This is a genomic window from Oscillibacter sp., from assembly GCF_032018205.1.
GTDB lineage: Bacteria > Bacillota > Clostridia > Oscillospirales > Oscillospiraceae > Oscillibacter.
In genome coordinates, this window is record NZ_DALZOY010000001.1 from 57,672 (window position 1) to 115,342 (window position 57,671).

The 57,671-nt window shown below is 56.4% G+C and carries 56 protein-coding genes (2 of these 56 cut by a window edge); 42 read left to right on the plus strand and 14 right to left on the minus strand.

The features are described 5' to 3' along the window. Positions 1-315, minus strand: partial view of an ATP-binding protein gene (locus tag RTU96_RS00235; RefSeq protein WP_312634251.1) — the start only. It extends 507 nt beyond the left edge of the window; 315 of the gene's 822 nt are visible here — the first part of the coding sequence; it begins with the start codon at positions 313-315; the stop codon falls past the left edge of the window. 545 nt (positions 316-860) lie between these two features. Between RTU96_RS00235 and gap the strand changes: the two genes are divergently transcribed. Further along, positions 861-1,883: a type I glyceraldehyde-3-phosphate dehydrogenase gene (gap, locus tag RTU96_RS00240; RefSeq protein WP_294852461.1), complete on the plus strand. Its 1,023-nt coding sequence runs from the start codon at positions 861-863 to the stop codon at positions 1,881-1,883. Positions 1,884-1,924: 41 nt separating this feature from the next. On the opposite strand, the gene RTU96_RS00245 is transcribed toward gap, so the two are convergent. The 3 genes from RTU96_RS00245 to RTU96_RS00255 all read right to left on the minus strand — a co-directional run bounded on the left by RTU96_RS00245 (position 1,925) and on the right by RTU96_RS00255 (position 5,686). Further along, positions 1,925-2,902, minus strand: a complete 978-nt coding sequence (locus RTU96_RS00245) for a PIN domain-containing protein (protein ID WP_312634252.1) — start codon at positions 2,900-2,902, stop codon at positions 1,925-1,927. A gap of 155 nt (positions 2,903-3,057) precedes the next feature. Next, positions 3,058-3,597: a ribosome hibernation-promoting factor, HPF/YfiA family gene (hpf, locus tag RTU96_RS00250; protein WP_312634253.1), complete on the minus strand. Its 540-nt coding sequence runs from the start codon at positions 3,595-3,597 to the stop codon at positions 3,058-3,060. Between the two features lie 163 nt (positions 3,598-3,760). Beyond that, positions 3,761-5,686, minus strand: coding sequence for a peptidoglycan DD-metalloendopeptidase family protein (locus RTU96_RS00255; RefSeq protein ID WP_312634254.1), 1,926 nt, complete (start codon positions 5,684-5,686; stop codon positions 3,761-3,763). A 410-nt stretch (positions 5,687-6,096) separates the two neighbouring features. On the opposite strand from RTU96_RS00255, the gene RTU96_RS00260 reads away from it, so the two are divergent. The 6 genes from RTU96_RS00260 (at position 6,097) to ilvA (ending at position 13,914) form a co-directional block, all read left to right on the plus strand. Next, complete coding sequence (locus RTU96_RS00260) at positions 6,097-7,455, plus strand: nucleobase:cation symporter-2 family protein (RefSeq protein ID WP_312634256.1); 1,359 nt, start codon at positions 6,097-6,099, stop codon at positions 7,453-7,455. A 250-nt stretch (positions 7,456-7,705) separates the two neighbouring features. After that, positions 7,706-8,551 carry a DegV family protein gene (locus RTU96_RS00265; protein WP_312281691.1) on the plus strand — a complete coding sequence of 282 codons (846 nt, stop codon included), beginning with the start codon at positions 7,706-7,708 and terminating at the stop codon, positions 8,549-8,551. A gap of 263 nt (positions 8,552-8,814) precedes the next feature. Continuing rightward, complete coding sequence (locus RTU96_RS00270) at positions 8,815-9,843, plus strand: DUF4118 domain-containing protein (RefSeq protein ID WP_312634543.1); 1,029 nt, start codon at positions 8,815-8,817, stop codon at positions 9,841-9,843. Further along, complete coding sequence (locus RTU96_RS00275; RefSeq protein WP_293010036.1) at positions 9,840-10,547, plus strand: response regulator; 708 nt, start codon at positions 9,840-9,842, stop codon at positions 10,545-10,547. The genes RTU96_RS00270 and RTU96_RS00275 overlap by 4 nt, the downstream gene beginning before the upstream one ends. A 331-nt stretch (positions 10,548-10,878) precedes the next feature. Further along, positions 10,879-12,360, plus strand: coding sequence for a carbon starvation CstA family protein (locus tag RTU96_RS00280; protein ID WP_312634257.1), 1,482 nt, complete (start codon positions 10,879-10,881; stop codon positions 12,358-12,360). Positions 12,361-12,720: 360 nt separating this feature from the next. Next, positions 12,721-13,914, plus strand: a complete 1,194-nt coding sequence (gene ilvA / locus RTU96_RS00285) for a threonine ammonia-lyase (RefSeq protein WP_312634259.1) — start codon at positions 12,721-12,723, stop codon at positions 13,912-13,914. 142 nt (positions 13,915-14,056) lie between these two features. Here the strand turns inward: ilvA and RTU96_RS00290 are convergent, their stop codons facing one another. Continuing rightward, on the minus strand, positions 14,057-15,388 hold the full coding sequence (locus RTU96_RS00290; RefSeq protein WP_312634260.1) for an acetyl-CoA hydrolase/transferase C-terminal domain-containing protein: 1,332 nt from the start codon (positions 15,386-15,388) through the stop codon (positions 14,057-14,059). A 744-nt stretch (positions 15,389-16,132) separates the two neighbouring features. Between RTU96_RS00290 and RTU96_RS00295 the strand changes: the two genes are divergently transcribed. The 31 genes from RTU96_RS00295 to RTU96_RS00445 all read left to right on the plus strand — a co-directional run bounded on the left by RTU96_RS00295 (position 16,133) and on the right by RTU96_RS00445 (position 42,732). Beyond that, the gene (locus RTU96_RS00295; protein ID WP_312634261.1) at positions 16,133-16,522 is read left to right on the plus strand and encodes a flagellar biosynthesis protein FlgB; all 390 of its coding nucleotides are present in this window, start codon (positions 16,133-16,135) and stop codon (positions 16,520-16,522) included. Between the two features lie 30 nt (positions 16,523-16,552). Next, positions 16,553-17,008 (plus strand): flagellar basal body rod protein FlgC, encoded by a 456-nt coding sequence (gene flgC / locus RTU96_RS00300; protein WP_312279903.1) that lies wholly within the window; start codon positions 16,553-16,555, stop codon positions 17,006-17,008. A gap of 76 nt (positions 17,009-17,084) precedes the next feature. Further along, positions 17,085-17,402 (plus strand): flagellar hook-basal body complex protein FliE, encoded by a 318-nt coding sequence (locus RTU96_RS00305; RefSeq protein WP_294852481.1) that lies wholly within the window; start codon positions 17,085-17,087, stop codon positions 17,400-17,402. Positions 17,403-17,439: 37 nt separating this feature from the next. Continuing rightward, positions 17,440-19,059 (plus strand): flagellar basal-body MS-ring/collar protein FliF, encoded by a 1,620-nt coding sequence (gene fliF, locus RTU96_RS00310; RefSeq protein ID WP_312634263.1) that lies wholly within the window; start codon positions 17,440-17,442, stop codon positions 19,057-19,059. Next, positions 19,052-20,185, plus strand: a complete 1,134-nt coding sequence (fliG, locus tag RTU96_RS00315; protein WP_397356147.1) for a flagellar motor switch protein FliG — start codon at positions 19,052-19,054, stop codon at positions 20,183-20,185. Before fliF ends, fliG begins: the two co-directional genes overlap by 8 nt. Beyond that, positions 20,178-21,101 (plus strand): FliH/SctL family protein, encoded by a 924-nt coding sequence (locus RTU96_RS00320; RefSeq protein WP_312634264.1) that lies wholly within the window; start codon positions 20,178-20,180, stop codon positions 21,099-21,101. The genes fliG and RTU96_RS00320 overlap by 8 nt, the downstream gene beginning before the upstream one ends. Positions 21,102-21,114: 13 nt before the next feature. Next, on the plus strand, positions 21,115-22,416 hold the full coding sequence (locus tag RTU96_RS00325; protein ID WP_312634265.1) for a FliI/YscN family ATPase: 1,302 nt from the start codon (positions 21,115-21,117) through the stop codon (positions 22,414-22,416). A 31-nt stretch (positions 22,417-22,447) separates the two neighbouring features. Then, complete coding sequence (gene fliJ, locus RTU96_RS00330; protein ID WP_312634267.1) at positions 22,448-22,903, plus strand: flagellar export protein FliJ; 456 nt, start codon at positions 22,448-22,450, stop codon at positions 22,901-22,903. Positions 22,904-22,944: 41 nt separating this feature from the next. Next, positions 22,945-24,102: a flagellar hook-length control protein FliK gene (locus RTU96_RS00335; RefSeq protein ID WP_312634268.1), complete on the plus strand. Its 1,158-nt coding sequence runs from the start codon at positions 22,945-22,947 to the stop codon at positions 24,100-24,102. A gap of 35 nt (positions 24,103-24,137) precedes the next feature. After that, positions 24,138-24,584: a flagellar hook capping FlgD N-terminal domain-containing protein gene (locus RTU96_RS00340; protein ID WP_312634269.1), complete on the plus strand. Its 447-nt coding sequence runs from the start codon at positions 24,138-24,140 to the stop codon at positions 24,582-24,584. 82 nt (positions 24,585-24,666) lie between these two features. Further along, positions 24,667-25,035 (plus strand): TIGR02530 family flagellar biosynthesis protein, encoded by a 369-nt coding sequence (locus RTU96_RS00345; protein WP_312634271.1) that lies wholly within the window; start codon positions 24,667-24,669, stop codon positions 25,033-25,035. Between the two features lie 85 nt (positions 25,036-25,120). Then, positions 25,121-26,203: a flagellar hook-basal body complex protein gene (locus RTU96_RS00350; RefSeq protein WP_312634273.1), complete on the plus strand. Its 1,083-nt coding sequence runs from the start codon at positions 25,121-25,123 to the stop codon at positions 26,201-26,203. 98 nt (positions 26,204-26,301) lie between these two features. After that, the gene (locus tag RTU96_RS00355; RefSeq protein ID WP_293010319.1) at positions 26,302-26,517 is read left to right on the plus strand and encodes a flagellar FlbD family protein; all 216 of its coding nucleotides are present in this window, start codon (positions 26,302-26,304) and stop codon (positions 26,515-26,517) included. A gap of 153 nt (positions 26,518-26,670) precedes the next feature. Continuing rightward, a complete protein-coding gene (locus RTU96_RS00360; protein ID WP_312634274.1) occupies positions 26,671-27,522 on the plus strand; it encodes a MotA/TolQ/ExbB proton channel family protein in 852 nt (283 codons plus the stop codon). A 30-nt stretch (positions 27,523-27,552) separates the two neighbouring features. Beyond that, complete coding sequence (locus RTU96_RS00365; protein ID WP_312634276.1) at positions 27,553-28,380, plus strand: flagellar motor protein MotB; 828 nt, start codon at positions 27,553-27,555, stop codon at positions 28,378-28,380. A 64-nt stretch (positions 28,381-28,444) separates the two neighbouring features. Continuing rightward, complete coding sequence (locus RTU96_RS00370; RefSeq protein WP_312634277.1) at positions 28,445-29,464, plus strand: FliM/FliN family flagellar motor switch protein; 1,020 nt, start codon at positions 28,445-28,447, stop codon at positions 29,462-29,464. After that, positions 29,454-30,935 (plus strand): flagellar motor switch protein FliN, encoded by a 1,482-nt coding sequence (gene fliN / locus RTU96_RS00375; protein ID WP_312634278.1) that lies wholly within the window; start codon positions 29,454-29,456, stop codon positions 30,933-30,935. The genes RTU96_RS00370 and fliN overlap by 11 nt, the downstream gene beginning before the upstream one ends. A 61-nt stretch (positions 30,936-30,996) precedes the next feature. Then, positions 30,997-31,362, plus strand: coding sequence for a response regulator (locus tag RTU96_RS00380; RefSeq protein ID WP_293010314.1), 366 nt, complete (start codon positions 30,997-30,999; stop codon positions 31,360-31,362). 3 nt (positions 31,363-31,365) lie between these two features. Next, positions 31,366-31,749 carry a flagellar biosynthetic protein FliO gene (gene fliO / locus RTU96_RS00385; protein ID WP_312634279.1) on the plus strand — a complete coding sequence of 128 codons (384 nt, stop codon included), beginning with the start codon at positions 31,366-31,368 and terminating at the stop codon, positions 31,747-31,749. Positions 31,750-31,761: 12 nt separating this feature from the next. Beyond that, the gene (fliP, locus tag RTU96_RS00390) at positions 31,762-32,430 is read left to right on the plus strand and encodes a flagellar type III secretion system pore protein FliP (protein WP_312634282.1); all 669 of its coding nucleotides are present in this window, start codon (positions 31,762-31,764) and stop codon (positions 32,428-32,430) included. Positions 32,431-32,444: 14 nt separating this feature from the next. Continuing rightward, positions 32,445-32,699 carry a flagellar biosynthetic protein FliQ gene (locus tag RTU96_RS00395; protein WP_293010311.1) on the plus strand — a complete coding sequence of 85 codons (255 nt, stop codon included), beginning with the start codon at positions 32,445-32,447 and terminating at the stop codon, positions 32,697-32,699. A 13-nt stretch (positions 32,700-32,712) separates the two neighbouring features. After that, positions 32,713-33,483, plus strand: a complete 771-nt coding sequence (gene fliR / locus RTU96_RS00400; protein ID WP_312634283.1) for a flagellar biosynthetic protein FliR — start codon at positions 32,713-32,715, stop codon at positions 33,481-33,483. Between the two features lie 30 nt (positions 33,484-33,513). Then, positions 33,514-34,614, plus strand: a complete 1,101-nt coding sequence (flhB, locus tag RTU96_RS00405; RefSeq protein WP_312634285.1) for a flagellar biosynthesis protein FlhB — start codon at positions 33,514-33,516, stop codon at positions 34,612-34,614. 85 nt (positions 34,615-34,699) lie between these two features. Continuing rightward, positions 34,700-36,802, plus strand: coding sequence for a flagellar biosynthesis protein FlhA (gene flhA / locus RTU96_RS00410; RefSeq protein WP_312634286.1), 2,103 nt, complete (start codon positions 34,700-34,702; stop codon positions 36,800-36,802). Positions 36,803-36,870: 68 nt separating this feature from the next. Further along, positions 36,871-37,728: a FliA/WhiG family RNA polymerase sigma factor gene (locus RTU96_RS00415; RefSeq protein WP_312634287.1), complete on the plus strand. Its 858-nt coding sequence runs from the start codon at positions 36,871-36,873 to the stop codon at positions 37,726-37,728. 4 nt (positions 37,729-37,732) lie between these two features. Then, entirely contained in the window at positions 37,733-38,482 is a 750-nt protein-coding gene (locus RTU96_RS00420) for a flagellar hook-basal body protein (RefSeq protein ID WP_312634288.1), read from the plus strand. A gap of 16 nt (positions 38,483-38,498) precedes the next feature. Beyond that, on the plus strand, positions 38,499-39,263 hold the full coding sequence (locus RTU96_RS00425) for a flagellar hook-basal body protein (RefSeq protein WP_312634289.1): 765 nt from the start codon (positions 38,499-38,501) through the stop codon (positions 39,261-39,263). A gap of 32 nt (positions 39,264-39,295) precedes the next feature. Next, on the plus strand, positions 39,296-39,922 hold the full coding sequence (locus tag RTU96_RS00430; protein WP_293010304.1) for a chemotaxis protein CheC: 627 nt from the start codon (positions 39,296-39,298) through the stop codon (positions 39,920-39,922). Continuing rightward, complete coding sequence (locus RTU96_RS00435) at positions 39,915-40,394, plus strand: chemotaxis protein CheD (protein ID WP_312634290.1); 480 nt, start codon at positions 39,915-39,917, stop codon at positions 40,392-40,394. The genes RTU96_RS00430 and RTU96_RS00435 overlap by 8 nt, the downstream gene beginning before the upstream one ends. A 121-nt stretch (positions 40,395-40,515) precedes the next feature. Continuing rightward, positions 40,516-41,448 carry a chemotaxis protein gene (locus RTU96_RS00440; protein ID WP_294852516.1) on the plus strand — a complete coding sequence of 311 codons (933 nt, stop codon included), beginning with the start codon at positions 40,516-40,518 and terminating at the stop codon, positions 41,446-41,448. 15 nt (positions 41,449-41,463) lie between these two features. After that, positions 41,464-42,732, plus strand: a complete 1,269-nt coding sequence (locus RTU96_RS00445) for an HDOD domain-containing protein (protein WP_312634291.1) — start codon at positions 41,464-41,466, stop codon at positions 42,730-42,732. Between the two features lie 335 nt (positions 42,733-43,067). Here the strand turns inward: RTU96_RS00445 and RTU96_RS00450 are convergent, their stop codons facing one another. Further along, complete coding sequence (locus RTU96_RS00450; protein ID WP_312634292.1) at positions 43,068-44,567, minus strand: flagellin; 1,500 nt, start codon at positions 44,565-44,567, stop codon at positions 43,068-43,070. Between the two features lie 283 nt (positions 44,568-44,850). On the opposite strand from RTU96_RS00450, the gene RTU96_RS00455 reads away from it, so the two are divergent. From RTU96_RS00455 to RTU96_RS00465, 3 genes are read left to right on the plus strand one after another with little or no spacing between them, the layout of a single operon-like run. Further along, the gene (locus tag RTU96_RS00455; RefSeq protein ID WP_294852522.1) at positions 44,851-45,609 is read left to right on the plus strand and encodes an ABC transporter ATP-binding protein; all 759 of its coding nucleotides are present in this window, start codon (positions 44,851-44,853) and stop codon (positions 45,607-45,609) included. Next, positions 45,602-46,417, plus strand: a complete 816-nt coding sequence (locus RTU96_RS00460) for an ABC transporter permease (protein ID WP_312634293.1) — start codon at positions 45,602-45,604, stop codon at positions 46,415-46,417. Before RTU96_RS00455 ends, RTU96_RS00460 begins: the two co-directional genes overlap by 8 nt. Further along, a complete protein-coding gene (locus tag RTU96_RS00465; protein WP_312634294.1) occupies positions 46,414-47,406 on the plus strand; it encodes an ABC transporter substrate-binding protein in 993 nt (330 codons plus the stop codon). Before RTU96_RS00460 ends, RTU96_RS00465 begins: the two co-directional genes overlap by 4 nt. Before the next feature lie 291 nt (positions 47,407-47,697). On the opposite strand, the gene RTU96_RS00470 is transcribed toward RTU96_RS00465, so the two are convergent. The 5 genes from RTU96_RS00470 to RTU96_RS00490 all read right to left on the minus strand — a co-directional run bounded on the left by RTU96_RS00470 (position 47,698) and on the right by RTU96_RS00490 (position 53,362). Next, entirely contained in the window at positions 47,698-48,213 is a 516-nt protein-coding gene (locus tag RTU96_RS00470) for a GNAT family protein (RefSeq protein WP_312634296.1), read from the minus strand. Positions 48,214-48,410: 197 nt separating this feature from the next. Further along, positions 48,411-49,217, minus strand: a complete 807-nt coding sequence (locus RTU96_RS00475; protein WP_312634298.1) for a hypothetical protein — start codon at positions 49,215-49,217, stop codon at positions 48,411-48,413. A 50-nt stretch (positions 49,218-49,267) separates the two neighbouring features. Continuing rightward, positions 49,268-50,479 (minus strand): HDOD domain-containing protein, encoded by a 1,212-nt coding sequence (locus RTU96_RS00480; protein ID WP_312634299.1) that lies wholly within the window; start codon positions 50,477-50,479, stop codon positions 49,268-49,270. A 26-nt stretch (positions 50,480-50,505) separates the two neighbouring features. Continuing rightward, entirely contained in the window at positions 50,506-52,512 is a 2,007-nt protein-coding gene (locus RTU96_RS00485) for a cell division FtsA domain-containing protein (RefSeq protein WP_312634301.1), read from the minus strand. A gap of 115 nt (positions 52,513-52,627) precedes the next feature. Continuing rightward, a complete protein-coding gene (locus tag RTU96_RS00490; protein WP_312634302.1) occupies positions 52,628-53,362 on the minus strand; it encodes an ATP-binding cassette domain-containing protein in 735 nt (244 codons plus the stop codon). Positions 53,363-53,591: 229 nt separating this feature from the next. Here RTU96_RS00490 and RTU96_RS00495 point away from each other — a divergent pair, with 229 nt between their 5' ends. Continuing rightward, positions 53,592-54,494, plus strand: coding sequence for a C39 family peptidase (locus tag RTU96_RS00495; protein WP_312634303.1), 903 nt, complete (start codon positions 53,592-53,594; stop codon positions 54,492-54,494). 83 nt (positions 54,495-54,577) lie between these two features. Here RTU96_RS00495 and RTU96_RS00500 read toward each other — a convergent pair whose 3' ends face one another. The 3 genes in view from RTU96_RS00500 to fliD are tightly spaced (at most 49 nt apart) and all read right to left on the minus strand, a layout consistent with a single transcriptional unit that may run on beyond the window. After that, on the minus strand, positions 54,578-54,982 hold the full coding sequence (locus RTU96_RS00500) for a hypothetical protein (RefSeq protein ID WP_312634305.1): 405 nt from the start codon (positions 54,980-54,982) through the stop codon (positions 54,578-54,580). Then, positions 54,979-55,353: a flagellar export chaperone FliS gene (locus RTU96_RS00505; RefSeq protein WP_312634306.1), complete on the minus strand. Its 375-nt coding sequence runs from the start codon at positions 55,351-55,353 to the stop codon at positions 54,979-54,981. The genes RTU96_RS00500 and RTU96_RS00505 overlap by 4 nt, the downstream gene beginning before the upstream one ends. Before the next feature lie 49 nt (positions 55,354-55,402). Continuing rightward, a protein-coding gene (gene fliD, locus RTU96_RS00510; RefSeq protein ID WP_312634307.1) for a flagellar filament capping protein FliD crosses the window boundary here: on the minus strand, positions 55,403-57,671 show its 3' portion. Its footprint extends 329 nt past the window's final position; the window shows 2,269 of its 2,598 coding nt (coding positions 330-2,598); its start codon lies off the right edge, out of view; its stop codon occupies positions 55,403-55,405.

Sequence of the window (57,671 nt, forward strand, 5' to 3'; positions counted from 1 at the left end):
ACGCGCCAGCCCCTCTGCCTCGTCGCAGACATCCCGGAGCAAGCCCGCCAGATCGCAGTCCTGCATGGATAGGGGGGTGTGCCCGTCCAGCCGGGCGGCGGCGGACAGGCAGTTTACCAGCCGCAGCATCTGATAATACTGCTGGTCCAGCCGGGCTGCTTTTCGGTCCAACTCCGGGTCCTGCTCCCGGGCCTCTGCGGGGGCCAGCGCCGTGGCCGCGAGGTAAAGCCCACTAAGCATGCCGCGCAGTTGCGTTGCAATGGAGGGGAAGAGACTGGTTAACAGATGTGCTTCCTCACACTCGTAATTCTCCACAGCGTTCCTCCTTTCGGCGCCTGCGTTTATAAAGGATAGGGTTTGCAGACAGCCGGACCATAACCCCGGAAAACTCTGGGTTTTGCAATACGGCGGGCACTTTCTTTCTGTATTTCCTCAGAATATCAAAAAAAGGGTGCAAAAACAAGTAGTTTCCTGCTTTTTATTGAAAATTTCCTGCATTCGTTGGGGTTTGACAAATTTCGAGGGAGAAAAGAGAACGGAATCTTGTAGAAACCGCCAAGGAAACACTGGAAAAATACTACGTAATTTTGCGTATATAGAGGTTCACATTTCGGAAAAGCATGCTATAATAACTGTAAAGGATCGTTGACGCTGGTTGAGACAAGCGGCGCTGATGCTTCCCGCCTAAGTTGGCATAGCCGCAGCGCGGCGGCCGCGTAGGCTTTGCGATTTCCGGGCTTTCCGCCAAAGGCGGAGGGATGCGCATATTTCCCGGAAGGCATTTCTCAGAGCGAAAAGCGGGTACCAGAACGGCGCGGGGGCAGCGCCGCGAAAAAATATGAGATCGGACGGTAAGGAACATGGCGATTAAGGTTGGAATCAACGGCTTCGGACGCATCGGACGAGTAGCGCTGCGGATTATGCTGGAGCGGGGCTGCAGCAGCTATCAGCTTTGCGGTATCAATCTGCGGAACGCGGATTTGGATTACATGGTTTATCAGGTGAAGTATGACTCGGTGTTCCGCACCTATCATGGGACGGTGGAGCACGATGACAGACACTTGATTATTAACGGGAAAAAAATCCGGGTTTATTCCGAGAACGACGCCAATCTCATCCCGTGGGACGACTGCGGCGCAGAGTACATCATTGAATCCACCGGCGTGTATAATTCCACGGAGAAGGCATCCGCCCACTTCAAGGGCGGGGCGAAAAAGGTCATTCTCAGCGCGCCGCCGAAAGACGATATTACGCCTACCTTTGTGATGGGCGTGAACCATAAGAACTATGTTCCTGACGTGAACGTGGTGTCCAATGCCTCTTGTACCACCAACTGTCTTGCCCCCATGACTAAGGTAATTAACGACACATTCGGAATCGAGCAGGCTCTGATGAGCACCATCCACGCGGCCACCGCCAAGCAGAAGGCGGTGGACTCCCGCGCGGGCCGCGACTGGCGGACCGGGCGCAGTGTCATCGGCAACATCATCCCCTCCTCCACCGGCGCGGCCAAGGCCGTGGGTCTGGTCATTCCGGAGTTGATGGGAAAGATGACGGGCATGAGCTTCCGCGTGCCAACCAACGATGTGTCCGTGGTGGACCTGACCGCGCGGCTGAAGCAGCCTGCCAGCTATCACGATGTGTGCGTGGCCATTGAGAATGCCTCCCGCAACAGCATGAAGGGCATTATCTGCTATACCACCGATCAGGTGGTTTCCTCTGATTTGACCGGGTTTTCCGAAACCTGCATTTTCGACGAGACGGCGGGCATCATGCTGGACGATAATTTTGTTAAGCTCATTGCATGGTATGACAACGAATGGGGCTATTCCAGCAAGCTGCTGGACCTGATGGCCCATATGTACGAAGAGGATCATCGCTGAAAACAGCCGGGGGATGGAGCGCAGCTCCATCCCCCGGCTGTTTATGCATCTCCCGCCGGTTTTTCCGCGGCGGGCTTTTTCTTACGTCGCCCGCCCCGATGAGCGGCGCGGACCAGCTTTACGGCGGCTTTGTCTTCTGACGCAGGCGCGGTGGGCTGGGACTTCGGCGCAGCCGGATCGGCAGGCTTGGGCGCAGATGGCGCCGTGGAAGCGGGGGCTAGGGGCTGACCGGGCTTCGCAGAGGGCTGGGCCACCCCCTTGGGGGAAGGCTGCGCAGCAGGCTTTTCTGTGTTTGCCCCGGAGGGCTTTGCTTCGGTGCCTTTCACCCCGGAGGACTTCGCCTCAGTGGGGGTACCCTCAGCGAGCTTCGCTTCAGCGGACTTGGAATCTGCGTTTTTAGCGGATCGCCGCCGCCCGTTTCGGCTCTTTTTCACCGCTTTTTCTCCCCCGGAGGCTAACGGAAGCTTGTCCTCCGGAGTGGAAGCTACTGCCGCCGCCGCGGGTTTTTCCTCTGTGGCAGGCTTGGCGGGCTGAAACAGCCCTTGCAAGTGGTCAAAAGCAGCAATGCCCTGAACGTCGCCAAACTCCTGCTGTAAGGAGGCGCGCAGCTCCTCGGCGCTGGTGGCCCGCAGGAGATAAAACGCTTTCAGGCACGCGGCGATGGAGGGGCGCAGGGCCACCTCCCGAAATGCACCGGCATACCGCACCCGCAGGGCGCTCATGGCGGCCTCGTACCCCTTGTCCTGACTGATGACATAGGCGCAGTCGGCCTCGCCCCGGCCCACCAGCACACCCAGTTCCGTAATAATCTGGAAGTCGATGGAGTTCTTTCCGCCCTTCACGCTTTCCAGATACTGAATGCTGGCTTTGCTGCCCTTGCAAAGCTCCTTGATCTTGCTAAGGGCAAGACCCGTCTTCTGATAAAAAATCAGAATGGAGTCCTCGGACTTCAACTGGTCCGCGCCCTGAAGGCCGGTGCCGATGTTGTTGTCGCCGTCCACTAAAAAAATCATTTTCATAAAACTTATGAAACCTTTCTATTCACCCCTACTGGGGAAAAAACTTTAAAAATGCTGCAAATTACCTACTCAGTGTATACCGAAAAATAAAAAAAAGCAACCGGGCCGTTCAACGGCCCGGTTGAAAATCAAAAATTTTACAAATTGCGGTACTTTTACTCCTCGCCGGTTTCAATCATACCGTAGCCTCCGTTTTTGCGCCTGTATACGATGGACAGGGAATCGTCCTCCTCACTGCGGAAGACAAAGAAGGAGTGATCCAGCAGATTCATCTGCAAAATGGCCTCCTCGGGGCTCATGGGCTTGACGGCGAAGCGCTTGGTGCGGACGATGTTGAATTCCTTCTCCTCGGTGACGTCAAACTCGTCAGGGGCTTCCGGGGAAAACCCTTCGTTCCGCAGACGTTTAGAAAGACGGGTCTTATTTTTCAGAATCTGGCGCTCGATATAGTTGGCGGCGGCGTCAATGGCGCTGCGCATGTCGCCGTCCGTCTCCTGCTTCTGGGCGCGGAAAAGGGTGTTGCCGCCGCGAATCGTAATCTCTGCGGTGCACAGGTGCTCCTTCTCCACGGAAAACGTCACAAACGCGGTGGCTTCCTCTTGAAAATACCGGTCCAGCTTGGACAGTTTTTTCTCGGTATAGTCCTTAATGGAACTGTTCAGAGTGACCTTCTTAAACGCAAACGTACACTTCATGGATATCGCTCCTTTCGTATGGTGAAAAGAGAGACCCTCTCTTTGACCTAGTATAACACGTCCCGCCAAATTTGAAAAGTAAATTTTCCGTGACTAAAACCGCTTCATTTCCGGGAGAGCCGACAAAAAAGTCCGGCGCGTCAAAAGACGCGCCGGATGCTTTTTATGGCAGGTAATTCAAGGGGTTGCGAGCGACGCCGTTATACCGGACCTCAAAGTGGCAGTGGTTTCCGGTGGAATTTCCGGTGGAGCCCATGCGGGCAATCTGTTGGCCCTTGTACACATGCTGCCCGACGGAAACGACCAGACTGGAGTTGTGGCCGTAATAGGTCACGTAGCCGTTGCCGTGGTTAATCTGCACCAGATAGCCATAGCCGCTCATCCAGCCGGCGTAGCTCACCGTGCCGCCGTCGGCGGCATAGATGGCGGTACCCCTCCGGTTGGCAATGTCGATGCCCTTGTGGTTTGTCGAGGCATAGCTGTAACTCAGGTTCCGATAGCCAAAGCGGGAGGTGATATTTCCGGAGCAGGGCCAGCGGAAGGAGCCGGTGGGCAGCCATGTGGGCCGGTCCTTGGTTCCCTGAAGCCGCTGTTCCGTGACAGGGTCCTTCAGGGTGACGGAGGAGAGAATCATCCGCTCCATCTCCTCGCCGTTGACATAGGTGACGTTGGCCACCACGTCGGCAGAGCCGTTTTCGCCTGCGGAGGTGACCTTGTAGTCGCCCTTGTAGAGGTCGGCGCTGTCGGTATATTCCACATCGAAGGGAATCGCGTCCATATATCGCTCCTGCTCCACCACGGTCATGGTGAGGTAGGGGACGGAGGCGGACAGGGTCAGCACCTCGCCGATGGACAGGCGGTTGATGTCGTAGCCGGGGTTCAAAGCCAGAAGCTCGGTGGAGGTAAGCCCGTGGCTGTTGGCAATCTGGGACCAGGTGTCTCCGCTTTTGACCTCGTAGGTCACCTCGGCGGTTTTGGTGCTGTACAGTGTTTCGGCCAGATATCCCAGATTCATGATGCTGTCGGTTGGCACGTAGCCGGGCTTGATTTCCACTGATTCTTCAAATTCACAGGAAATAGTGTTTTCATCGCTGATGCCGTCCTTGAGTTGCTTCAAAAGCTCATCCAGAGCGCCCTTATAAGAGGTCGCGCCGATCAGCTCCCCGTCCACGTACAGAGAATAGCCGTAGGTCACAAGGCCGATTTCCTCGGAAAGGCCCTCCTCCAACTCCTCGGAATCCACCACCTCGGACCGGGGCAGCAGAGAAGAGGAATATTGCAGCAGGCTCTCGTCAATGGCATAGCTGGAGCCGATGGCCCGGGAGGTGATTTGCTCCAACTGGGTCTTGGCGAGGTTGGCGGCGGAATCGGACTTCACCGCGCAGATTTGCTCGCCATTGTAAATCACCGTGGTGCCCACGGTATAGAGAGAGAAAAATACAAAGACCAGTGCCGCCGCGCCTGTAACCGCCAAAAAAGGCAAGGGTCGGACCTTCCTCTGCCCGAACAGCCGCGCAAACAAAGACCGGATGGGGTCAAAACGCCCCGCCAGAAGCTGGCGCTGGCCCTTTTTGTGCTCGGTGAACCGGGTGGTCAGCAGCGGAGTCATGTTTCGGGCAAACAGCAAAAGCTGCACCGCCACCAGATCGGATTCCGGGAACTGGCGGGCCTGTTCTTCCCGCACCAGATGGCGTGCCCGCCGGCGGAGCCGGCGGACGTTTCTGAAAAAGGCGGTCTTTTTCTCTGAGAGCAGCTCCCAAAGAAGCGCGGGAAAAGATTTTTCCTGAGCCGCCTCCCGTCGCCCGGATGTCCGTGCCGCAGGAGCGGCAGCCACCGCCGCCACCATGGGAGCCGAGGAACGCCGCTGCCGGGGGGACCGACTGGCTGGGGCCGTTTGCGCCCCCGTCTGAACCGGCGCGTCTTCCGGCCCTGCACCGACGGGAACGGGCTCTGCCTGCGCGGACGGGGCGCTCACCCGCCGCAGTACCGGCGCGGCCTGAGGTTCCTCCGCCTGACGGCGGGAACCGGTCTGAGGCGACGCAGCCCGCCGGGCGGCATGATTGTGGGATTTTGGGGAATGTTTACTCATGAAGACCTCACAGTCAAAATTAAAAAGCAAAACAAAAAAGTTACAGGAGGGTTACAGATTGTAACCGACGACATCATAACCCGTTTTCCTTGATTCGTCAAGCATTTTTTTGGCAAAACTGCTGGAAAATGAACCCAAAACCGCTTTGCTAGTCTGTCCGAAAATACCTTATTTATGAAATCGACCCAAATTGCGCTTCGAAATACGAAAAAGGAAAGCGGGTTCTGGATAAAAAGGCCAAAAACCCACGACTGCCTTTAAAATATTTTTCAGGATGCCTAAAAATATTTGCATTCCTCAAAAAATATGGTATGATATGCACAGTGCGAACGGCGGACGCCGTAATGAAAAGAAACGCGGAGAAGTCGCCGAAAAAAGGGTCTCGGCGACTTCCGAAAGGAGCGGCTGTGATGGAGAAAAGAACCCCAAGCCGGGAGGCGCTGTTTCAGCTTCGCGGCCCCGTGCCGACAGGGGCGGCGGTGTCTTTGGCGCTGCAGCATCTGGTGGCCATGATTGTGGGCTGCGTAACCCCTGCTATTATTGTGGCGGGGGTGGCGGGACTGAATCAGGCGGACGGTGTGCTCCTGATTCAGGCGTCACTGGTGATGTCGGCCGTGTCAACCTTTTTCCAGCTCTATCCCATCGGCGGGCGGTTTGGCTCTGGGCTTCCGGTGATACTGGGCGTCAGCTTTGCCTATGTGCCAAGTATGCAGGCCATTGCAGCTGACGGCGGCGGAGTGGCCGCCATTGCGGGGGCCATGCTGGTGGGCGGCGTGGTGGCCATGCTGGTGGGTTTCGGCATGAAGCATATCCGCCGCCTGTTTCCTCCGGTGATTACCGGTACGGTGGTGTTTACCATCGGCTTGTCCCTCTATCCAACAGCCATCAACTATATGGCCGGCGGCGCGGGCAATACGGCGGAATCCATTGCCGCCAAAGGTCTGCCCGAGACGCTGATTTACGGCTCGTGGGAGAACTGGCTGGTGGCGGTGCTGACACTGGTGGCTGTGATGCTGCTGAATCATCACGGCAGGGGCATTGGCAAGCTGGCCTCCATTCTGTTGGGCATGCTTGCGGGTTATGTGATCTCCATTCCCTTTCATATGGTGGACTTTTCCGACGTGGCGGACGCGGCGTGGTTTTCCCTGCCCAGACTGCTGCACTTCGGGATAAAGTTTGACCCCGCATCCTGCATTGCCATCGGACTGCTGTTTGCCATCAACTCCATTCAGGCCATCGGCGATTTTACTGCCACCACCATCGGCGGGCTGGACCGGGAGCCCACGGACAAGGAGCTGAAGGGCGGCGTCATCGCCTATGGCGCCACCAATATTTTAACGGCCCTGTTCGGAGGGCTTCCCACCGCAACCTATTCCCAGAACGTGGGCATTGTCAGCACTAATAAGGTGGTGAACCGGACGGTGTTTGCCATCACGGGCGGGTTTTTGCTGCTGGCGGGCCTTTGCCCCAAATTTGCCGCCGTTTTAACCACGATTCCACAGTGCGTGCTGGGCGGCGCCACGGTGACGGTGTTTTCCACCATCGCCATGACCGGCATGAAGCTGATTGCGTCGCAGGACCTCACCGCTCGGAATACCACCATTGTCGGCCTCTCCGCCGCGCTGGGCGTGGGCATTTCTCAGGCGTCCGCCGCCCTGAGCCAGTTTCCCGAGGCGGTGACGATGATTTTCGGAAAGTCCCCGGTGGTCATCGCCACGATTATGGCGGTGGTGCTGAACCTGCTGCTTCCCAAAGACAATGCATCATAAACCCGTCGGGCCGGGGAGGACGCGCTCCGGCCCGACGGGTAATCGCGTCTTGCTTTGCCGCTTTGGTCTTCAGAATGAGAGCCTTTTTCGCAAAATTGGGCGGGTGATCATGCAAATTGCCGATGCGGAGAGCTAATTTAAGGTTTTGATTGACAATTCAAGACAAATGATGTAATGTGGTATTGAAAATCATATTATGCGAAAGCGCCGGACAAATGACCGTTTGCCGGGAGCCTTCAAAGGAGTTTTTATGGCCTGGAATATTGTGTGCGACAGCAGTGCCGACATGGCAGACCAGAAGTGGGAAGACAGCCTCGTCCGTTTTATTTCCGTGCCGCTGCGCCTTTTGGTGGGCGAGCGGGAGTTTGTGGACGACGAACACATTCGCGTTCCCCAGCTTCTGGAGGCGATGCGTGAGGAGAAGACCGCGTCCTCCACGGCATGCCCATCGCCTTACGCCTTTGCCCAAGCGTTTTCCTCGGCGGACTGCTCCATCTGCTTTACCATTTCCGGAAACCTTTCCGGTACGCTGGCTGCTGCCACGACGGGGCGGGAGTTGGCGCTTGAGGAGTATCCGGAGAAAAAGGTCTGCGTTATTGACTCTAAAAGCACCTCTGGGTGTATGGTCCTGCTGGCGCGGCGGGCAAGAGCTTTGATTGAGGAAGCCGTAAACCCGGATTTTGAGAAGATCTGCGCGGAGCTTCGCATTTATCAGGCCGCTCTGCGCACAGTGTTTACTCTGGAGAATTTTGACAACCTGATTAAGAATGGACGTATGCGCCCTCTGGTGGGGAACCTGCTCCATTCCCTGGGAATCCACGTAATTGCGGATACCACGCCGCAAGGCTCTATTCATGTGGCGGATAAGGCTCGCGGCGAAACGAAGACCTATCAGGCCATTACAAAGCAGATGGCCGCCAGTAAGGACTGCACCGGGGCCGAGGTGATTATTTCCCACTGCCAGAACCTGCCGGGAGCCGTCAAGCTGAAGGAGCAGATTCTGCGGGACCTGCCGGTGAAGGGCGTGGAAATTATGGCCTGCCGGGGCCTAACCAGTTTTTATGCCATGGAAAAGGGCCTGATTTTGGGCTATTGAGGATACGCAAGGGCGCCTGCGGAATCTTTCCGCAGGCGCCCTTGTGTATTGGAAAACCACCGTTTCTTCTCGGAATATTGCTGGCGGACAAATATTAGCGGAAATTTGGCACGAACTATGGTATAATAAACGCAAAGTGGTTAAGATACTTTTGAATACGACATATTTCATGCTATTTCAACAGAAAAAGACTGGGAGGGGAAGACTTGCGCACTCGAAAATCTCTTTTGAGGAGTATTTTTCCCTTTCGACGAAGGGATTTGTTGATATGCACGGCGATTCTAATCTGCGCATGGACGGCCTGTATGATATTGCTGCACGCCGATACCAGCGAGGGCTTTGCTTCCCCGGTTTTTGTGCTGGCGGTGCTGTTGATTTCCCGCCTGACCGACGGATATCTGTTCGGGCTGCTGGCCGCCGTGGTGGGGGTTGTCTCCGTAAACTATATGTTTACCTATCCGTTTGGGGCGATTGATTTTACCCTTTCCGGCTATCCGCTGACCTTTTTGACGCTTCTCATGGTTTCCATTGTCACCAGTGCTCTGACCACGCAGATTAAACAGCAGGAGAAGCTCCACACCGACAACGAGATGGAAAAAATGCGCGCGAACCTGCTTCGCTCCGTGGCCCACGATATCCGTACGCCGCTGACCTCCATTGTCGGGTCTACTTCCGTCATTTTGGAAAACCCTTCGATTTCAAGCGAGGAACAGGGAGATTTGCTGCGGGATGTGCGGGAGGAAGCGCAGTGGCTGATCCGGGTGGTGGAGAATCTTTTGTCCATCACGCGAATCGGGGAAAACGGGCAGGCACACATCGTCAAGAAGAATGAAGCGGCGGAAGAAATTTTGGGAGAGACGGCCCGGAAATTTCGCAAGCGGTTTCCCAATGTGCATATTACTGTGGAGGCGCCCCACGAGCTTTTACTGGTGCCGATGGACGCCATTTTGATTACGCAGGTTCTGGCAAACCTGTTAGAAAACGCTGTGCGACACGGCGAGACCACCACCCGGGTGGCCCTGTCAGTGAAGCGGGACGGAAGAATGGCCAAGTTTTCCGTTCAGGACAACGGTCAGGGAATTCCCAGAGAGCAAATGCCCCGCCTGTTTGACGGAACGCTGAAGCGTAGCGAGACCCCTGCCGGCGATGGAAAGCGGGATATGGGACTGGGACTGATGGTGTGCCTCACCATTGTGAAAGCCCATAAGGGCTTCATGGAGGCGCGGAATATAAAAGGCGGCGGCGCGGAATTTGTATTCTGCCTGCCCGCGACAGAGGAGGAAGAACAGTGAACATCCGGGAAAAGATATTGGTGGTGGAGGATGAGAAAAGCATCTCCCGGTTTATCTCCGCCATACTGGACAACAACGGCTATGAGTCCGTACAGGCCCGAACGGGGACGGAGGCGCTGTCCATGATTTCGTCCCACTGCCCGGATCTGGTGATTTTGGATCTGGGGCTGCCGGACATGGATGGGCTGGAAATCCTGCGAAATCTGCGCTCCTGGTCCAGTCTTCCGGTGGTGGTGGTCTCCGCCCGGGACCACGAGCAGGACAAGGTGGCGGCGCTGGATTTGGGTGCGGACGACTATCTGACAAAGCCCTTTGGAACCGCCGAGCTGCTGGCGCGGGTCCGGGCCGCCATCCGCCACACCCGCACCACCTCAGCCAACGACGGGGTTGCCCGGGAGGGCACGTATTCCGTGGGCCGCTTGACCATTGATTACAACAAGCATCAGGTGCTGGTGGACGGGGAGAACGCGAAGCTGACGCTCAGTGAGTTCCGCATTGTGGCACTGCTTGGCAAATACGCGGGCAAGGTACTCACGTATGATTTTATTATCAAAGAGCTGTGGGGCCCCCGCGCGGGGGATGATAACCAGATTCTCCGGGTCAATATGGCAAACATTCGCCGTAAGGTGGAAAAAAACCCGGCGGAACCGGAGTACTTTTTCACAGAGGTAGGCGTGGGGTACCGCCTTGCCGAGGGGAATTGAGCTCTGGACCGGCAGTTTTTTGAAGGAACCAGATATATCTGAAAACAAACGGAAAGCGGTTTATAAAACCCGCTTTCCGTTTTTATGTGCGCAGAATGTATAAAAGACGTCCTCTTTTTAACGGGGTGTCGTTCTTGAAAAATATTTACTTTTGGCAATAAATTAACGAAAAATTAACGATAACTAAATTATTTTTTATAAAATCGAAATAATTCTTAACAAACTCTGAACGCTTTTTATAGGAAAAATCTGATATTATCTTAACAAGGACCCTAACAGGGTCCGCAAAGAGCCGTGTGGGAGCGGCAGAAACAAAGGAGTGTGTGTATCTATGGCAACCTTTTTCATTGGCCTCGTAATTCTTGTAGGCGGAGGAGCGCTTTATGGCACCTTCTGCGAGAAAATTTTCGGGCCGGACGACCGGGAGACGCCTGCCTATTCCAAGCAGGACGGCGTTGACTATGTTCCCATGAAGGAATGGAAGAACAGCCTCATCAACCTGCTGAACATTGCCGGAACCGGCCCCATCATCGGGCCCATTCAGGGTATTTTGTTCGGGCCCATCGCGTTTTTGACCATTCCCATCGGCAACGTGATCGGCGGCGCCATGCACGACTATTTCTCCGGCATGATCTGCCTGCGCGACGGCGGCACTCAGATGCCCGAGATGGTCCGCAGATATAGCAATAAGGGTGTTTACGCGATTTATCAGGTGATCCTCTGCGTGCTGTTGCTGCTGGTGGGCGCGGTGTTCATCTACACCCCCGGCGACATTGCCGCCACGCAGGTGTTTAGGTTCTCCGGCGCACCTACCGCTGTCTCCACCTGGGTTATTTATGGTGTGATTTTTGCCTACTATCTGATTGCCACCGTTTTCCCCATTGATAAGATTATCGGCAGAATTTATCCCGTTTTCGGCGCGATTTTGCTTTTTTCCGCCGTGGGCGTGTTTGTCGGCCTGCTGGTGCAGGGTTATCCCCTGCTGAACGTTTGGGACGATTGGAACGGCGGTCTTATTAAGTACGGCGACTATTTTGGCACCAATCACTTCTTCCCCATCTTCTTCATCACCGTGGCCTGCGGCATTCTCTCCGGCTTCCACTCCACGCAGACCGCAATTATTGCCCGGACCATGAAGAAGGAGAAGCAGGGCCACACTACTTTCTATCGCATGATGACCTTGGAGGGCTTCATTGCCATGATCTGGGCTGCGGGCGCCATGGGCGTTTACAACCTGGGCCTGCAGGAGGCCAATCCCTCTCTGGCCACCGGCACCATCGGCGTTGTCTGCAAGAGCCTTCTGGGCAATGCGGGCGGCCTGATTGCACTGCTGGGCGTGATTGTTCTGCCCATTACCTCCGGCGACACGGCTCTTCGCGCCCTGCGCCTGAGCATTGCCGAGTCCTTCCACATTGACCAGAGCAGCAACGGCAAGCGCCTGTCTCTGTCTGCCGTTATCTATGTGCTGGTGGCCGTGATTCTGGTGTTTGCAAAAATGAATCCCGCCGGCTTCAGCATTCTGTGGCGCTATTTTGCATGGACCAACCAGACGCTGGCCCTGTTTGCGTTCCTGGCCATCTCCATCTGGATGTTTGAAAACGGTAAGGCCAAATACGTGTGGGTGCCTCTGATTCCCGGCGCGTTTTATGCTTTTGTTACCATTACGTTTATTATGAACGCCAAAATCGGCTTTAACATTCCCTGGGGCGTCGCCTATGCCATCGGCGGCGTGGCGGCGATTGCTTATGCGGCTGTGATTCTTTGGTATGGTCGCCGCAGAGCTGCGTCTTCGCCCCTGAACGTGAGGAAATAATCTTTAAATCTTGCCTGCCGCGAAGAAGAGCGGCGGAGCGCTACATACAGACAGAGCCGCGGCTGGGGCCGCGGCTCTGTCTGTATTTTTGAAGCCAGAAAAAATTTACAGGAATGTCAACGCAGAGCCGTAAGCTTTGGAAATACTGTGTATTGTAATTCCTTCTCTGCAACCGTATAATTGCGGTAAGAAAAGACAAAGTGGCGTAAATTTGTCCTCGAATTACAGACATGACTTTGCCAAGAAAAGATGGGAAGCGAGATTTTCCGGGCCGTTGGGATCGGAAGTGAAACCACCGCATGGTTTTGGGATTACGGACAGCAGGCGCGAGAGCTTTATAATTTTTAGGAGGGGACGACCATGCTGACTCTGGAAATGATTCAGGAAGCGCAGGCCGCTCTGCGGGGTGTGGCGAGAATAACGCCGCTGAATCCTGCCAAAAAGCTGGGAAAAAACGTGTACATCAAGGCTGAAAATCTCCAGCTTACCGGCGCGTTCAAGCTTAGGGGCGCCTATAATAAGATTCGCTCCCTGACGGAAGAGGAGGCAAAGCATGGCGTCATTGCCTGTTCTGCCGGGAATCACGCGCAGGGGATTGCGCTGTCCGCCGCCAAGCTGGGGATTAAGTCTATCATCTGTATGCCTGCCGGTGCGCCCATCAGCAAGGTGGAGGCCACGCGAAACTATGGTGCGGAAGTAGTGCTGGTTCCCGGCGTGTATGACGACGCTGCCGCAGAGGCTGCGCGGCTGACACGGGAGCGGGGCTATACCTTTGCCCATCCCTTCAACGATGAGCTGGTCATGGCGGGACAGGGGACCATTGGCCTTGAAATTCTGGAGCAACTGCCCGAGGCGGAGCAGGTGGTGGTTCCCATTGGCGGCGGGGGCCTGATCTCAGGCGTGGCCTGCGCCATCAAAAGCCTGAAACCATCCTGTCGGGTGGTGGGCGTGCAGGCGGCCGGTGCGGCGGGGATGTACGTCTCCCAGCGGGCGGGCCGCCCGCTGAAGCTGCCCAGCGTTTCCACCATTGCGGACGGCATTGCCGTGAAGGAACCGGGAGATCTGAGTTTTGCCCTGTGCGCGAAATACGTGGACGAAATTGTCACCGTAAAAGACGATGAAATTGCCACTGCCATTCTGGCGCTGATGGAGGACCAGAAAACTGTGGCGGAGGGGGCGGGCGCGGTGCCGGTGGCCGCCGTCATGTTCGGAAAGGTGGACGTGACCGACCGAAAGACAGTGTGTCTGGTTTCCGGGGGAAATGTGGATGTCACCACGTTGTCCCGCATTATAACCAAGGGACTGTCCAAGTCGGGGCGGCTGGCGGAATTTTCCGCCAAAATTGCTGATAAGCCGGGAAGCCTTCTGGGCCTTCTTCAGGTGGTGTCGGACACGGGCGCCAATATTCTCAGTATCAACCACTCCCGGGAGGATAAGCACGCTGACGTGGGGGCGTGCATCGTGTCTATGGTGCTGGAGACGCGAAACGCCCAGCATGTGGATGACATCGAGCGGGAGCTGCACGCAAACGACTATGAGGTGCTGAGCAGGTAACAGGCGGCTATCCGCCCTACGGCGAAAATAAAGGAGAGACGGCGCGATCAAATCGCGCCGTCTCTCCTTATTATATATATTATATATTGCGGATAAGAACGGCCTATCGCTTAAAAAACACGGCAGAAGCTTTTGTCGGGATTCACCTGTTGGACCGTCGCCAGATTTTCTGGTCCTGAGCGGCGGCAATCAGCGTATCCTGAAAATCCGGATGAGCAATGGAGATCAGCAGCTCCGCCCGCTCCCATGTGGAGCGGCCCGCCAAATTTACCGCGCCGTTTTCCGTTACAATGAAATAGGCCTGACTGCGGGGGTCTGTGACAATGTCTCCATTGAAGTGGGGCAGAATGCGGGAGCGACGGACGCCGGATTTATCCACATAGAAGGAGGTCATGCAGATAAACGCCTTGCCGCCCCGGGACATGGCCGCGCCGGTGAGATAGTCCAACTGGCCGCCGGTGCCGCTGATGTGGCGCAGCCCCGCGCTTTCGGCGCACACCTGCCCATAGAGGTCTGCGGCAATACAACTGTTGATGGAAATCATGTCGTCAATCCGGGCAATGGTTTCCGGCGCGTTAACGTATTCCAGCGGCGCGGCCGCAATGCCGGGGTTTTGGTCCACCCAGTCATACAGGGCCTGAGAACCGAAGACGATGCCCAGCATCCCCTTATTGCGGTGGATGGCGCAGCGGGCGCCGGTGAGTTTACCGGCGCGATGCAATTCGTAGTACGCGTCGCCGCACAGCTCCGTGTGCATCCCCAGATCCTTCAGGTCGGATTGGGCCAACAGAGAGCCAACTACGTTCGGCATACCCCCGATGCCAAGCTGAAGCGTTGCCCCGGAGGGAATTTGAGGTACAATCAGCTCCGCGATTTTTAAATCCTCTTCTGTGGGCTGGGGGACGGGAAACTGGGGCAGGGGTAAGTGCGTGCCCTCTACCACAAAATTTACCTCCGAGATATGAACGGACTCGTCAAACCCGCCCAAAATACGTGGCAAATGCTCGTTTACCTCCAAAATGACCACGTCCGCCTTCTCCAAAATTCCCCGCGCCACGCCTGCTGCGCAGGAGAGGTTGAAGTAGCCGTGCTTATCCATGGGGGGCACGCACATCATGGCTACGTTCACGGTAAGAAAATGACGATAATAAGCCGTTATGTTCCGAAAAATCATGGGAATGTAATTGCAAAGGCCCCGGTCGCAGAGCGTGCGCTCATAGGCGGAGCAGTGCCACGAGTTGTACAGGAAGTGCTCCCGGCTGGGGTCGCACTCCACCGTCTGGAGGGGAGAGAAAATCAGGTTTCCCCGGATTTTGACATCTGACAGCTCGTCACGGCGCTTCGCCAGCGCCAAGTCCAAAAGCGTGGGGAAGCAGACGTTGGTGGTGTAGTCCACCCAATCGCCGGACTTCACCGCCCGGACCGCCTCCTCCGGTGTGCGCAGCTTTGCGCGATAATCCGCAAAAATGTCCATATTGGCAGCGTCCTTTCCCAATCGAGTCCCTTCGTTTAGAAGGGCTGATATTGCGTTTAGTATAGCATCTGCACCTCACCGTCTCAAGATTTTTTTCCTGAAAGTGCGGACGAGCTCGCTTTGTCCGCGGCTCCCCAAAAAATAAAAAATAAAAGTAAACAATTACGTTTATCTTTCACTAAAAATTTTTTTTTTAAAAGATTTTGAAGCAAAAAGTAAAAAAGAGCTGAGTGCATTGCAAAAAATTCAAAAAAATAAGATTTTTCGAAAAAGGAGAGGCTGTCGGGACTAAAAATGGATGTGAATATAAATACATAAAATTACGGAATATTTAAATAAAAAACACATAAAACCGAAAGTTACAGAATAAGTAATTATTTTCATAAATAATAAATTGTTAAAACCTAAGGGAAAGTGGGTTAATGGGCAAGGGGATTTTACAGCCCAGAAATAAAAAAGAGAAAAAACCCTCGAAAAACCTCGAAAAAGGTCGAACACACAAATTCAAATGAGAATGCGTATTATATGTCTCATAAATCACGGCAATTTGCTTTAATCTCGCAAAATATCTGTATAATTCGAGTAAAAAATGTAATTTTCGACAAAATATGAAGATTTTTGTTGCTTTTTATACTAAAACATCTTATAATATGGCATTGATAAACCAGTCGCGCGGAGGATTAGAAGCCAAAAAGTGAAATGGCTTTCTCCGGCGCGGAGCCAAAGGCGAAGGGGGCGCGGAAAATGGACTATGTAACTAGCAACTCGGAATTGATGATGGAACGCTCCATGCGTTTCCTTTGGGCAAAGCAGACTGCGATTTTGGATAATATTTCAAATGCGGAGACGCCGGGGTACAAGGCAAAATACGTCACCTTTGAGGAATCCCTGAAGAAAAGCCTTAAATCTGCTTTGGGAGCGTCGGCCCCTGCGGCGGCGTTTCGCAGCGTGCTGGAAGACGCCCGGCCCACGGTTCGCACTGCCAGCAGCGAGAGCACTCGCATGGATGAAAACGGCGTGAACATGACGGAGCAAGGCGTGGAGCTGGCGCGGAATACCTATCAGCTTCGCTATGCGATGAATTCCATCAGCAGCAACCTGAGTATCCTGCGCACCGCCATCAAGGGCCAGTGACCCCACGCGGACTTGTGAGGAGGAAATGACATGGCTTTTTTAAGCTCTATGAATATCATCGGCTCCGGCCTGACGGCACAGCAGCTTCGGCTGGACGTGGTGTCGGAGAACATTACCAATATGAACACCACCCGAACGGAGGCCGGCGGCGCCTACCGGCGCAAGATGGTGGTGCTTGAAGCACAGGACGGGCGGGACAGCTTTCGCAATGTGCTGGCCCGCAGTTCTCTTTCGTCCAACGCGGGATATAACACCGCGGGAGGCGTTCGGGTGACGGAGATTGCTGAGGACCCATCCGACCTGAAGCTGATGTACGATCCCACCCATCCTGACGCCAATGAAGACGGCTATGTGGAGCTGCCCAATGTCACGCTGGTGAAAGAGGTTACGGACGCCATGGCCGCCACGCAGGCGTACTCTGCCGGGGTTACGGCGCTGAACTCCCTGAAGACTGTAATCAATCAGGCGCTGGAGATCGGCAGATAATAACAAGAAAAGCGAGCCGCGCGAACAAAGGCGGCGACCCGGCAACGTTTGAAATGCCGGAAGAGGAGAGGTTTTGATGAGCACAGAATTTACAGGAATTCAATCCACCATCCGGCCGATTTCCGACTTGTCCGCACTGAGCGGCGCACAAAAAGCGGACGGCGGGGAAACCGGCGGGGTTTTCGCGGATATTTTTCAGACGGCCATTGACAATGTGAAGTCCACCGACAAGGAAATGGTGGAAGCACAGTATCTTTTGGCCACCGGTCAGTTGGACAATCCTGCGGAGGCGACCATCGCTGCCACGAAGGCCACTGCCGCCGTGGAGCTGCTGATTCAGTTGCGGAACAAGGCGCTGGACGCCTATGGCGAACTGAATCGTATCAGCCTGTAACGGGCGGCTTTTAAAGTTTAGGTGGGGGTAAAGCAAATTGCAGGAGACGCTGAAGGGCTTTGGCGGAAAACTTAAAGAGTTTTTTACCAAGATGAGTAAAAAAACGCGGATAATTTTAGGCTGTGCGCTGGGTGCAGTGATTTTGGCGGGCGCTATTTTTGCCATTGCCATGAGTCATCGGCCCTACGCTGTTTTATTTACGGGCTTGAGTCCGGAGGAGGTTACCTCCATTTCCGCTTACTTGCGGGATAACGGCGCAACGGACTTTCAGGTGCAGGGCACGGACACAGTTTTGGTGCCCGAGGCGCAAGAGGAGCAGTTAAAAGCAGACTTGCTGCTGGCGGGCTATCCCACCTCCGGCTTTGCGTATGAGACATATCGGCAGGGTGTGGGCGCCATGTCTACGGATTCTGACCGGCAAATGGCATATTTGCAGGACTTGCAGGACCGGATGGCAGGCGTCATTCGCCGCTTTGACGGCGTGAAATCCGCAGTGGTCAACATTACGCAGGGGGAAGACCGGCGCTATGTGCTGGACAGCAGCAATATGGTAAACGCCTCAGCCTCGGTCTTTGTGACCATGCAGGGGAACGGGGCGCTTCCCGACAAGGTGGCATCCGCCATCCGCTATCTGGTGGCCCACTCGGTAAAAGGCCTTGTGATTGACAATATCGCCATTTCAGATTCTCTGGGCAACGTTTATTCCGGCGCCGCCGGTACTGCCGGGGCAACGGATGCGTCCGAATTGAAGCTGCGGCTGGAGGAGCAGGTGGACAACAAGGTCCGCTCCCAGATTATGATGGCGCTCACTCCGTTTTATGGCGCGGATAACGTTCGTGTGGCGGTAAGCAGCACCGTGGACGTGGACCACACCGTGGGCGAGAGTACAAAATATACCCTTCCCGACTGGGCGGGCGACGGCTCTACCGGCGGAGAGGGAATTATCGGCTCCAAGGTCTACGATCAGGAAGTTGTTCGCGGGGACAGCGATACTGCCGGAGGTGTGGCGGGAAACCAGACCAACGCGGACATCAATACTTATGTTGAAAACCAGACCGGCGTGGACGACGAGAAAACCTACATCAAAAATCAGGGTGAAACCAATTACAATGTGGATACCAACAAGCAGCAGACAGAGCGGATTGCAGGCGTGATTGCTGACTTGATGGTGTCCGTCAGTATTAACAGCGCGGTTTCCGGCAGTATGACGCCTGCCGAGCTGATCAGCCACGTGGGCCATGCCGCAGGCATTGCTCCCAATGAGCAGACGGACAAAATTTCCATTCTGTTGGCCCCGTTCTACGATCCCGACGGAGGAATCGTCCCCGGAGGAAACGAACTGAACCTGCCTCCGTGGGTGCTTCCGGCCGCCATAGGCGGCGGAGCGCTGCTGCTGGTGCTTCTGCTTCTGCTGGCCATTTTGGGAAGCAGACGCAAAAAGCGGAAGGCTTTGGCCGCTGCGTCCATGGTGGCGCAGATCGCCTCGCCGCAGGTGGCGGAGGTCGAGGTGCCTTTGAATGGCGCGGACATTATGACCGTCAAAACGGAAAAGAGTATCCAGCTCCGTCAGAGTATCCGCAAATTTGCGGAGGAAAATCCCGAAATGGCCGCGCACATGCTGAAAAATTGGCTGAGGGGAGGCGAAGAGGATGAGTAACTCCAGAAAGACCAGGGGCGGCCCAAACGCCACGGCTGAAAAGACCCAGACGGCGGCGGCCAACTTTGCGGGTGAAAATCGTGACGAGATGCCCCGGCCCCAGCAGGCTGTGAAGGAAAAGCCGCTCCCGGTTCTCTCCGGGCCTCAGAAGGCCGCGGCGGTGATTGTCTCGCTGGGTGCAGATAAAGCATCTCAAATCTACAAGTTTATGGACTCCGACGACGTGGAAACCCTGACGCTGGAGGTAGCGAAGCTGGGGTATCTGGACTCCCGCCAGACGGAGGATATTCTCGGCGATTTTTACGAGCTGTGCCTCACCAACAAGGCGATTACCGAGGGCGGTCTGGAGTACGCCAGAACGGTTCTGGAAAAGGCATTTGGAGAGCAGACGGCAAACCAACTGCTGGAAAAAGTGGAAAAGTCCATGAAGAACCGGCAGTTTGCATTCTTGGACAAGGCGGACGCCAAATCCTTGTTTTCCGCCTTACAGTATGAGCGGCCCCAGACCATTGCGCTGGTGCTGTCCTATGTCAGTCCCGGTAAGTCCGGCAACGTGGTGGAGCAGCTTGACCCCGCCAAGCAGATCAAAGTGGTGGAGAACATGGCCAAAATGGAAAGCCCTTCTCCCAGCACCATGAAAATTATAGAGGCGGAAATGGGGCGGCGGTTCTCCACCATCATCAGCAGCAAGCATGTGAAGGTTGGCGGCATCGACTTTGTGGCCGACATGATGAACAATATCGACCGTTCCAGCGAGAAGAGCATTTTCGACGGCTTGTCCATCTACAATCAGGAGCTGGCGGACGAAATCCGCAAGCGGATGTTTGTATTCGAGGATTTGGTCAGTATGGACGACCGCTCGGTTCAGCGCTTCCTGCGGGACTGCGACCCCAAAGACATTGTCCTCTCCCTCAAGGCCGCCACCGACGACGTGTCCAACAAGCTGCTCGCCAATATGTCCACCCGCATGGCGCAGAACATCCGGGACGATCTGGAGATTACCACCAACGTCCGCATGAAGGACGTGGAAGAAGCGCAGCAGCGCATCGTGGATGTAATCCGCAAGCTGGAGGAGCAGAACGAAATTATCATCATCAAGGGCGGAAAGGACGACATCATTGCGTAACGGGAATGTCCTGAAAAACTTTATAAGACCCAAGGCGGAGCCCTATCTTTTCCCCGACAATCTTGAGGATGAAACGCCCGCTGCGACACAGAGAAACGCGGCGGAAGACCTGCGGGAGGGCTTTTTAGACGAGCTGTTTGTTGACGGTGCGCCCCAGGGCGGGGACGCTCCGGCAAAGGAAAAGGACAGCTTCCGGGAGTCGGAACAAACGGAGGAACCGCTTGCCGCGGCCGGCCGGATTCAATTTGCAAACGTGCAGGCCGAGGCGATTCTGGCAGCGGCGAAAGAGGAAGCAGAACAGATGAAAGCCGCCGCTGGGGCCGAGGCCCGGACCATGGCGGAGAAAGTTCGGGAGGATGCCCGCCGGGAGGGCTACCGCGAGGGTTATGCCGAGGGGATAGCCGGGGCGGAGCAGGATTTGGCGGAGCGACGCGAGACACAGGCCGCCAAGCTGGAGCAGCAGCTTCAAACCTTTTTGGAGAATATCGCTTTGGCACAGGACGAGTTGATGGATGACGCCAAGACCGACATGCGGGACCTTGCGGTGGCGGTGGCGGAAAAGGTGGTGCGCATCAGCCTGAAAAGCTCCAGCGGCGTCATTGCCAAGATGATTCAGGACGCCACGGAGAAAATGAAAAAACGGGAATGGGTCCATATTTACGTCTCCGGCTGCGATGCCAAGGGCCTTGCCCAGATTACCCCTCGGCTGACCCGGGCGCTTTCCGGACTGTCCGACCACATCCGCATCATTCCCGTGGCGGAGGAGGAGGGCGGCACCTGCATTATCGAAACGCCAGACGCCATTATCGACGCCAGCGCCCCTACGCAGATGGCCAATATTCGGGCGATGCTGGAAAATATCTCGCCGGACGATGGCCCATCCCAGAACTTCGGACGACGCCCGGGCGACCGGTGAAAAAGGAGCAGCCGTGTTTGGTCAAATGATCCAGCAGCTTCAAAACGCCGATACCTTCAGCCTCACGGGAAGGATCGAGAATATCGTCGGCATGTCCATCGAGGCTTCGGGTAAAAACGCGGCCGTGGGCGACATCTGCCGCATATACAACGGCGACACCGGAGATCAGGTGACGGCGGAGGTGGTGGGCTTTAAAAACGACCGCATTCTCCTGATGCCTTACTCCGACATGAGCGGTATCTCCGCGGGCAACTTTGTCCGCAACACGGGAAAGCAGCTCACCCTCCCTATGGGGCTGTTTCTCAGAGGGCGCATCATCAATGCGCTGGGTCAGCCCATCGACGGCGGCCCCGCCTTTGAGGCCGGGACCTCCCACTGCGTGGAGGGCAAATACATCAATCCTCTCTCCCGCCCTGCTATTACGGAGCGGATGGAGTTCGGCGTGAAAGCCATCGACGGGCTGCTTACCATCGGAAAGGGCCAGCGTATCGGAATCTTCGCAGGTTCCGGCGTGGGCAAAAGCACCCTGATGGGTATGATCGCAAGAAACGTGAAAGCGGATATCAACGTTATTGCTCTGGTGGGCGAGCGCGGCCGAGAGGTTCTGGATTTCGTCCGCAAGGATTTGGGGGAAGAGGGCATGGCCCGCTCCATTCTGGTGGTGGCCACCTCTGACCAGCCCGCGATGCTTCGTAAAAAATGCCCCTCCGTTGCCACCGGTATTGCGGAATATTTCCGGGATCAGGGCTACGACGTGCTCTTGATGATGGATTCCCTTACTCGGTTTGCAATGGCCCAGCGGGAAATCGGTCTTGCCGTGGGCGAACCGCCCGTGGCGCGGGGATACACGCCCTCCATTTACGCCGAGCTTCCTAAGCTTTTGGAGCGCAGCGGAAATTTCGAGCGCGGCTCCATCACCGGAGTTTACACCGTTTTGGTGGAGGGCGACGACACCAACGAACCCATTGCCGATACCGTCCGGGGCATTCTGGACGGGCATATCGTTCTCTCCCGGCGGCTGGCCGCCGCAAACCACTATCCCGCCATCGACGTGGGCGCAAGCATTTCCCGTCTGATGACGGATATCGTCCCCATGGAAAACCGCAGAACGGCGGGCCGCGTCCGAGACATCATGAGCGTCTATGAAAAAAGCTCAGATCTGGTGTCCATCGGCGCGTACAAGGCAGGGACGAACCCCAAGCTGGACTACGCTTTGAACAAAATCGACGCCATTGACAGTTTTCTAAAGCAGGGCATTGACGAGGCGTTTTCCTATGAGGAAACCATGGGAGAGATGGATCGCATTCTCCAATAAAGGCCGGATTGCCGGAGAGGGGGCCTAAGGCGTGAAAAAGTTTCGTTTTTCGCTGGACACCGTGCTGGATTACCGCCGACAGGTCCAGGACTCCATTCAGGTGGAGCTGGGCGCACTGACGGCGGAGGTCCGGCGGCAGGAAGCCGCGCTGGAGGCCGCGCGGCAGAAATACGCGGAAATCAACCGGGAGTACCGGGAGAAAAAGGCCGACGGCATGTTGATCGCGGAGCTCCGGGCCTATGAAACGGCGCTGGAAGTGCAGGAGGCCATGTGCGTCCGGGAGACGGGAAAGCTGAACGTCCTCCGAAGGCAGGAAGAGGCCAAGCGCCGGGAGCTGGTGGGTGCCAAGCAGGACGCTTCCTCGGTGGAAAAGCTGAGGGAGAAAAAGTTTTTGGCCTACACAAAGGAATTGGAAAAAAGCGAGGAACAGTTTATCGATGATTTGGTGTGTGCCCGCAGCGGAATTGCGCGGAGCGCAGCGCCTTAATCATAAATCGCGGCCCCATTTCATTGAAAGGAGGTGAGAAAATGACGATGACGAACGAATTGCTGCAAATGATACAGGTTTATGCCCAAACCCGGACGCAGAAAACCGACGTGACCAACGACATCCAAACATCCCAAAGCGGCGCGTCCGACTTTGAAAAGCTGCTGCGAAACCGTACGGATGCGGGGCGGACAAAGACGGTGGAGCAGCCCGAACCCGGAAAAGCCGAGGCAGAGCAGCCGCAGGACCCACAGGATGAAGCCCTTCGGGAGGTGACGGCGGCGATGGCGATGCTGATGTCTCAGACCCAGCTGCCGCAGGTGCAAACCGCGGAGCTTTTGCCGGAGGAATCCACGCCGCAGGCCATGGCACCCGCAGTTTTGCAGATCGGGGAAGAATCGGCTTCGGCAGATGGCCCTGTGGAAACCGGGCTTTTGAACGCGGGAAACCTTGGCGCAAAGCAGGAAAACCCGTTGGGACGGGACACGACCGCTCTTTACACAGTCCGAAACCCGGAGACAGGGCAGGATGCGGGGCTTTCTCAAAGCACTCAAACTGCACAAGCTTCTCAAGCGACACAAATTCTATCTTCGGAGAATACGGGCGCACAGTCCGGTGGCGCGGATGCGCAGGCACAGAGTGAATACGCCGACCTGCTTCGCAGTTCCCAGAGCAATGAAGCCCTTCAGCCCGAAAATGCCGACGCGGGAGCACCCCAGCCCCTGTTCCGCGAGACGGACGCCGTCCCCGTGAAGGTGGGCGAGCCGGTGGCGGACACCACCCGGACGGATTTGGACGACCAATTGACAGAGCAGGTGGGCAAAGCCCTGAGGGACGGCACACAGCAAGTCAAGCTCCGCCTGAACCCCGATCATCTTGGCACGCTGACCATTGACCTGACTCGAACGCAGGACGGCGCGCTTCAGGTGGTGTTCCACACGACCACCGAAAAGGCGGCGGACCTGTTGAGCCGCCACGCGGACAGCCTGAGCGCTCTGCTCCAGAGCAACGGTCAGAGCACGGTGCAAGTGGAGGTTCGGCGACAGGAGGAAACCCAGCAGTATCAGCAGCAAGACCAGCAACAGGATCGGCAGCAGGAGCACAGCCGCCGCCAGCAGGACCAGCGCCGCCAAAGCGGAGAGGATTTCCTCCAGCAGCTTCGGCTGGGCTTGGTAACACTGGACGGACAGGTGAGCTGAACGATTCGGATTCTCGAAAGAAAGGAGCAACTTATATGAGCAGCTTTATCGGCGATATCGCAAATATTGGCAGTGTCAGTTCAACGTCCAGCAGCAAGTCTGGTTCAATGACCCTGGAAATGGAGGGCTTTTTGCAGTTGATGCTTGCCCAGTTCCAGAATCAGGACCCGGAAAACGCCGCTTCTACCACCGATATGCTGAATCAGATGGTGCAGATGTCCATGGTGCAGGCCATTACCAACATCACAGACGCCGTTACACTGAACTATTCCGCCTCTCTGGTGGGAAAAGAAGTGACCATCGGCAGCTACGACTCCGATGGAAAGCTACAGGAGCTTGTGGGAACCGTCTCCGGCACGGGCACATACAACGGCAATCCCGTGGTATTTGTGAACGGAAAGAGTTACAGCATGAGCAGCATCATGGCAGTGGGCCGCCTGCCCGACTACAAAGAGGAAGCGTCCGGGGATACGACCACCTGAACCCAAGCAGACCGACTCTGCGTTCTGATGGCGGAGAGGACGGTTTTACTCCATCAATCAGACTGTCAAAGGAGTGAGAGCAATGATTGACAGGATATCTCCCCTGCAAAACGGCGGATTTTCCGCAAAAACTTCTGCCGCCAAGGCGGAACAGACCTCCTTCGGAGCGGAGCTTTTGCAGCGCCAGCGGGAGAGCCAACCCGTCGCATTTTCTAAGCACGCCCGTGAGCGGGCGGAACAACGCGGCATCTCCGTGGACGAACAACTGATGGATCGGTTGAGCGACACGGTGGAAAAAGCTCAGGCCAAGGGCGCAAACAACATTCTGGCTTTTGACACCACCCGGGCATTTATCATCAACGTTCCCAACGGGCGGGTCATCACCGCCATGTCTCCTGAGGAGATGAAAGAAAACATTTTTACAAACATTGACGGCGCCGTGATCCTGTAAAACAGAGAGCAGGACCGGAAGGATGCTCTGGGGAGGGTCCGATTGACCAGTCCCCGGCGGCGCCGACCGAAAGGAGTTATTTTCCATGACAGGTGCAATGTATTCCGCGATTGCGGGCCTGAAGGCCCACATGAACAAGCTCAGCGTCATCGGCAACAATATTGCCAACATCAATACCCCTGCCTATAAGAAGGCGCAGACCCTTTTCAGCGAAGCGATTTACACCACGCTTTCCGCCGGTTCCAACGGCACGACGAAGGTGGGCGGCGTGAACCCCTCTCAGGTGGGCTACGGCGTGAGCATCGGCTCCATTTCCATGGACATGAGCACCGCCAACTTTAATGCTGACGGTGACTCTATGCACTGCATGATTATGGGTGACGGATTTTTCCTCACAGGGCAAAAGCCCGGTGTGACCGCCTCCAACACGCTGACGGAGACCGATGCCCAGAATCTGGAGTTGAGCCGCGTGGGTGACTTTAAGTTTGACTCTCAGGGCTATCTGGTGGATGGCCGGGGCAATGTGATTTACGGCTGGGTTACTACTTCCGGGAACGAAACGGCGGGAGCGATTGTCGACGCGGACAATCCAAAGACCAGCGGACAGTTGGTGCCCATCCGCCTGCCTATGGCAGCAAGCCAAACCTATCCCGGAGGCACTGTTACCGCCGGAACGGCGATTTATCCCGGAATCGAAACAACAGGTGGCATGAATGTGTATCCGGCTGCCACAGAGGAGCTGTCGCCCGCATCCATTGACAGCATTGCCATTGACAAGGCCACCGGCAAAATCACCGGCAACATGAAAGACGGCGGCGCGCCTGTGGTGGTTGGCTATATCGCGCTGGCAAACGTGGCCAATCCCAGCGGCGTCACCCGTATAGACAACGGCTATTACAAGGCCGGAGAAGGATCTGGAAAATGCACCGCCGTCTCCATCGGCGGCGCGGTGACGGCCAAGGTCAATAACAGCACGGACCCGGATGCTAAGTCCATCCAAAGCGCCGGAACCACCACATTGCAGGACGGCGGCCTGGAATCCTCGGGCACCGACCTTGCCACTGAAATTGCCGAAATGATTACTACCCAGCGCGGGTATCAGGCCAACACGCGCATTATCACCGTCACCGACTCCATGCTGGAGGAACTGGTGAACATGAAGCGCTAATTTTCGGAAACGAAACCTCATGAAACCTAACGGCGCGCCGCCGGACACGGGGAAGCCCCCCGTGTCCGGGGTACGCCGGTGATTGGAAGGAGAAGCGTATGATTGTCTTGACAAAGATGAACAGCGACAGGTTTTTGGTGAACCACCTGCAAATCGAGTGCATCGAGCTGATCCCCGAGACAAAAATCGTGATGATGAACCGCAGCTACTATCTGGTGCGGGAAACGGCAGAGGAAATCGTGCGCAAAATCGCGGAGTACAACGCCAAGGTGCAGGATATCTCCCGCGCGGTGAGAGTAATCGGTCAGCGCTGAGGAAAAAACGCAGCGCTTTCGGGTTTCTACGGGGCCGACCTGATCCGTGCGCACGGAAGCCGCGCGTCTTTGGTGCGCGGGGATCAGGTAGGCGCTTATAAAAATCGGGCGGCGGCGCGGGTGCGCCCTTTGCCCGGCAGGGGTGAGAAACAGATGAATATAACCTATATTATCGGCACGGTAGTGGCCATGGGCATTATGATCGCGGGCATGATGTTCTCCAGCGACGCCAGCGGTTTTGTCTTTGAGCCGGGGCAGGTCATGAACTTTCTGGATCCGGCCAGTGTTCTGATTACCATTGGCTGCACGTTTGCGGTGGTGGTGGCCAGCTTTCCGCCAAAAATGCTGAAGAATTTACCTCGGCATTTCCGGATTATGCTGAACACCAAGAAGTACGACCCTATGTATTACATTGATCAACTGGTGGAGCTGGCGCAGGTGGCCCGGAAAAACGGACTTTTGGCGCTGGAAGAAAAGGCCAATGCGCAGGACGACCCGTTTTTCAAGCAGGCCATTATGCTGATTGTGGACGCCAACGACGCCGACAAGGTGCGGGGCATTCTCAATAACGACATCGAATGCATGTCCGCCCGCCACGACGGCGTGGCAGGAATGTATGAGCGCGGTTCCTCCGTGGCCCCAGCCTTCGGCATGGTGGGCACGCTGGTGGGTCTTATTAACATGCTGAAGAACATGAATCTCTCCGGAGACGGCGGCTCATCCAGCATCGGCTCCGACATGGGAACGGCCCTGATTACCACGCTGTACGGCTGCGTGCTGGCCCATATGATTTTCAATCCCATCGCCTCCAACCTGCGCACACGGGACGAGGAGGAGGTGCTCTGCAAGATGATTATTGTAGAGGGCATCATGTCGATCCAATCCGGCGAAAATCCCAAGTCCCTGCGGGAAAAACTGCTGACTTTCGTGGACCAGAATAAGCGCGAAGAAGGCGGCGCAAAGGGCGAGAAAAAGAGCCGGGGCAAGAAGAAAAACGAGGAATGATTTGGAGAAACACGAGGGGGTGAGCGGTATATGAAAAAGAGAAAGAGCGATGGCGGAGCAAGCTGGATGGACACCTATGGTGACATGGTGACGCTGTTGCTGTGCTTTTTTGTGTTGCTGTACTCCATGTCCACCATCGACCAACAGAAGTGGGTGCAGTTGGTGCAGAGCTTCAACCCCGATGCGACACACGAAGTTACGGAAAACAGCGGCAACAACGGTCAGCTTGCGGACCCCACCACTCCGGTGGATGGCGAACAGTCCGACAGCAGCCTGACACAGGCACAGATTGTGGCCTCCATTGAGCAGCTTTATCAGGATTTAAAGTCCTATGTCGCCCAGCAGGGCGCGGCGGAAAACATATCCGTCACCAAAGGCGATGGATATGTTTTCATCTCCTTTAACGATGCCGTGTTTTTTGACGGCGACAGCTATGTTCTGCGGCAGGATGGTAAAGAGGTTCTGGAGGACGTAGGCATGATCGTTGGGAAGGCCAGCCTCGCCATCGACGAGCTGCGGGTTCTGGGCCATACGGCACAGGGCGACCCCGGAAAGCCCAACAATCCAACGGTAGACCGGTTTTTGTCTTCTGACCGGGCCGCGGTGGTGCTGATTTACTTGCAGGAAATGGACATTCTGGACCCTGCCCGGATGATCAGCATGGGCTATGGGCAATTCCGCCCCGTGGCGGATAACGCGACCCGGGAGGGCCGGGCCAAAAACCGCCGGGTGGAGCTGATTGTTACTGGTAAAGACCTGACCAGCACCCTGGGCGATCAGATTGAGCAGTATTACACAGAGCGGGGAACGGAGTCGCCCGCTTCCACCGAAGCACAAGGAGACGGGACCGCCGCGTAATGACCCGCAATGATATGGCCGCTTCGAGGCGGCAGATGAGAATATATGGGAGAGGGGGATGCCGATGTCGGAGGTGCTTTCACAAAGCCAAATCGACGCGCTACTCAGCGCGGCGCGAAGCGGGGATAAGATTGAAACCGAGGAAGACACGTCGAAGGATAGAAAATACAGGAAGTACGACTTTCGTAGCCCCCGCAAATTTACCAAGGACCGGCTGAAAATGCTGGACAGCATTTTTGAAAATTATTCGAGAAATCTGAATTCCCGCATCAACGGCCTGATGCACACAAGCTGCGAAATCAACGTGGAATCCGCCGAGGAGCAGCGATATTATGAGTTTTCCAACGCCCTGATTGAGGGCGATGTTCTGGCGCTGGCCTATATCAAATACGGGGAGGTGCTGGAAGATACTCCGGCGCTGCTGCACATCAGCAAGCCGCTGCTGCTGAGCATGATCGACAGGATGATGGGCGGCGAGGGCGAGGTGGACGATGAGTTGGACCCGGAGTACACGTTTACCGATCTGGAGCTGAAGATTCTGGAGGGCCTGAGCGAGTATTTTGTGGAGAACCTGGGCGAGAGCTGGCAGAATTACATTCAGCTTGAGTTTCAGTACGGGCGCGTGGAGCCAAATCCCACGATGATTCAACCTCTGGGACTGGATGAAATCGTGGTCATCATGGATTTGACGGCAAAATTTCCAAACTGCGACGGGCATATAAGCGTGTGCCTTCCCGGCATGGTGCTGACCAATGTTTTCAGTGAAATCAGCCGCCTTAACACGGCCCATAAAAGTCAGGACGAGGCGGCGGGGAAAGAGATTTTCGAGTCTCTGAAAACCACGGAGATCGATCTGATTGCGGAAATCTGCCGCACAAAGCTCCAGCTTAGCGACATCTACCACCTGAACGTGGGAGACGTGATTGATTTGAAGCGGCCCAAAAACTCGGCGGTTCATATCAACATCGGCGGGCGGCGCTGGTTTGACGGCGTGATGGGAATACACAACAAAAACATGGCGGTCAAAATAGGAAGGACCTATTACGGGCCGGAGGGAAGGAACGTCGAACAGGATGGCAGATAACATTTTTAACTCCATGGAGCTGGACGCAATCGGGGAAGTGATGAACATCAGCCTCGGTTCCTCCGCCACGGCGGTGTCCAACCTGCTGGATCATCGGGTGGAAATCACCACACCCAGAGTCAGCGTATCCGATGTGGCAGATTTTAATATTGCCGATCTGGAACCTGCCGTGGGCGTGGAGATTCGCTACATATCCGGCTTGGTGGGCAGCAATATCATGCTGCTGCGCCGCAGCGATGTGAAAGTGATCGTGGATATTCTGATGGGCTCGGAGACGCCGGACGAAGAGTTTGAGATGAACGAGCTTACCATCAGCGCGGTGTGCGAGGTCATGAACCAGATGATGGGAGCGGCTTCCACGGCCCTGTCTGACTTTCTGGGGATTCCGGTAAACATTTCTACACCGGAGTCATTTGAACTGCAAGATTTTGACCAATTTAAAAAAGAGCACTTTCCCATGACGGACGGTAAATGCGTGGTTGTGCGCTTCATGCTGAAAATCGACAGCGTGCTGCAAAGCGAATTTATCAATGTCATGTCCGTGGATTTGACAAGGGAACTGCTCTCAGGCCTTGGACTTGGCGAGGATGAGGACGCGGCGCCTCCGGAATCCACTTCCTCGGATCAACTGGCAGCACCACTGGAAGGCGGCCCAAAGCTGAGCCAGTCGGAAATAGAAAAGCTGATGAGCAGTGCGCAGACCGCTCCGCCTCCGGCTCCTGCCGCCTCCGGCGGCACACTGAGTCAGGATGAAATAGAAAAGCTGATGAGCGGTTCGCAGGCGGCTCCGTCTCCCGCTCCCGCTGGAGGCGTGATGAGTCAGGCTGAGATTGAAAAGCTGATGAGCGGCGCTCAGGCGGTTCCCAATCCGGCTCCCGGTCCCGCCGCCTCCGGCGGTACCCTGAATCAGGAGGAAATCGAGCGGTTGATGAGCGGTATGTCGACTCCGGCACAGCCGATTGCCGCCCCACAGCCTCCGATTCCCCCACAGCCCGCCGCCCCGGCCTATCCCGTTCAGGAGCCTCAGGCCATCCCTGGCGGGGCGCCGCCCATGCCGCCCTATGGACAGTATCCGGGCTATTATCCGTCCCAGCCCTATTATCCGGCTCCCGGTCCCGCCCCCGCAGTGCACGCGCCCAGGGTGATTCAATCCGTTCCGGCGGAGATGCCGCACTTTGCAAACGGCGAGCCGCTGGATCAGCAGCAGGCGGAAAATCTGGATCTGCTGATGTCGGTTCCTCTGGAGGTTTCCGTGGAGATCGGACGGGCCCGCCGGAAGGTGCAGGACGTGCTGGCCTTTACCAAAGGGTCACTGGTAATGCTGAACAAGCTGGCAGGCGATCAGGTGGACCTGTTTGTTAACGGACAGTGCATCGCCAAGGGCGATGTGGTTGTCGTGGATGACAATTTTGGAATCCGCATCACCGAGGTTTTAAAAGCCCCCGATCCCAACGAGCTGGTCAAGGGATAAATTCCATGACCCGCGCTGGGAAACTGAAAATAAAACAGATTCAGAAAAAGGAAGGTTTAACATGGCTAAGATTTTAGTGGTTGACGACGCAGCATTTATGCGCAAGGTCATTAAGGACACTCTTTCCAAGAACGGATATACCGAGCTGTTTGAAGCGGTGGACGGTGCGGACGCCGTGGAGAAATATGGGGAGATTCACCCCGATCTGGTCATCATGGATATCACCATGCCCAATATGGACGGGCTGGAAGCCCTGAAAACCATTCGCGGCAAGGACGGCAACGCCAATGTGGTCATGTGCTCCGCTATGGGACAGGAGAGCATGGTCATCGACGCGGTGCGTTCCGGCGCAAAGGATTTCATTGTCAAGCCCTTTAAGGCTGACCGCGTGCTTAAGACGGTGAACTCCATCATCGGTAATCCCTGATTTATGCAGTGGGAGGAAATCGGCACTCTTTTGGGGATGCTGGCGGCTGTCCTCGGCGTGCTGGTTCTCGCATGGCTGTTTACCCGATATCTGGCGGGGCACGCGCCGGGGCTTGGCGGCTTTTTGCCCGGAAGAAGCGGAAAACTCCGGCTGTTGGAGCGTCTGCCGCTGGGACGGGAGCAGTCCCTTGTGATGGTTCGGGTGGGCGAAACCGTTCTCCTTCTGGGCGTCACTGGCAGAGAGATTTCTCTTTTGCGGGAGCTGAGCGCCGAGGAAGCGGAGGCGTGGGACAGCGCGGCGCAGACCGCGTCGCCCGTTGCTGGGGCAGAGGCCCCGATTCCCTTCCGGGATGCACTGCGGGAAGTTTTGAAACAGAGAAAGAAGTAGGAGGAGCATAACGTGACGGACGCACTGGTCAATGTCAACGGGGACAACGTACAGGCCCTCCAAATTCTTTTCCTGACCACGATGATGACTCTGCTGCCCTCGCTGCTGGTGATGATGACGTCCTTTACCCGGTATATCATCACATTTTCCTTTCTGCGCACGGCGATGGGAACGCAGCAGACCCCGCCTAACGTGGTGCTGATTGGGGTGGCGCTGTTTTTAACGATGTTTACCATGAACCCTGTGTTTACCACCATCAAGACCGAGGCATACGACCCCTATGTGGCGGAGGAAATCGGGCAGGAGGAATTTCTTGACCGGGCGCAGGTTCCGCTGAAGGATTTTATGCTGAGAAACACTGAAACCTCTTCCCTGAACCTGTTCTGCGATTTGGACGGGGCTGTGGACCGGCCTGCGGATGAGGCCGCGGCCAAGGCGCTGCCGATGCATGTTGTGGTGCCCTCCTTTATGACCAGCGAGCTGAAGCGGGCCTTTGAGATTGGGTTTCTGGTCTACATTCCATTTATGCTGATCGACGTGGTGGTGGCCTCCGCGCTGATGTCCATGGGTATGATCATGCTGCCCCCGTCCATGATTTCAACGCCCTTCAAGCTGCTTTTGTTTATCGTGCTCAACGGCTGGGAACTGGTGTTCTCAACGCTGGTACAGGGATTCCACTAGAAAGGGGCGATGGCATGGAACTGAATGCGGGCGAGGTGCTCCGGCAGGGTGTTTTCGTGGTGATCCGTCTGGCGGGTCCCATGCTCATCCTGAGCATGATAGTGGGCGTGCTGGTGGCCATTTTTCAGGCCGTCACACAGATTCACGACCAGACGCTGGGCTTTGTTTTGAAGCTGGTGGTCATTGGGCTGGTGCTGTTTATCGGCGGCGGCTGGATGATGAACACGCTGGTGGATTACAGTCGGTATCTGTTCACGCTGATGTTGTAAGGCGGGGCGCGGCATGATCGACTGGGGCAGGCTTACGCTGCTGTTTTACATTCTGATGCGGATGAGCGGCTTTGTAATGTTCAATCCGCTGCTGGGACGGCGAAATATTCCCGGCATGATCCGGGCGGGCCTTACGCTGGTGCTGACGTGGTTCGTTGCCTCGTTTACGAAGGGAACCGCCCCCGTGCCGGTGCATCTGGTTGAGTTTGCCGTCCGGCTGCTGCTGGAGCTGGGCGTTGGCTTTATGGTGGGAATGGCGGTGCAGTTTTTCATTTACCTCATCCCCCAGCAGGCGGGCGAAATCATAGATAACCAGATGGGCATGTCCATGTCCAAGGAATACGACCCCGCTTCCAACATTTCCATGTCCGTCAGCGGTACGCTGTTTACCATTTTGATGACTCTGCTATTTTTCGCGGCAAACGGACACAACACCCTTCTGCGCATCCTGCTGACCTCCGGAGAGATCATCCCCTTTGGGCAGGCGGCGCTGGGACAGGCCGCCATGCAGGCGGGGATAGAACTGTTTATTGAGTGCTTTGTGCTGGGAGTGAAGCTGGCAATTCCAATTTTGGCGGCGGAGCTGCTGGGACAGATTGGAATGGGCGTTTTAATGAAGGTCATTCCGCAGATCAACGTGTTTTCCATCAACATCGAGCTGAAGGTCATTATCGGACTGGTGCTGCTGATGCTGTTTATGTCGCCCATCAGCGAATTTCTGCTGCGGGCGGAAAATCAAATGCTGGTTGCTGTGCGGGAAACGCTGACGGTGCTGGCCCCTTAAAAGGGGGGATGGCAAAAGGGGGGAACGTCTGTGCCAGAGGGCAACAAAACAGAAAAGGCGACTCCCAAAAAGCGACGGGACCAACGAAAAAAAGGCAATGTCTTTCTCAGTAAGGACGCGGTGGCGGTGGCAACGCTGCTGGTGGGCTATATGACACTGCGCATGACCATGTCGAGCGCGGTGGGGCAGATAGATTCCTTTTTCCGGGTATGTATGACTCTTGCGGGGAATCTCTCCTCGGTTTCTCTGGAGGCGCAGCTTCCCGACCTTCTCAAGGAGGGGGCCTACACCCTGTTTATGGCGGTGGGGCCCACCATCTTGGCGGTAGCGGCGACGGCTGTGGCGGCCACCTTCGCGCAGACCCGGCTGCTGGTGTCCGGGCAGTCCATCCAGCCCAAGTTCAGCCGTCTTAACCCGTTGGAGGGCTTTAAAAAGCTGTTTTCTTTGCGCAGCGTGGTGGAGGCTGGGAAGGGCATTATCAAAATCACCATTCTCCTGCTGATCATTTATCGTTTTATCAGTGGATGCATGGTTGCCTTCGCCAATTACTTAAACACGGATATAACCGCCGTTTGCGGCGATATTCTCAGCCGCCTCAGCGGCATGATCCTCCAGATTATCATTGCGTTCGTTGCTCTGGCAGGCTTTGATTTCTACTATCAGTGGTGGGATTACGAGCGCCAGATGCGCATGACGAAACAGGAGATCAAGGAGGAATATAAACAGACCGAAGGCGATCCTCAGATCAAGGGCAAAATCAAGGAAGCCCAGCGAAAAATGGCCCAGTCCCGCATGATGCAGCAGGTGCCTCAGGCGGACGTGGTTATCAGAAACCCCACCCATGTGGCGGTGGCTCTGCGATACAAGCCGGAGACGGATGCTGCCCCAGTGGTCCTTGCCAAGGGACTGGACGAGGTGGCCCTGCGCATCGTGAAAACGGCGGAGGAGCATGGTATCCCCACGGTGGAGGACGTCCCTCTGGCCCGGTCCATCTACGCCTCCGCCGAGCTGAATCGGCAAATTCCGCCGGAGCTGTACGGCGCGGTGGCGGATGTGCTGGTATACGTTTTCCGGATGAGCAACCGGAATTTGAGCAAGGAAATGGAGCTGGACGGGCAGGAAAGCCGTTGACGACTTTGAAGCCGAAGGCTCTCCGAATCTCCCCCAAGGCAATGGGCCAGAACCCAGAAATTAACCGAGGAAAGGCGGAACTGCGATGAGAAGACTTGCAAACAACATCATATCTCTCCTCGTGGTCGTCATCGTCCTGTTTTTGATTCTGCCGCTTCCCCCAATGATGATGGACATTCTGCTGATTATCAACATCTCGCTGTCCATCGTGATTCTGCTGATTACCATGAACATCTCGGACGCGCTGGAATTTTCCATTTTTCCCTCGCTGCTGCTGGTGACCACGCTGTTCCGATTGGGACTGAACGTGTCCTCCACCCGGTTGATTCTCTCCAACGGAGGCTATGCGGGCGCCGTGATTAAGGCGTTTGGTCAATTGATTACCAACGGGAATATTGTCATCGGTGTCATCATCTTCCTGATTATTGTGCTGATGCAGTTCATCGTTATCACCAAGGGAGCCGAGCGCGTGGCCGAGGTGGCCGCCCGCTTCACACTGGACGCTATGCCCGGCAAACAGATGGCCATTGACGCGGATCTCTCCTCCGGCCTGATTAACGAACAGGACGCGCGGACTCGCCGGGAAAAGGTGCAGCGTCAGGCGGATTTTTACGGCGCAATGGACGGCGCAACCAAAATCGTCAAGGGCGACGCCATTATGAGCCTGATTATTACCACCATCAACTTTGTGGCGGGACTGGTGATCGGCATTGTGCAGGGTGGCGGAGACTTCGCAAGCGTTTTGCAGGTGTATTCCATCGCCACCGTGGGCGACGGGTTGGTGTCCCAGCTCCCCGCGCTGATGATTTCCACCGCCACGGGTATGATTGTTACCCGCAGCGTGTCTGAGGACAGCCTGAACAACGATGTGCTCCGGCAGTTCAAGGCCCAGCCCCGGGCGATTATGGTGGCAGGTATCGTGCTTTTATTCTTGGCAGTTATGCCCAACACGCCTCATCTGGCCCTGCTGGTGGTGGGCACCGCACTTACATTTTGGGGCTGGCGAGGCCTGCAAAGCATGCAGACGGAGAAAACGCAGCTTGCTGCGCAGGAGGAAAAAGAGGCTGTCGAGGCCGCGCAGGCTGCCAAGGCTCCCGGAGAAAACGAGTATTATAAGGACATTAACAATATCTATTCTCTGCTGGATGTGGAACCCATTGAAATGGAATTTGGATACAGCCTGATCCCGCTGGTGGACGAGGCACGGGGCGGGCGGCTCATCAGCCGCATCGTCATCTTCCGTCGCCAGTATGCTCAGGACATGGGCTTTGTGGTCCCCTCGGTGCGGCTGCACGACTCTGCAACGCTTGGCACCAATCAGTATGTCATTAAGATTAAGGGCGAGGAGGTCGCCAAGGGCGAAATCCTTGTGGACTATTATCTGGCGCTGGAGCCCACGACTCCCAGCGGCGAGATCGACGGCATTGAAACCATCGAACCGGCATACGGCATTCCCTCCCGCTGGATTTTGCCGGAAAGTCGGGAAATGGCGGAGATTTACGGGTATACCGTCATTGACCCCCTCTCCGTGATGCTGACGCATCTCTCCGAAACCATTAAAAAGCATGTGTACGAGCTGCTGGACCGGGAGGAGACAATCCGGCTGGCGGAAAACCTGAAAAAGGCTGCCCCCCAGTTGGTGGAGGAAACCATTCCCGCTCTGATCTCCTATGCGATGCTGGAGCGGATTTTGCGAAGCCTTTTGAAGGAGGGCGTCCCCATCAAAAACTTGGGCACCATTGTGGAGGCCGCTGCGGACGCCATGAATACCACTCGGGACCCGGATTTGATCACCGAGGCGGTTCGATCGGCTTTGACCCGGACCATTACCCGCCGCTTCTGCGAGCATGGGCAGCTTCGGGTGGTAACGCTGGACGCAGAGGTGGAAAAGCAAATCGTTTCCTCCCTCACCAAAAACGATCAGGGTGTGTATTTGGCAATGGGCGCGGACATGATGCAGCAGATTGTCTCCCAACTGGGGGAATCCGTGAAAAGGTTTGCAGAGTTGGGGCAGACCCCCGTCATTCTCACAAGCCCTGTCATCCGTGTGTACTTGAGCAGAATGCTGTCTCAGTTTTTCCCCAATCTGTATGTGCTGTCCTTCAATGAGATTACAACGGATATTCAGATTCAGGCACTTGGCAACATCACGATGCAGCAGAAGAAGGAGACGGTGGAAAAGGTCTGATTGAATTTTGAAGTCTGGCGCGGCGCATGCGGCTTTATAAGAGCTTTGCGAAAGGAGGGGGCAGAAGCGTGAGTGATACGGCTGTTTTAAACAATCACACGGAAGAAGCTCTCTCCAAAACGCTTCTGACGGAGCGGGAGCTGGAGGCCCTGCCCACCGACGAGCTGCTGAGCCTTTATAAGCGCACGGGAGCGGAGGCGTACAAGTGGCCTCTGGTGCTGCGGTACGAGGGGCTGATTAAAAGCATCGCCCTGCAAATCTGTGGCGTGTACAACGGCTTTGCCCAAGTGGACGACATTGTGAACGAGGGCATTCTCACATTGATGAACTCTGTGGATAAGTTCGACCCCGAAAAGGGCGCGAGATTTGAAACCTATGTGTCCAAGCGCATCCGGGGTATGATTATCGACCTTGCCCGCCAACAGGACTGGCTGCCCCGCAGCGTGCGCCGCCGTGCACGGGAGATTGATCAGGCGGTGAGCAGTCTCAATAACCACTTGGGCCGCTTTCCCACCGACGAGGAGATTGCCGGGCACATGGGCCTGAGCGTGGAGAAGTATCGGGAAGATGCGGCAGCGGCCGCCTTTTGCAACATTGTTTCGCTGGAGGCGCTGTTTGAACGCCGCAGCGAGGGGGACACGGGTGTTTCCATTCCGGCGGCGGAAGACCTCTCGCCGGAGGACAGCGTGCAGCAAAAGGAGCTGCGGGAGCTGCTGGGCGACGGAATCCGGGCGCTGCGAAAAAATGAGCAAATGGTGCTGTCCCTGTATTACGAGCGGGGACTGAATATGCGGAACATCGCGCAAGCCATGGACATCAGCGAGCCCCGCGTGTCGCAGATTCACAGCCGGGCTATTCAAAAATTACGCGTGTATCTGGGGCCCTATATGGGGCAAAAGCCGGAGCGCGGCGAGAAAAGAGAGTGATAAAATGTTCAAGGGCTTTTACAACCTGACCTCCGCCATGCTGTCTCAGGGCAAGCGACTGGACGTGATTTCCAACAACATGGCAAACGTTGCCACCTCCGGCTATAAGGCGGACACCTATACCGACACCACTTTCCGGGAATACGTGGTCAGCCGGGTGGGGAACAAGGACAAGAGCGACCCCGCTGAAATTGGGCCTGCCAGCTATATTTTGGCGCCTAGCCGGCTTTACACGGACTATACCCAGGGTTCGCTGGAAGAGACGGGGATGCCTCTGGACTTTGCCCTTCAGGGAGACGGCTTTTTCGCCGTCCACTCGGGGGACGAGACGGTTTATACCCGCGCAGGCAATTTTGCGCTGGATGAAGAAGGCTATCTGTGCCTTTCGGACGGGAGCCGGGTGTTGGACCCCAACGGAGAGGAGATTCTTCTGGGAACCGACAAAATCAAAGGAGACGCCTCCGGCGGAATCTACACGGAGGAAGGTCTGCTTGTAGCGCAATTGGGCGTTTTCTCCTTTGAGGACAATGCAGAGCTTCAGCGTAACCCACAGGGCTATTTTACCGGCGACGGCGCAGAGGCCACGGTCGGAACCAGTGTTCTCTGGAAGACGCAGGAGCGGGCCAACGTGGACCTTATTCAGCAGATGACCGGCATGATGACCGCCCAGCGCGCGTTTCAAAGCGCGGCGGAGGTAAGCCGGATGTACGACCAGCTAATGACCAAGGCGGCAACCAATTTGGGCAACGTATAAAGGACGGTGAGCGGATTTGAACAGTTCTTTCTATACCGCCGCGGTGGGCGCGGCACAGCAGCAGCAGCGGATGAACGTGCAGGCGAACAACATCGCCAACGTGAATACATACGGATTTAAGGCCCAGAAACCCAGCTTTTCCTCCCTGATGTACGGCAACGTGGCCGGAGCGGAGGGGGCAGAGCTTCCCCGTGGCTCCGGCGCGAAGATGTCCATGGCGGGAACGGACTTTGCAGACGGCGCACTGTCCGAAACCGGGCAGAAGCAGGATTACGCCATTATCGGCGACGGTTTTTTCGGGCTTTATGATCCCGCCAGCGGGGAAGTGTCCTATACGCGGGACGGGTCCTTTACTCTCTCTGAGTTTCAGCGCCAGAAGCTTTCGGCGGACGGTGAGCAGGAACTGGACGAGGAAGGCCAGCCCGAGATGGAAACCGTGTTTATGCTCTCTGACGGAATGGGCCGGTTTGTCCTGAACGACAAGGGCGCGGTGACCGAGGTGAAGGACCGGGAGGCGAAACAGCCGGTGGGCGTGTTTGACTTTGCGAATACCGACGGGATGCTCCGCATGGGCGAGAACCGCTATATCCCGGTGGCGAAAAACGGTCAGGTTCGCTTTGGTACCGGCGCCGTTCGCCAGGGTGCACTGGAAGCTTCCAACGCTGATTTAGCGGAACAAATGACAAAAGTCATTGAAGCGCAGCGCAGTTTCAGTTATAATCTAAGAATGGTCACCGTTACGGATGAAATTGAGACTACGGTGAACAACCTCAGGTCCTAAGGGTGCGCCTCCGGCGCGGAAAGGGAAGTCGCATGGAGATTAAAAGTTATGAGGATTTGAACGGGCTGGAGATTGATACGCTCAAGGAGATCGGGAGCATTGGCACGGGAAACGCCGCCACGGCGCTTTCCCAGATGATTGGCAAAGAGGTCCGCATCACTCTGCCGGAGGTTCGGATTATGGGCTATAACGAAGCCATTGAGTGGATTGGCGGGCCTGAGGCCATCACCGCCGGGGTTTTGAGCCAGCTTGGCGGCGAAATCAACGGCATTATGCTCTCCGTGCAGCAGATGGATTTCATCAATCTGGTGCTGTCCAATGTGCTGGGAAAGCCTGTGTCGGATTTCAATATGCTGCGGGAAATGGAAATCTCCACACTGGTGGAGGTGGGCAACATCATGATTTCCACATTTATCAACGCCCTCAGCGGTCTTGCCGACATCTCCATCCGGCTGACGGTTCCGGCCTTCGCCGTGGACATGCAGGGCGCGATTCTCACGGTACCCATGGCGGCTTACGGCGGCCAGTCGGACTATATCATGACCATCGGCGGCAACTTTGTGTGCGACGGAAGGCAGGTTCCCTGCCGGCTGCTGCTCTCGCCGGATATCCGGTCTTTGAATTTCCTCCTGCGAAAGTTGGGCGTAATGGATGAATGACAAGCTGATTGTCGGTATTGCCGACATGAAACTGGCGCAGGAGGGTGAGAAGCTGATTACCTATGCGCTGGGCTCCTGCATTGGAATCTGTCTGTACGAGCCGAATCGCCGTCTGGCGGCGCTGATACACATTATGTTGCCGCTGAATATGGAAACCGGGCGGAAAAACACCTTTAAATATGCGGATACCGGCATCCGCGCCACACTGCGGGAGATGGAGATGAAGGGCGCTTGCCGGGCTGCCATCACGGCGAAAATTGCAGGCGGAGCCCGCATGTTTGAGGTTTCCGGTGGTAGCCTTGGCAATATCGGTCAACGCAACGGAGAAAGCGTCCGTCAGATTTTGAAGATGGAGAAAATTCGGCTGGTCTGGGAAGATGTGGGCGGTACCGTTGCCCGCACCATGGAGTTTGACGGCGCCACGGGAAGCGGTATTATTCGATCCTATGGATATCCTGAAATTAAATTCTGAGCCGATGGCTTATGGGGATTCCCCAATTAAATAAACAGTGTGCTGCGCCGGGAACCGACACGCCCGCAGAGTCGGAGGCCTTCTCCGGCAAATGGGCGGGCACCGTGAAAGGAATGACGTTATGGGACAGAGCAACAGCAATATTTTGCTGGAAACGGGAACCAATGAAATTGAAATTATGGAGTTCACCGTCAATGATAATCTCTTCGGCATCAACGTGGCCAAGGTCCGGGAGATTATGCTGTCCGCGCCGGTGAAGTCCATGCCACACGTTCACCCGGCGGTGGAGGGTATTTTTAAACCGAGGGATCAGGTAATTACGGTCATTAACCTGCCGAGGTTTCTGGTGGACACGGACGTGGAGAAGCAGGGCAAGGACTTGTTTATCGTCACGAATTTCAACATGATGTACGTTGCTTTCCGGGTCCACAGCGTGGTGGGCATCAGCCGTATCTCCTGGCGGGACATTCAAAAGCCGGACAAGACCATTTCCGGCGGCGCGGACGGCGTGGCCACCGGTATCGCCCAGTGCGGCGACGATTTGGTGACCATTCTGGACTTTGAAAAGATTGTGGCGGAGATTGCTCCGGAAACGTCCATTCAAGTCGGTGAAATTGACCGGATGGGGCCCCGGATTCGCAGCGACCGGCCCATTTACCTCGCGGAAGACTCCCTGCTTTTGAGCCAGATGATTCGGGAAGCGCTGGGCAAGGCGGGCTATACCAACCTGCATGCCTATCCCAACGGACAGGAGCTGTGGGACGAGCTGATACAGATGAAGGCCCGGGGAACCGCACCGGACGAGGTGGCCATGGTCATCACCGACATCGAAATGCCTCAGATGGACGGGCATCACCTGACAAAGCTCATCAAGGATGATCAGCTTCTGCGGAAAATTCCCGTGGTGCTGTTCTCCTCCCTGATTTCCGAGGAAATGAGGATTAAGGGCAAGCAGGTGGGTGCGGACGAGCAGCTTTCCAAACCTGAAATCGGACATCTGGTATCCGTCATGGACCAGCTTTTGAGCAAGGCGGCCCCGGCGGAAAAAGCATGAAAGCGATGAGTGGGAATGAGAAAGGACCGAAATAAGAACAAATACATCGTCCGCCAGCCCATCCGTAACGCTCAGAAGCAGTCCATCGGCTACGAGATTTTGTACCACGGAGAAAATCAGGCATTCTGTGGGCTGATGAGTGACAAGGAATTTGCCGCTGCGGACACGGTGTATAACTTCCTGATTCAGAACACCGACAAGCTTTTAAAGGGTTCGTTTTATTTTATGACCTTTACGGCCACGCTGCTGCTGAAAAAAACGCCGGACCTGTTCGATCGGTCGGAGCTGGTGATTCAGATTGACGACAGCGTGATCATTCATCCGGCGGCGCTGGGCGCTGTGCATGAATATGCAGCCAAGGGCTATCGAATCGCGGTGAACGAGTTTCAGTTTCTGCCCCGGTATCTCGCATTGCTTGACACAATCGACTATCTAAAGCTGAATTTTGCCACCACCAGCGAAGAGAAGCTTAAAAATATCATCGAAATTGCCCACAGCCTGAAAAAACTGTGCATTGCCACCAATGTGGACACGGAGGAGCTGTATGCCAAGGCGGAAGAACTGGGCGTGGACGCCATGGAGGGCACCCGCGTGGCGGAGAAGCTGGCCACCAAAATTCACAACAGCGGCTATCTGCAAAGCAACTTCTTCCGCCTGATTGTGGCCATGAGCCGGGAGGAGCCTGAGATTGGCGAGGTGGAGGAACTGGTTTCCGTGGACGCCACCTTGAGCTATGCGCTGCTGCGGCTGGCCAACTCCTGTTATTTTGCCCGCCGCAACCGGGCCACCACCGTGCGTCAGGCCATCATGACAGTGGGGCTGAACCAGCTTCGCCAGTGGGTCTATCTTCTCAGCGCCAACAACGCAGAGAACGAGATGGATGCCGACGCGGAGGAATTTTTGAAGCTGTCCCTCCTGCGGGGCACTTTTTGCAGCAAGCTGATGAAGTATGCCACAGGCATGGCCATTTCCACATCCGATGCATACCTTATGGGTATGTTCTCCACGCTGCACTATCTGATTGACGCGCCAATGGAGGAAATATTGGAGGAGATTCCGGTTCCGGAGGCTGTCAAGGCCGCGCTGCTGCACCGCGAGGGCAGAGCAGGTCAGCTTTTTGAGCTGGCACTATGCTATGAGCGGGCGGACTGGAACGGGGTTGCCGCCGCCACAGAAGCGCTGGGCATCCCGGCGAACCTGCTCACGGGGACTTATTTTGCCTGTGTGGACGACGTGAACAGCATCTGGACGCAGGTGACCAACCCTCGCCCGGACGACGGCTGAGCCAGCATTTGAAAACATGAAGAGCGCTCCTCCTCTGCAATTAAGCAGAGGAGGAGCGCTTTTATCGACATATCAAACGACTGCTTGTGGAAGCACTGATTTTCAGTTCACATATAAAGAAGCTCCCGCCGCATACGCGGCGGGAGCTTTTTCTTGCTTGTCTCGCAACCCTCGTCCTGTCGGTGGAAAATACGAAGTATTTTCTTCCGACGCGCCCCGTCTCCCTATCCCGCGAAAGCGCTCTGCGCTTTCGCGGGAAGAGGAGGAGCAAGGGAATGAAGCGACGTTTTCGCCCCAAGGCGGAAACAGAGCGAAATGGACTTTGCTCCGACGACTTACTGCAGCAGCTGCAGCACGCCCTGAGGAACCTGATTGGCCTGAGCCAGCATGGCCTGAGCGGACTGAACCAGAATGTTGTTCTTGGTGTAGTCCATCATTTCCTTGGCCACATCCACGTCGCGGACAGTGGACTCGGCGTCCTGGATATTCTCGGTCATGACGCCCAGGTTGTTGATGGTGTGGTCCAGACGGTTCTGGAGAGCACCCAGCGTGCCACGGGTGGAAGAAACGCTGTTGATGGCGTTCTTCAGCTTGTCAATGGCGGCGGTAGCGCCCTCCTGCGTGGAGATATCAATGCCGTCAATGCCCAGCGCGGAAGCATGCATGTCGCCCACCGAGACAGACAACTGGTTGAACGACTCAGCAGTGTCGCCAATCTGCAGGGTCAGACCGCTGCCGTTGGAGGTGACATTCAGAGTCGTAGCCGTAGAATCGTAGTTGACTGTGACATTCTTGATGCCGTTGTCTTCCAAGGCTTTTTGGAGATTGGCAGTCGTAGCGGCAGCATCTGAGCCAAGTTCAACGCCAATGGTTCCATCCGGAACATCGGCAGTATTTCCACCCGGAGCAACAAAGGAGAACGTCTTACCGCCAATGGAAACACTGTCTCCACCAGCCAGAGCCGCACCGAGGGCAATGGATTTACCAGCACCGGTGCCAGCAACCGCGCCATCGGCGGCCGCAGGGGCAGCCAGAGCGTCGGCGTCGCTGTCGCTGGTGGCAAGGCCAGTGACCTGAGGAGCATTAGCACCCTTGGTCTTGCTGGTCAGAACCAATTTCTGACCGTCGTTGGAAACATCGAACATGCCGGAGAGGGTGGAGTCCTTGGAAATGGCCTCGCGGATGTTCTTAAGGGTACCGGCGGCGTCTGCGCCGGTCTCATACGTCACCTTTGCATTCTTGGAGGTTCCATCGGTGTCCGTATAGGTAACAGTAAATTCAAAGGACTTTGCTGATGTGCCTGCACCAACTGCTCCGCTCGTGAAGCTGGAAGCGGTAGCTGCAATATCTGTGGTAGCATCGGCCAGAGCTGCGCCGTCGATAACAGCCTTACCAACGGATACATCGCTTCCCAGAGAGCCGTCCAGCAGCTTGATGCCGTTGAAGTTGGAGCTGTCGGCGATACGGTCGATTTCAGAGGTGAGCTGGGAAACTTCCTTCTGGAGGTTCGCCCGGTCAGTCTCGTTATCATAGGTGCCGTTGGCGGACTGGTCAGCCAGAGTCACCATGCGGTTGAGCATGTCGTGAACTTCGGTCAGCGCGCCTTCAGCGGTCTGCACCAGGTTGATGCCGCTCTTGGCGTTGGAAGAGGCCTGCTCCAGACCGGAGATCTGCGCCCGCATCTTCTCGGAAATGGCAAGACCGGCGGCGTCGTCGCCTGCGCGGTTGATCCGATAGCCGGAAGACAGCTTCTCAAGGTTCTTGCTCAGAGCGGAAGTGTTGCTGGAATAGTTGCGATAAGAGTTCATCGCCATGATATTGTGTTGGATACGCATAATTGTTACCTCCATGTATTTTAGGGGCGGGAATCCTTTCCCTGCCCTTTTTTATAGGCGGCGCTTCCGGCTTCAGAGGCCTCATGAAACCTTTGGCGGCCGCACAGGGGATTTTACCCTTGTATCCCATATATCGTCCGCTTTTTCCAAAACATAAGGGGCTTTTCAGAAAATTTTCTGATTTCGCCCAATTCCGCATTTCGCACCGCCTAAGAACCCTCCGCATACGATATCAGGACGGGAGCGCGAAAGGCGCGCCCGGTAGGTAAAGGAGGATTCTGCCATGACGATCGCTCTTGAGCACGTGGCGCTGACCTATCAAGCAATCGACGGAGAAATTGAGGCGCTGCGGGATGTGTCGTTTGAGCTGGAGGAGGGAGAATTTCTGGGTCTCGTCGGCCCCTCCGGGTGCGGCAAATCCACGCTGCTGAGCCTGATCGGCGGTCTGGAACCGCCTACCTCCGGAAGAATTTTAATAGACGGGAAATCCGTTGTCGCCCCCTCGGAACAGGTGGGGCTAATGCCCCAGCGGGACCAACTTTTCGAGTGGCGCACCGTGTGGGGCAACGTGACGCTGGGACTGGAGCTGCGGGGCGAACGAGACCCGGAGCAATATGAACGCGTCCGGGGACTTTTGGAGCAGTATGGACTGGGGGCGTTTATCAACAAGCGGCCCTCCCAGCTTTCCGGGGGAATGCGCCAGCGCTGTGCCCTAATTCGCACCATGGCCGCAGGGCCAAAAATGCTTCTGCTGGACGAACCTTTTTCCGCGCTGGATTATCAGACGCGGCTGTCCGTCTCCGCAGACATTCACGACATTATCCGGCAGGAGGGGAAAACCGCCCTTCTGGTTACACACGACATATCCGAGGCCATCAGTCTTTCCGACCGGGTGGTGGTTTTGAGCCGCCGCCCCGCCGTGGTGAAGTCCGTTCACGATCTGGGGGCGCTGCGGAATTTAAAGCCCATGGAACGGCGGGACGCGCCGGAGTTTCGCGGGTTTTTCAACGCCATCTGGAAGGAGTTGGATTTTAATGCCTGATTTAACTCTCTCTCCCCGGCGGCTGGCATGGCTGCGCTGCCAAAAGCGCCAGCGGTCCGCCGTGCGTGTGGTGCAGATTTTTTTGCTGCTGTTCTTCCTGATTCTATGGGAAGTCTCCGCCCGGTTGGGGTGGATTGACGCGTTTATTTTCAGCTCTCCGTTCCGCGTGGCAAAAACAGTGTCCGTGCTGTATCAAAGCGGGGACCTGTGGGTACATCTGTGGACCTCGTGCGCGGAAACGGCGGCGGGGTTTATTTTGGGGACCCTCACCGGTACGTTGGTTGCGGTACTTCTGTGGTGGAGCAATTTTCTCTCCCGCGTGTTGGAGCCGTATCTGGTGGTGCTCAACGCCCTGCCCAAAACGGCGCTGGGGCCGATTTTCATTGTCTGGATCGGCGCGGGAACCTCCAGTATCATCGCCATGACCCTTGCAATCTCCTTGATTGTCACCATTCTCAACATGCTGGCGGGTTTTATCTCCACCGACGGAGAAAAGCTTCGGCTCTTGAAGTCCATGGGGGCGAGCCGGGGGCAGATTTTACGAAAGCTGGTGCTGCCCTCCAATCTCCCTACGTTGTTCAACACCCTGCGGGTCAATGTGGGCCTTTCGTGGGTGGGCGTTGTGATGGGCGAATTTTTGGTTTCCAAAGCCGGGCTTGGGTACCTGATTGTGTACGGCTCCCAAGTGTTTAACATGGATTTGGTAATGGCCTCTGTGCTGGTCCTGGCGGCGGCGGCGGTGGTGATGTACCGAATCGTGCTGTGGCTGGAAAAATTTTTAAAGAAACGTTTAGGAGTGATCGCATGAAAAAACTGTTTGCCCTGCTCTGCGCCGTGGCCATCACGGCGTCCCTGTGCGCCTGCGGAAAAACCGAAACGCAGGAAACCGTTACCGTACAACTGAATGAAGTAACCCATTCCGTGTTCTACGCGCCCCAGTATGCCGCCCTGAAGCTGGGCTTTTTTGCCGACGAAGGGCTGGATGTGGAGTTGACCAACGGCGGCGGGGCCGACAAGGTGATGACCGCCGTTCTGTCGGGACAGAGTGACATCGGCCTAGCCGGGCCGGAGGCCTGTGTTTACGTATACAATCAGGGAAAAACTGATTATCCCAAAGTCTTTGCCCAGTTGACAAAGCGGGACGGCTCTTTCTTGGTGGGACGGGAAAACGTTCCCTTTAACTGGGCCGACTTGAAGGGAAAAACTATTATCGGCGGACGCGCCGGAGGAATGCCGGAAATGACCCTTGAATACGTCATGCGGCAAAACGGGGTGATTCCCCATGTGGACGCGGTGGTAGATACCTCTGTGCAGTTCAACATGATGGCGGGTGCTTTTACAGGCGGAAACGGAGATTATGTCACATTGTTTGAGCCTACCGCCACAGAGGTGGAGGCCGCCGGGAAGGGCGTAATTCTCACTTCCATTGGTCAGGAAAGCGGAGAAATTCCCTACACTGCATATTTCGCCTCTCAGGGGTACATGGAGAAAAATCCCGACGTGATTCAGCGGTTTACCAACGCCGTTGCCAGGGGGCAGACATGGGTGCAGGAGCATTCCGCCGCCGAGATTGCCGAGGCCATTGCCGATCAGTTCCCCGACACAGGCGTGGAAGTGCTGACAAAAGTGGCCCAGCGCTATAAGGACATCGATGCATGGAACGCCACCCCCGTGATGGAAAAGTCCGCGCTGGAGCGGCTGGAGCTGGTGATGGAAACCGCCGGTGAGCTGGCCCGCGAGGATTGGGTGAATTTCGACGAGCTGGTGGACAACAGCTTTGCTCTGGCGGTAAAATAAAAACGTTATCGCGCAAAAATGCCCGGAAGGCTATTGGCCTTCCGGGCATATATTTTCAAGATTTTTTATCCCCCGTCTGTCCCATTTGCGGAAACCCCGGTTTCCGCGAAGGCGCAGGCGCAACGCAGCGGTGTGAGGTTTCGGCGCAGCCGGAAGCGAGCATAGCGCAGTTTGCGACACTACGCGTCTCCCGTCCTCCTCGCGGAAACCCCGGTTTCCGCGAAGGCGCAGGCGCAACGCAGCGGTGTGAGGTTTCGGCGCAGCCGGAAGCGAGCATAGCGCAGTTTGCGACTAAGCCAGCCGCTGGTTCAAAAATTCCTCCCGGTTGAGAAGGAAGTGGACATAGCCGCAGCCTTGGGAGACACGCTGCATTCCCACCTTTTCAAAGGCCCGAAGAGAACGCAGATTGTCCGCGTGCACGTTGGCGGCAACGGTGTTGGCCCGCCGTTGAAAAAATGCGGTTTCCAGACACCGGATAATGGCCTGCGTACCGTATCCGTTGCCCCAGAGGGTCTGCCGCCCGATGGCCACCACCAGCTCATAAGCGTCGTTCTTCTTCAGCTCCGCCAGACGGACGAAGCCGATGGGTTCCGGGTCCTCTTCCCGGCAGACAAAGAAAAACCGGCCCTGCCGGTTGAGCTGGCAGGTGAGAAACACCGGGTCGGGCGTCTCCCGCAGACGGGAGGTGATGCTCCGGTCTTCATTCAGATAGCGTGTGACGGCGGGATTTTCCAGCCAGCTAATCAGCCGGTCGGTGCGGGGTTGGTTGATGTCAGGATGCAAAAAAACAGAAGGAGCTCTCTCCATATCACTTACCTCACAGTAAAAAATACTCAAAAGCCCTTCCTTGCAATGCAACGACGGTTCTTTATTATTCAGTTCCCGCGGCATTTTGATTTGCGGTTGAGTCCAGTATATCACAGGCGGTTTGGAAAAGCAAGCCCACAAACCCTTGGAACAGAAACCGCCCGGAAAACCACTGGTTTTCCGGGCGGTGCTTCCTATTAAAGGGGAAGAGCGCGCACCGCTCCGTCCTCCAGCAGGTAGAGATGCGTCTTGTCGCCGGAGAGGAGATAGGTGCCCGCGATTACGTTTGCCTGCCCCGCTTCACGCGGGAGATAAACCTGAAGCTTCAGGCACAGGATGCCGTCCACCAGCACCGCGCCGTCCATGGGGTACACGGAGTAGTCCCGCAGGCTTTCCGCCTCCAGACCCAGTTTGGCGGGGGAGAGGGATTTAAGAAAATCCACCGCTTCCACATAGGTCATCGGTTCCTTTTCCGTTTCCGCCTCGCTCACGGTCCCCTCCGGGCGAGTGAGGGTAATCTGGCAGTTTTCAGTGGTCCAGGAAATGTCCATCCGCAAAAGCCACCCGTCCTCGGACGCGGCCTTCGCCAGAGACACAAAACCCTCTTCGTCGGCGTAGTTGGGCGGGTCTGTCACGGCGCCATTCTCATCCACAATCCGAAAGCCGCCATCCTCCGTCGTCAGCCGCTCCACATACTGGCGCACGCTCTCCCCGCCGGTTTCCAGCTTTTGATAGGTGTAGTAATACGCCTCGACCGGAATGCTTCCGGCCCCAGAGGATGCGGCTGCGTCCGCCGTGTCCGGCGTTTCCATGTCCGTCAGCTCGCCGCTGTTTTCCCGGCCCAGTACGGAGCTGAGGGATTCCACTGTGTCTTCGCCCAGCGCATATTCTTCCGGCGGCTCCAGTGCCGCTGCGTTTCGAAAAATCAACTGATAGACCGCTGTCCCCAAGCACACGGCGGCGGCCAGGGCCAGAGGAATCAAAACGCGCCTTTGTTTTAACATATATTTGCCTCGCTTCTGTTTGTTCAAGAGGGGCTCACAGCTCCGCTCATTTACGAATCGCTGCGGAAGGCCCAGTCCGTGTCTCTGATGCACTGCATGTAGATGTCCATTACCTCATAGGCATCCACGTCCAGCGCAGGCGGCTCCATCGGCGTTCTTTGCTCATAGGAAACGGCGTATTCCAGATACGTCTTTAAAGGGCCTGAGTCTTCACCCAGCAGGACCTTTTTGGTTTCCGCCGGGAGGTGAACCTCCCCCAGCAGGTCCGCCATGGACCGACCCAGAATGAGGTCCATCAGACTGAACATCCCCGTGAGAAAGCCGGAAGTTTTCTTACGACTGTGGGGCGAGTGCTCCATCAGCCGCTCCATGAAAATTCCGCGAAGATATGCCTCGCGCACCGTCTCGTCCGAGCAGGTGGTGTTGGACTCCCGGGCCAGCAGCAGAACCACCCAGTGGTACAGTTCGTCAATCCCCAGATAGGTCACGGCCCGCTCAATCACTTCGAGAGAGTTGCCCCGATAGTATTGCAGCGTCCTCACTTTTTTCAGGAGGCGAAAGGTTAGCGCTGCGTCGGAGCGAATCATCTCCGAGCAGTAGCGCAAATCTACGTCGGTCCGGTTCAGCTCCCGCAAAAGGCGCGTATAGGTGGCGGAGTTAATATTCGCCGTCTCCTTGCGCAGATTCGTGGGCCGCTGAAAGAAAAACCCCTGAAACTTGCTGTAACCCTGACGCATAGCCCGCTCATAGGTTTCCCGGTCTTCTACTTTTTCAGCCAACAAAGCCATGCGACCACGACGATATTTTCGCGCAATTTCTTCCTGCTTTTCTTCACTGGTAGCCAAAAAGTCCACCTTCAGCACGTCAATCAGCGGAAGAATGGGGTCAAAGATCGGGTCGCCGGTGTAGTCGTCCAGCGCCAGACGATAACCGCGGCTTTTCAGATCCTTCAAACGCCTGATCAGTTTGTCCGTCACGTGAATGCTCTCCAGCAGCTCTATCGTAATTTTCCGGGGGTCCGTCAGCAACACAAAGTCACTCATCACCAGCGACTCCGTAAAATTGACGTATGCACCCCGCCCATCGGTCAGATTGTTCAGACCAAAGGCCATCAATGCGTCGGACAGAAGGATGCGGGTGGCCCGGTCCCCATCCGCAAACGAGGCTCGGTCCTCTCCGTCGCCCGCCCGGTAAAGCAGCTCGTAGCCCTCTACCCGCAGATTGCGGTCGAAAATGGCCTGCCGGGCAATGTATCTCTGCATAGCCCAATCCTCCGTTTCACCGCGCTTTAGGCGCGGGGTTCCTCCATCTGGATACTCACGCGGTCCCCGTCTGCCAGCACGCGCATAAATGCGCTGCTCTCCCCGTTGACCCGCAGTGTCACAGGTCGATCCAGATGCTCAAAATCAAGACCCGCATGCTCCAGCAAATCCATTAAATAGTAGGGCGCGTTCTTCGGTTTAGCCGGAAGCTTCAGCGGGGCTCCGTTTAGAAAAAACAGGCGGGGAGGAAGCAATTCCTCAAAAGGCTGGGGGGCGGACACGCGCTCTGCCTCCGGCTTTTCGGCGGAAGAACTCGCTGTCGGGGAACTATCCGCTGAGCCGTCGGCAGGCAGGCATTCCTGGGCTGCGGAAGCGTCCTCGCCCACGGCGTGAGAAGAAGCCGCTTCTTTGTTCGTCCCTTCTAATACCGTCGCCTTTACGGGGACGATGGCGTTGGTGACCACGGCGTCTCCCGGACGCAACTCATAGTCGGGGCCCACGGGCGCTCCATTCACAAGGCAAACGGCTGCGGCGGACTCACCGCCCAGCGCCTCGGCAATGGTTCGCCGACCCGCTTTTCCTGAGCGGGCGGGGGTAAATTCAATAGAGTCCGCCGCCTGAATCACTGTGGAGGGCGGAAGCTCCGTTCCGTTGATGCGCAGAGAGGACGGCTCCGCAGGCTCGCCCCGGTACAGGGTCCGCTGTCCGTCAATGGTAACGGCAAGTGAGGAACCGGTCCGGCCGATCAGGTCGGCGTAGTTGTAGCCGTTCATCTGCAAAACGTCCAGCGCGGTTAAAGCGCCGCTGCGGAAAAGCTTGGCAGGATGACCGTTGAGAGAAACGCGATAGCTGTCTGAAATCAAGCCTAGACCAGCGGAGACGGCGATGCCCAAAGGCGTGGTATATTCCGGGTCGTTCAATTCTTCGGTGTCGGAAAAGGCGCTCATTTTAAAGTTAGACCCGGCCACGCTTACCCGCCGGGGATCCATTTCCAGCGCGGAGGCCACCGCCTGCGGCAGCCCCTCCAGCTTGCTGCCCCCGCCCGCCAGAAAGACCGCCGAGGGCGCGCCGCCGTTAATTTCCCGGATGCGGCGGGCCAGCTCGTCCGCAAGCTGGCCTTCAGCCGGGATAATCACCTCTTTCACAGCAGAGGAGGGAAGCTCCTGCTCAAAACCCAAAATGTCGGTAAAGCGCAGAGTTTCTCGACAGGCCGCTTCTGATTTCAGGCGCTCCGCCGTGGAAAAGTCGGTGAGAAAGGCCCGCATAATGGCTTCAGTAATCTCGTCGCCCGCCACGGTGGCCATGGTATAGCCCACTACGCTGCCGTCCCGGCAGGCGGCAATGTCCGAGGTACCCGCCCCGATGTCCGCCATCACCAGATTCAAAAGCCGCAACTCCGGCGGAATGGCGGCGTTAATGGCGGCAATGGGCTCCAGCGTCAGGCTGACCACCTCCAGGTCCGCCGTCTGCATGGCGGAATACAAGCTGTCCACCACCTCGGAGGGCAGGAAGGTTGCCACTACTTCACATTCCAGCTTTTGTCCGTTATGGCCTTTCAGAATGGAAAGGGGATAGCTGTCCACAAGATACTGGGAGACAGTGTATCCCACCAGATAAAACCGGCCCAGCCGCTGGTCGTTCTTGTTCAGGTTGGACTCGGCGGCGGAAACAGCCCCCGCCTCAAGCTGACCGATGAGGTCCTCTCCGATGCGGCGAACCTCCGGCAGCTCCAGCTCAAAGTGGCCCGCCTCCGTGTGCAAAGCCCGTCCGGCAGCGGCAATGCACACCCGCGTCAGCTTGCAGTCCAGCCGGGCTTCCAGCCGGGCAGTTACCTCGGCGGCAACCTTTCCCACCTGAGCAATGTCCTCAATTTGACCGTCCATCATGGCGCGCTTGCTGTGCTCCAGTTTTTCCACGGCCAGAATGTGCACCCGCTCGCCCTCTGCTCGGCCTGCCATGCCGATGATGCTTCTGGTGCCGATGTCCAGCGCGAAAATCATGTCCCGACTCTGCTGCTCGCGTACTTTTTCCACGGTGGCTCACTCCTCTGCGCTTGCGGGCGTGTAAAAATACGTGCGCCCGGTATATTCTGTATTGTGTCCGGCGGCAATGTCGCCCGCCGCCCTTTGCTATTCGACCCACGGCAGTTCAACGCTTTTTCGTGTATTTTGGCTTTCGCACCCGGATTTCGCCGTATCGTCCTCCGGACATATCGCCGGCAATCGTTCCGTCCACCAGCGTCACCACCCGGCGGTGCATCACGTTGACGATGGTGCTGGCATGGGTGGCCATGATAACCGTGGTGCCCAACCGGTTCAGCTCTGAGAGTACATGCATCAAATCCCAGATGTTGTCGGCATCCAGATTGGCGGTCAGTTCATCCAGCACCAACACCGGCGGACTGTTTATCAGTGCCCGGGCCAGCTCCACCCGCCGGGCCTGCCCGATGGAAAGCTCTCCCGGATACTTTCCGCCAAGGCCGCCAAGTCCTACAATGCCCAAGGCTTTTTCCGTTCGCTCCCGCAGTTTTTTCTCTCGGGTCAGTCCGCTCACACGGGCCACCATGGCAAGATTCTCATAAATCGTGCGTCGCCGCATTAGGTGTGGCTCCTGCGCTACATATCCAAAGCTTCTGCGGACCCTTGCCGAGGAAAACAGCGGCAGCGGGGCCACATTCAGCCCGTCCAACAGCACCTGTCCCTCGTCTGCGCGGATTTGACCGGCAATCAGTTGCAGCAGTGTGCTTTTTCCCGCGCCGCTGCTGCCAACAACGAACACGAATTCCCCCTGCCGGACAATGAGATTGATGTCGCTGACAGCCTCAATCAATCCGTGCTCGCCGCGATAGCGCTTTGTTGCGTTTTTCAGTTCGACTGTCGGCATCAGGCCTGCTCTCCATCTCCGCCGCGTTTTGCGGCGGCAACATCTATACATTTTTAACGGGTTCTGTTATAATCTTACTGAAATCCAAAGAAATTTGCGATGGAGCGGGTTCTCTCCGTAACATCCTCGACAAAAAATTCCTATTTTCGCGTTTATTTGTACTTTATCATAAAACGCAACATATGAAAAGCCCTAAATGATACAAAAATTTGGAAGGAGGCGGCGGCCGGTGAAGCGCGGTTCTCGCTTAAAAAAACTGCTTGCCGTCGCTGTGCTTGCCATCGTGTGCATCGGGACGGCGGAACTGGCCGTATGCCGGGTGGCAGACCCGGTGCTGTACGAGCGGATCATGACTCCTGTGCGGCGGACAGCCTCCTCCGCATGGGCCATGGTGTCCGATGGCGCCCGGACGGTATACAGGGTGGCGTCCGACGGCGCTTCCAGCGTGTGGGACAAAGCGGCCTCCGCTGTCACCGGGGTGCTGCGCAAGGACGGGGAGGAGCTGGAAAGCCAGGCGGTTCTGGAGCCGGACGAAGAGCCGATCGCCTTGGCGGACCCTACTGTTACCGCGCTGGAGCAGAGGGAGACGGGCGAGGTTCTCACCGGCGGAAACCGGGAGGTTTTTTATTACAATCAGACCGACGAGACTTGGGCGGACCAGCCCTATGGGCGAGACACTCTGGGCCGGTATGGCTGCGGTCCCACCTGCCTGTCCATGGCTGTTTCCAGCCTGACCGACCGGGCGGTGGACCCCGGGGAGATGGCGCAGTGGGCTGCTGAAAACGGGCATTGGGCGCGGCGCAGCGGGTCCTATCTCTCCATTGTAAATGGTGTGGCTGCGGCCTATGGGCTGGAAGTGGAGTCCCTGCCGGACTGCGACTCGGAGCGATTGCGGCTGGAGCTGGCCGCGGGGAAGATGGCCGTGGCCCTGATGACCAAGGGCCATTTCACCAACGGTGGGCATTTCATCCTCCTGCGCGGGGCCACGCTGGACGGCGGCATTCTGGTGGCGGACCCCAGCAGCCGGGAGAGAAGCCTTGCCGTGTGGGACCCGCAGGTAATTTTGGATGAGCTGTCTAAAAGTCGGAGCAGCGGCGCGCCGCTGTGGCTTTTATCTCCGGCGGATTCATAAGTAAACAAAAAAAGGAAAACAGGCGGAGAGACCGCCCCGGTTGGGGGCGCTCCCTCCGCCGCTTTTTTGTTTCAGAATCCGTCTCAATGCTTGCGGTAAAACGATTTGTCCCGGCAGAGCTTTTCGTTTACGTGACGGTCCAGCTCGGCAAGCTGCTCCAGTGTACGGCGGTTTTGGGCAATTTGATCAGCAACCTCCCGCTCCGCCTCACTGTGGGGCGGGCCGTTTTGCTTTACCAGCCGGTCAAAGGCGGCCTCGTCCTCGCCGCTTAAGTCGCAGCGTTTCAATTCCAGCGCGGCGTTCAACTCCTGCAATTCAAGCAGGGGCCGGTGCCTGCCTGTCAGCAGCAGCCGCACGGAAACCTGATCTTCCCGGTCCACGGCTTCAGCCAGCTCCCGGGTGACGCCAATCACCTCGCCCAGCTTGCGGAAAATGCTTCGCTCCAGCACGAGCAGCCCCGGCAGGGACCTTTCCCACAGCTCACTCATCGTTCCGGCGAGTCCTTTTCCGCCGCGCGGAAGGTGTCCCGCAGGTCGCCTACCATGGTGAGAAGCTGCTTTAGCTCCGTCTGGTTCCGCCCGGCCTTGACGCGGCTGAAATCATAGCAAAAAAAGTCGTACAGCCGGTGCAGTTCCCGGCTGATGGGATACTGATTGTCCAACGTGTTGTCCAAATAGTGAAGAATATCCAGACACCGGTCCACCGACGCCTCAAACAGCGGATAATCCGCCTGTCCCAGCGCGATGTCCGCCCGGGCCGCGCGCTTTACCAGCTCATCATATAAAACAATCAGCAGTTCTCCCGGGGTCATGGTGCTGACGGACTGCTGCTTATACTGCTGATACCCCTGTGCTTCCATGCGTGTTCCTCCGTTTTTTGGTCGCGGTTTTGCCGCGGGTTTACTTGTCTCAGCCGCCCATCATGCTTGAAATCATGGAGCTTTGAGAATTCATGGAGCTGGTCAGCGTTTCCAGTCGGGTGAACATTCTGGTATAGTAATCCACCTGATCGGAAAGCTTGTCCTGCCATCTTGTGACCTGATCGTCATACTCGTCAATCTGATCCTGTATGTTGTTTGACAGCAGCGACAAAGGCGAGTAGACCGAGCCGGCCTTCTGCACCAGAATGCCTTTTGTCGCGCCGGTGGTGGAGGCGTAGTCGGAGATGACCTTGCTGACGGTGACCATCAGTCCGCCGCTTCCGGTGGTGGAGGTAAACGCATCACGCACGCTGTCGGGGTCGCTGCTCAGCGCGTCTCGCAGCGCGTCCTCGTCTATCTGAAGGGAAGTAACGCCGTCGGAGTAGGTGGTGGAGATTCCCATTTTCGAAAGCGTGCTACTGGAAGAGCCTCCCGGAGAGATGGCGGAAATCAGCTTGCTGTACAGGCTGGTAAGATCGCTGTCGCCAAACAAAATACCCTGCTTCGCCTTCTCCTCGTATTTTTCTATGGCGGAGTCGGTCATTTCGCTTTTGTCGTCGTCGGTAAGCGGCTCATAGCGACTTTTGTCGCTCTTGTAATTGGGAAGGGAGGAGTAAGCATCGTGGACCGATTTTAAGATTTCGTTCAGTTCGTCCACCATGCCGGTAATGGTGTCCACCAGCGTGTCCGCGTCTGAAACGGAGGTAAACGTGACCGCTTCGGGGCTGTCTTGCAGCGTGCCGAGAACGGTGTTCCCGTTGGTGTCCAACGTGTCGGCGGAATAGGTTCCGAATGTTCCCTTTAGGGTGACGGACAGACCGTCCACGCTGAAGGTATTGTCCGAGCGGGTAATGGAGCCCATCGGCACGCCGTTGACCTCCATGCTGAACACCGCATCCTGCCCCGCCTTGTACGCATCCGCGGGGGCCGTCTGAATGCCAGCGGCGACCTGCCCGTCGGAGTCGTTCACCGCGCCGAACAGAAGGGCGGCCAGGTTGAGCTTTCCTTTGTTCTCCCCCTCCGAAATGGTGTCGTTAATAACAATTTGGCTGGCCGCGCCGGTTTCTCTGGAAGCAATCTGAATCTGGTTGGTGGTTTTGGAGAAGCTGGCGCTCAGGCCCACGGATTCGGAATTGATGGCAGAAAACACGGCGTCCAGAGAAGAGTCCCGGGTAAAGGTCAGCTTTTTGCCGCTGATTTCCAGCTCATAACCGTAAAGCTGCTTGCCGTCGGACCCCAACCGATAGCCGTCCTTGTCGGTTTTGTTGCCGTCGGAGTCCACATAGGTGCCGTCGCTTTTTTTGGTGATCTTACTGGAGTCGGAGCGAAGCACCGTTCCCTCGATTCCGCCCAGTGTTTCGGGGTCGCTGCCCACGGCCGGTTTCGGCTCCAACAAAGAGCCAAGCGTCTTGCCGGTATCCAGATAGCTGGAGGTAAAGCTGCCACTAAGGCCCAAGGCCGTGCCCACGGCGGAAGTGGCGGAAATGGTGATGGTAGAGCCCTTCTGTCCTGTGAATTGCAGCTTGCCGCCATTCATCTTCACCTTCACGTTGGAGCCAAACGCATCCTTCACGGCGCTTTGCAGGCCGTCTACAAAAGCTTCGGTCGGTTTCGAATTGCTGGAATCGTATGTAGGCAGCGTGATGGTTTTGGTCTTGCCGTCCACCGACATGGAAATCGTCTTTCCGGAAAGGTATTTGCCCGCAGTGCCGCTTTTGTCCACCAGATCAATCAGGTTTCCGTTGTCTGAGGGGATGGTGAGGAAGGATTCCTTTTTGCTGGGATCAATATTCAGGGTTTCCTTCAGCTTACCGGTGGCGCCGGTCACGGTGACGGTGTTTCCAGCACTCTGATTGTCAATGAAGCTCACCTTTCCGTCGTCGCCCAAAGAAGCTTTCACCATGGTCAGGGCGGGGACGCTCTCTCCCTTGGAATCCGTCACCGTGGTGGAGGCCAGCTTCACGTTGATGGCCCGCACAAAGTCGTCCGCCGAGGCATACGTCTCCAAATCGCCAAAGCTCAGGTCGATGGAACGGCTGCTGCCGTAGCTCAGGGTCAGCGTGCCGCTGACCTTGCTCAAATCCATTGGATTGGATAGATTTAGGGTTTTGCCCAAAATATTGGCAATGCCGTCCGTGCCGGTGATGCCGGTCATGTTGGAATTCTTAAACAAATCCGCCGCGGAAGCGCTGTAGGTAGACTTGGTGGCCAACTGCTTCACGCCCGAAATCTGCACGTTGCTGGAGGTTTTGCCGGAG

Coding starts and splice junctions, on each gene's coding strand:
- gap (WP_294852461.1), top strand. CDS start 861: ATGGCGATTAAGGTTGGAATCAACGGCTTCGGACGCATCGGACGAGTA.
- RTU96_RS00245 (WP_312634252.1), bottom strand. CDS start 2,902: ATGAAAATGATTTTTTTAGTGGACGGCGACAACAACATCGGCACCGGC.
- hpf (WP_312634253.1), bottom strand. CDS start 3,597: ATGAAGTGTACGTTTGCGTTTAAGAAGGTCACTCTGAACAGTTCCATT.
- RTU96_RS00255 (WP_312634254.1), bottom strand. CDS start 5,686: ATGAGTAAACATTCCCCAAAATCCCACAATCATGCCGCCCGGCGGGCT.
- RTU96_RS00260 (WP_312634256.1), top strand. CDS start 6,097: ATGGAGAAAAGAACCCCAAGCCGGGAGGCGCTGTTTCAGCTTCGCGGC.
- RTU96_RS00265 (WP_312281691.1), top strand. CDS start 7,706: ATGGCCTGGAATATTGTGTGCGACAGCAGTGCCGACATGGCAGACCAG.
- RTU96_RS00280 (WP_312634257.1), top strand. CDS start 10,879: ATGGCAACCTTTTTCATTGGCCTCGTAATTCTTGTAGGCGGAGGAGCG.
- ilvA (WP_312634259.1), top strand. CDS start 12,721: ATGCTGACTCTGGAAATGATTCAGGAAGCGCAGGCCGCTCTGCGGGGT.
- RTU96_RS00290 (WP_312634260.1), bottom strand. CDS start 15,388: ATGGACATTTTTGCGGATTATCGCGCAAAGCTGCGCACACCGGAGGAG.
- RTU96_RS00295 (WP_312634261.1), top strand. CDS start 16,133: ATGGACTATGTAACTAGCAACTCGGAATTGATGATGGAACGCTCCATG.
- flgC (WP_312279903.1), top strand. CDS start 16,553: ATGGCTTTTTTAAGCTCTATGAATATCATCGGCTCCGGCCTGACGGCA.
- RTU96_RS00305 (WP_294852481.1), top strand. CDS start 17,085: ATGAGCACAGAATTTACAGGAATTCAATCCACCATCCGGCCGATTTCC.
- fliG (WP_397356147.1), top strand. CDS start 19,052: ATGAGTAACTCCAGAAAGACCAGGGGCGGCCCAAACGCCACGGCTGAA.
- RTU96_RS00335 (WP_312634268.1), top strand. CDS start 22,945: ATGACGATGACGAACGAATTGCTGCAAATGATACAGGTTTATGCCCAA.
- RTU96_RS00340 (WP_312634269.1), top strand. CDS start 24,138: ATGAGCAGCTTTATCGGCGATATCGCAAATATTGGCAGTGTCAGTTCA.
- RTU96_RS00345 (WP_312634271.1), top strand. CDS start 24,667: ATGATTGACAGGATATCTCCCCTGCAAAACGGCGGATTTTCCGCAAAA.
- RTU96_RS00350 (WP_312634273.1), top strand. CDS start 25,121: ATGACAGGTGCAATGTATTCCGCGATTGCGGGCCTGAAGGCCCACATG.
- RTU96_RS00355 (WP_293010319.1), top strand. CDS start 26,302: ATGATTGTCTTGACAAAGATGAACAGCGACAGGTTTTTGGTGAACCAC.
- RTU96_RS00360 (WP_312634274.1), top strand. CDS start 26,671: ATGAATATAACCTATATTATCGGCACGGTAGTGGCCATGGGCATTATG.
- RTU96_RS00365 (WP_312634276.1), top strand. CDS start 27,553: ATGAAAAAGAGAAAGAGCGATGGCGGAGCAAGCTGGATGGACACCTAT.
- RTU96_RS00370 (WP_312634277.1), top strand. CDS start 28,445: ATGTCGGAGGTGCTTTCACAAAGCCAAATCGACGCGCTACTCAGCGCG.
- fliN (WP_312634278.1), top strand. CDS start 29,454: ATGGCAGATAACATTTTTAACTCCATGGAGCTGGACGCAATCGGGGAA.
- RTU96_RS00380 (WP_293010314.1), top strand. CDS start 30,997: ATGGCTAAGATTTTAGTGGTTGACGACGCAGCATTTATGCGCAAGGTC.
- fliO (WP_312634279.1), top strand. CDS start 31,366: ATGCAGTGGGAGGAAATCGGCACTCTTTTGGGGATGCTGGCGGCTGTC.
- RTU96_RS00395 (WP_293010311.1), top strand. CDS start 32,445: ATGGAACTGAATGCGGGCGAGGTGCTCCGGCAGGGTGTTTTCGTGGTG.
- fliR (WP_312634283.1), top strand. CDS start 32,713: ATGATCGACTGGGGCAGGCTTACGCTGCTGTTTTACATTCTGATGCGG.
- flhA (WP_312634286.1), top strand. CDS start 34,700: ATGAGAAGACTTGCAAACAACATCATATCTCTCCTCGTGGTCGTCATC.
- RTU96_RS00420 (WP_312634288.1), top strand. CDS start 37,733: ATGTTCAAGGGCTTTTACAACCTGACCTCCGCCATGCTGTCTCAGGGC.
- RTU96_RS00430 (WP_293010304.1), top strand. CDS start 39,296: ATGGAGATTAAAAGTTATGAGGATTTGAACGGGCTGGAGATTGATACG.
- RTU96_RS00435 (WP_312634290.1), top strand. CDS start 39,915: ATGAATGACAAGCTGATTGTCGGTATTGCCGACATGAAACTGGCGCAG.
- RTU96_RS00440 (WP_294852516.1), top strand. CDS start 40,516: ATGGGACAGAGCAACAGCAATATTTTGCTGGAAACGGGAACCAATGAA.
- RTU96_RS00445 (WP_312634291.1), top strand. CDS start 41,464: ATGAGAAAGGACCGAAATAAGAACAAATACATCGTCCGCCAGCCCATC.
- RTU96_RS00450 (WP_312634292.1), bottom strand. CDS start 44,567: ATGCGTATCCAACACAATATCATGGCGATGAACTCTTATCGCAACTAT.
- RTU96_RS00455 (WP_294852522.1), top strand. CDS start 44,851: ATGACGATCGCTCTTGAGCACGTGGCGCTGACCTATCAAGCAATCGAC.
- RTU96_RS00460 (WP_312634293.1), top strand. CDS start 45,602: ATGCCTGATTTAACTCTCTCTCCCCGGCGGCTGGCATGGCTGCGCTGC.
- RTU96_RS00465 (WP_312634294.1), top strand. CDS start 46,414: ATGAAAAAACTGTTTGCCCTGCTCTGCGCCGTGGCCATCACGGCGTCC.
- RTU96_RS00470 (WP_312634296.1), bottom strand. CDS start 48,213: ATGGAGAGAGCTCCTTCTGTTTTTTTGCATCCTGACATCAACCAACCC.
- RTU96_RS00475 (WP_312634298.1), bottom strand. CDS start 49,217: ATGTTAAAACAAAGGCGCGTTTTGATTCCTCTGGCCCTGGCCGCCGCC.
- RTU96_RS00480 (WP_312634299.1), bottom strand. CDS start 50,479: ATGCAGAGATACATTGCCCGGCAGGCCATTTTCGACCGCAATCTGCGG.
- RTU96_RS00490 (WP_312634302.1), bottom strand. CDS start 53,362: ATGCCGACAGTCGAACTGAAAAACGCAACAAAGCGCTATCGCGGCGAG.
- RTU96_RS00500 (WP_312634305.1), bottom strand. CDS start 54,982: ATGAGTGAGCTGTGGGAAAGGTCCCTGCCGGGGCTGCTCGTGCTGGAG.
- RTU96_RS00505 (WP_312634306.1), bottom strand. CDS start 55,353: ATGGAAGCACAGGGGTATCAGCAGTATAAGCAGCAGTCCGTCAGCACC.